Source organism: Streptomyces sp. NPDC006207 (genome assembly GCF_040613835.1).
Lineage (GTDB): Bacteria > Actinomycetota > Actinomycetes > Streptomycetales > Streptomycetaceae > Actinacidiphila.
On record NZ_JBEXSX010000017.1, the window covers coordinates 1 to 57,671 of the forward strand.

At 73.2% G+C, this 57,671-nt stretch carries 42 protein-coding genes and 1 pseudogene (1 of these 43 running past the window's edge); 23 read left to right on the forward strand and 20 right to left on the reverse strand.

The annotated features are described in order from the left end of the window. Positions 1–641: 641 nt before the first annotated feature. On the forward strand, positions 642–4,415 hold the full coding sequence (locus ABZ312_RS15940) for a S8 family peptidase (protein ID WP_500437886.1): 3,774 nt from the start codon (positions 642–644) through the stop codon (positions 4,413–4,415). 145 nt (positions 4,416–4,560) lie between these two features. Here ABZ312_RS15940 and ABZ312_RS15945 read toward each other — a convergent pair whose 3' ends face one another. Together ABZ312_RS15945 and ABZ312_RS15950 are read right to left on the reverse strand one after the other, a co-directional pair. After that, a complete protein-coding gene (locus tag ABZ312_RS15945) occupies positions 4,561–6,063 on the reverse strand; it encodes a peptidoglycan-binding protein (RefSeq protein ID WP_500437888.1) in 1,503 nt (500 codons plus the stop codon). Between the two features lie 976 nt (positions 6,064–7,039). Then, entirely contained in the window at positions 7,040–7,834 is a 795-nt protein-coding gene (locus tag ABZ312_RS15950) for an SGNH/GDSL hydrolase family protein (RefSeq protein ID WP_499516136.1), read from the reverse strand. Between the two features lie 219 nt (positions 7,835–8,053). Here ABZ312_RS15950 and ABZ312_RS15955 point away from each other — a divergent pair, with 219 nt between their 5' ends. Both ABZ312_RS15955 and gap read left to right on the forward strand, forming a co-directional pair. Continuing rightward, on the forward strand, positions 8,054–9,004 hold the full coding sequence (locus ABZ312_RS15955; protein ID WP_500437890.1) for a GlxA family transcriptional regulator: 951 nt from the start codon (positions 8,054–8,056) through the stop codon (positions 9,002–9,004). A 146-nt stretch (positions 9,005–9,150) separates the two neighbouring features. Next, positions 9,151–10,149: a type I glyceraldehyde-3-phosphate dehydrogenase gene (gene gap / locus ABZ312_RS15960; protein ID WP_500323571.1), complete on the forward strand. Its 999-nt coding sequence runs from the start codon at positions 9,151–9,153 to the stop codon at positions 10,147–10,149. Positions 10,150–10,198: 49 nt separating this feature from the next. Here gap and ABZ312_RS15965 read toward each other — a convergent pair whose 3' ends face one another. After that, on the reverse strand, positions 10,199–10,687 hold the full coding sequence (locus ABZ312_RS15965; protein WP_500323570.1) for a YcxB family protein: 489 nt from the start codon (positions 10,685–10,687) through the stop codon (positions 10,199–10,201). 108 nt (positions 10,688–10,795) lie between these two features. On the opposite strand from ABZ312_RS15965, the gene ABZ312_RS15970 reads away from it, so the two are divergent. Then, positions 10,796–11,134, forward strand: coding sequence for a hypothetical protein (locus ABZ312_RS15970; RefSeq protein WP_500323568.1), 339 nt, complete (start codon positions 10,796–10,798; stop codon positions 11,132–11,134). A 13-nt stretch (positions 11,135–11,147) separates the two neighbouring features. Here ABZ312_RS15970 and ABZ312_RS15975 read toward each other — a convergent pair whose 3' ends face one another. Continuing rightward, entirely contained in the window at positions 11,148–12,002 is an 855-nt protein-coding gene (locus ABZ312_RS15975; protein WP_500437892.1) for a GNAT family N-acetyltransferase, read from the reverse strand. 78 nt (positions 12,003–12,080) lie between these two features. Then, positions 12,081–13,451 carry an alpha/beta fold hydrolase gene (locus ABZ312_RS15980; RefSeq protein WP_500437894.1) on the reverse strand — a complete coding sequence of 457 codons (1,371 nt, stop codon included), beginning with the start codon at positions 13,449–13,451 and terminating at the stop codon, positions 12,081–12,083. 211 nt (positions 13,452–13,662) lie between these two features. Here ABZ312_RS15980 and ABZ312_RS15985 point away from each other — a divergent pair, with 211 nt between their 5' ends. After that, entirely contained in the window at positions 13,663–14,649 is a 987-nt protein-coding gene (locus ABZ312_RS15985) for an ArsR/SmtB family transcription factor (protein WP_500323564.1), read from the forward strand. Between the two features lie 32 nt (positions 14,650–14,681). Here the strand turns inward: ABZ312_RS15985 and ABZ312_RS15990 are convergent, their stop codons facing one another. Further along, a complete protein-coding gene (locus ABZ312_RS15990) occupies positions 14,682–16,535 on the reverse strand; it encodes an MFS transporter (protein WP_500437896.1) in 1,854 nt (617 codons plus the stop codon). Positions 16,536–16,715: 180 nt separating this feature from the next. Here ABZ312_RS15990 and ABZ312_RS15995 point away from each other — a divergent pair, with 180 nt between their 5' ends. Next, entirely contained in the window at positions 16,716–18,371 is a 1,656-nt protein-coding gene (locus ABZ312_RS15995; RefSeq protein ID WP_500323562.1) for a hypothetical protein, read from the forward strand. Positions 18,372–18,458: 87 nt separating this feature from the next. Here the strand turns inward: ABZ312_RS15995 and ABZ312_RS16000 are convergent, their stop codons facing one another. Both ABZ312_RS16000 and ABZ312_RS16005 read right to left on the reverse strand, forming a co-directional pair. Beyond that, positions 18,459–19,310 (reverse strand): hypothetical protein, encoded by an 852-nt coding sequence (locus tag ABZ312_RS16000; RefSeq protein ID WP_500323561.1) that lies wholly within the window; start codon positions 19,308–19,310, stop codon positions 18,459–18,461. 78 nt (positions 19,311–19,388) lie between these two features. Next, positions 19,389–19,766: a hypothetical protein gene (locus tag ABZ312_RS16005; RefSeq protein WP_500437898.1), complete on the reverse strand. Its 378-nt coding sequence runs from the start codon at positions 19,764–19,766 to the stop codon at positions 19,389–19,391. A 235-nt stretch (positions 19,767–20,001) separates the two neighbouring features. Here ABZ312_RS16005 and ABZ312_RS16010 point away from each other — a divergent pair, with 235 nt between their 5' ends. Next, entirely contained in the window at positions 20,002–20,304 is a 303-nt protein-coding gene (locus ABZ312_RS16010; RefSeq protein ID WP_500323559.1) for a putative quinol monooxygenase, read from the forward strand. A 189-nt stretch (positions 20,305–20,493) separates the two neighbouring features. Then, a complete protein-coding gene (locus ABZ312_RS16015; RefSeq protein ID WP_500323557.1) occupies positions 20,494–20,952 on the forward strand; it encodes a universal stress protein in 459 nt (152 codons plus the stop codon). Positions 20,953–21,158: 206 nt separating this feature from the next. Here ABZ312_RS16015 and ABZ312_RS16020 read toward each other — a convergent pair whose 3' ends face one another. Continuing rightward, entirely contained in the window at positions 21,159–22,757 is a 1,599-nt protein-coding gene (locus ABZ312_RS16020) for a phytoene desaturase family protein (RefSeq protein WP_500437900.1), read from the reverse strand. Positions 22,758–23,158: 401 nt separating this feature from the next. Between ABZ312_RS16020 and ABZ312_RS16025 the strand changes: the two are divergent. Beyond that, a pseudogene (locus ABZ312_RS16025) lies at positions 23,159–24,704 on the forward strand (serine/threonine-protein kinase). 24 nt (positions 24,705–24,728) lie between these two features. Here the strand turns inward: ABZ312_RS16025 and ABZ312_RS16030 are convergent. Beyond that, positions 24,729–24,941: a hypothetical protein gene (locus tag ABZ312_RS16030; protein ID WP_500323554.1), complete on the reverse strand. Its 213-nt coding sequence runs from the start codon at positions 24,939–24,941 to the stop codon at positions 24,729–24,731. A 312-nt stretch (positions 24,942–25,253) separates the two neighbouring features. Between ABZ312_RS16030 and ABZ312_RS16035 the strand changes: the two genes are divergently transcribed. Continuing rightward, on the forward strand, positions 25,254–26,162 hold the full coding sequence (locus ABZ312_RS16035) for an SGNH/GDSL hydrolase family protein (protein WP_500323553.1): 909 nt from the start codon (positions 25,254–25,256) through the stop codon (positions 26,160–26,162). 81 nt (positions 26,163–26,243) lie between these two features. On the opposite strand, the gene ABZ312_RS16040 is transcribed toward ABZ312_RS16035, so the two are convergent. Continuing rightward, positions 26,244–27,698 (reverse strand): dihydrolipoyl dehydrogenase family protein, encoded by a 1,455-nt coding sequence (locus ABZ312_RS16040; protein WP_500323711.1) that lies wholly within the window; start codon positions 27,696–27,698, stop codon positions 26,244–26,246. A 185-nt stretch (positions 27,699–27,883) separates the two neighbouring features. Here ABZ312_RS16040 and ABZ312_RS16045 point away from each other — a divergent pair, with 185 nt between their 5' ends. Beyond that, positions 27,884–29,077 (forward strand): RNA-guided endonuclease InsQ/TnpB family protein, encoded by a 1,194-nt coding sequence (locus ABZ312_RS16045; RefSeq protein WP_500437902.1) that lies wholly within the window; start codon positions 27,884–27,886, stop codon positions 29,075–29,077. 172 nt (positions 29,078–29,249) lie between these two features. Here ABZ312_RS16045 and ABZ312_RS16050 read toward each other — a convergent pair whose 3' ends face one another. Next, positions 29,250–29,693: a VOC family protein gene (locus ABZ312_RS16050; RefSeq protein WP_500323551.1), complete on the reverse strand. Its 444-nt coding sequence runs from the start codon at positions 29,691–29,693 to the stop codon at positions 29,250–29,252. Between the two features lie 205 nt (positions 29,694–29,898). On the opposite strand from ABZ312_RS16050, the gene ABZ312_RS16055 reads away from it, so the two are divergent. The 5 genes from ABZ312_RS16055 (at position 29,899) to ABZ312_RS16075 (ending at position 38,962) form a co-directional block, all read left to right on the forward strand. Next, a complete protein-coding gene (locus ABZ312_RS16055) occupies positions 29,899–31,428 on the forward strand; it encodes an MFS transporter (protein ID WP_500323550.1) in 1,530 nt (509 codons plus the stop codon). 40 nt (positions 31,429–31,468) lie between these two features. Beyond that, on the forward strand, positions 31,469–32,230 hold the full coding sequence (locus ABZ312_RS16060) for a GNAT family N-acetyltransferase (protein ID WP_500323710.1): 762 nt from the start codon (positions 31,469–31,471) through the stop codon (positions 32,228–32,230). A gap of 163 nt (positions 32,231–32,393) precedes the next feature. Next, a complete protein-coding gene (locus ABZ312_RS16065) occupies positions 32,394–35,861 on the forward strand; it encodes a phosphodiester glycosidase family protein (RefSeq protein WP_500437904.1) in 3,468 nt (1,155 codons plus the stop codon). Between the two features lie 169 nt (positions 35,862–36,030). Then, entirely contained in the window at positions 36,031–38,331 is a 2,301-nt protein-coding gene (locus ABZ312_RS16070; protein WP_500437905.1) for a SpoIIE family protein phosphatase, read from the forward strand. A gap of 325 nt (positions 38,332–38,656) precedes the next feature. Beyond that, entirely contained in the window at positions 38,657–38,962 is a 306-nt protein-coding gene (locus ABZ312_RS16075; protein ID WP_500323547.1) for a hypothetical protein, read from the forward strand. A 128-nt stretch (positions 38,963–39,090) separates the two neighbouring features. Here the strand turns inward: ABZ312_RS16075 and wrbA are convergent, their stop codons facing one another. Continuing rightward, positions 39,091–39,702, reverse strand: a complete 612-nt coding sequence (wrbA, locus tag ABZ312_RS16080) for an NADPH-dependent FMN reductase family protein (protein WP_499516111.1) — start codon at positions 39,700–39,702, stop codon at positions 39,091–39,093. A gap of 148 nt (positions 39,703–39,850) precedes the next feature. Next, on the reverse strand, positions 39,851–40,684 hold the full coding sequence (locus tag ABZ312_RS16085; protein WP_500323546.1) for a LysR family transcriptional regulator: 834 nt from the start codon (positions 40,682–40,684) through the stop codon (positions 39,851–39,853). A 144-nt stretch (positions 40,685–40,828) separates the two neighbouring features. Between ABZ312_RS16085 and ABZ312_RS16090 the strand changes: the two genes are divergently transcribed. The 5 genes from ABZ312_RS16090 to ABZ312_RS16110 all read left to right on the forward strand — a co-directional run bounded on the left by ABZ312_RS16090 (position 40,829) and on the right by ABZ312_RS16110 (position 48,495). Further along, a complete protein-coding gene (locus tag ABZ312_RS16090) occupies positions 40,829–41,338 on the forward strand; it encodes a nuclear transport factor 2 family protein (RefSeq protein ID WP_500437907.1) in 510 nt (169 codons plus the stop codon). Further along, a complete protein-coding gene (locus ABZ312_RS16095; RefSeq protein WP_500437909.1) occupies positions 41,338–42,261 on the forward strand; it encodes an NADP-dependent oxidoreductase in 924 nt (307 codons plus the stop codon). Before ABZ312_RS16090 ends, ABZ312_RS16095 begins: the two co-directional genes overlap by 1 nt. A gap of 75 nt (positions 42,262–42,336) precedes the next feature. Beyond that, positions 42,337–43,347: a LuxR family transcriptional regulator gene (locus ABZ312_RS16100; RefSeq protein WP_500437911.1), complete on the forward strand. Its 1,011-nt coding sequence runs from the start codon at positions 42,337–42,339 to the stop codon at positions 43,345–43,347. A 150-nt stretch (positions 43,348–43,497) separates the two neighbouring features. Then, positions 43,498–48,042 (forward strand): S8 family serine peptidase, encoded by a 4,545-nt coding sequence (locus ABZ312_RS16105; RefSeq protein ID WP_500437913.1) that lies wholly within the window; start codon positions 43,498–43,500, stop codon positions 48,040–48,042. A gap of 183 nt (positions 48,043–48,225) precedes the next feature. Then, positions 48,226–48,495 (forward strand): hypothetical protein, encoded by a 270-nt coding sequence (locus tag ABZ312_RS16110; RefSeq protein ID WP_500437915.1) that lies wholly within the window; start codon positions 48,226–48,228, stop codon positions 48,493–48,495. A 99-nt stretch (positions 48,496–48,594) separates the two neighbouring features. Here ABZ312_RS16110 and ABZ312_RS16115 read toward each other — a convergent pair whose 3' ends face one another. From ABZ312_RS16115 to ABZ312_RS16140, 6 genes are all read right to left on the reverse strand, one after another. After that, positions 48,595–49,617, reverse strand: coding sequence for a cytochrome d ubiquinol oxidase subunit II (locus tag ABZ312_RS16115; protein WP_500323538.1), 1,023 nt, complete (start codon positions 49,615–49,617; stop codon positions 48,595–48,597). Continuing rightward, positions 49,617–51,047: a cytochrome ubiquinol oxidase subunit I gene (locus tag ABZ312_RS16120; RefSeq protein WP_500323536.1), complete on the reverse strand. Its 1,431-nt coding sequence runs from the start codon at positions 51,045–51,047 to the stop codon at positions 49,617–49,619. The genes ABZ312_RS16115 and ABZ312_RS16120 overlap by 1 nt, the downstream gene beginning before the upstream one ends. A 206-nt stretch (positions 51,048–51,253) precedes the next feature. Continuing rightward, positions 51,254–52,282 carry a LacI family DNA-binding transcriptional regulator gene (locus ABZ312_RS16125; protein WP_500323534.1) on the reverse strand — a complete coding sequence of 343 codons (1,029 nt, stop codon included), beginning with the start codon at positions 52,280–52,282 and terminating at the stop codon, positions 51,254–51,256. A 50-nt stretch (positions 52,283–52,332) separates the two neighbouring features. Then, positions 52,333–53,175, reverse strand: a complete 843-nt coding sequence (locus ABZ312_RS16130; protein WP_500323709.1) for an ATP-binding cassette domain-containing protein — start codon at positions 53,173–53,175, stop codon at positions 52,333–52,335. Positions 53,176–53,228: 53 nt separating this feature from the next. Then, positions 53,229–54,224: an ABC transporter permease gene (locus tag ABZ312_RS16135; protein WP_500323532.1), complete on the reverse strand. Its 996-nt coding sequence runs from the start codon at positions 54,222–54,224 to the stop codon at positions 53,229–53,231. 5 nt (positions 54,225–54,229) lie between these two features. After that, complete coding sequence (locus tag ABZ312_RS16140) at positions 54,230–55,231, reverse strand: sugar ABC transporter substrate-binding protein (protein ID WP_500323531.1); 1,002 nt, start codon at positions 55,229–55,231, stop codon at positions 54,230–54,232. Between the two features lie 260 nt (positions 55,232–55,491). Here ABZ312_RS16140 and ABZ312_RS16145 point away from each other — a divergent pair, with 260 nt between their 5' ends. Next, the gene (locus ABZ312_RS16145; RefSeq protein ID WP_500360532.1) at positions 55,492–56,505 is read left to right on the forward strand and encodes a carbohydrate kinase family protein; all 1,014 of its coding nucleotides are present in this window, start codon (positions 55,492–55,494) and stop codon (positions 56,503–56,505) included. Positions 56,506–56,634: 129 nt separating this feature from the next. Continuing rightward, positions 56,635–57,671: the beginning of a glycoside hydrolase family 32 protein gene (locus tag ABZ312_RS16150; protein ID WP_500323528.1), read on the forward strand. It continues 1,378 nt past the right edge of the window; 1,037 of the gene's 2,415 nt are visible here — the first part of the coding sequence; its start codon is at positions 56,635–56,637; the stop codon falls past the right edge of the window.

Sequence of the window (57,671 nt, forward strand, 5' to 3'; positions counted from 1 at the left end):
GGGCGGGGGGGGGGGGCGGGGCCCCCCGCCCCCCCCCCCCCCCGCCGTTCACCGCGGGCCGGCCGCCGGTCCCGGGCAGGGGCCACCGGCCCCGACGGCCGGGTCCACCGGCCGAAGGCCGAACTGGGTGACGCAGCTGCCGCTCTGGAGCCTCCCCTGAATTCACATCAGACATCGCACGTCTTTGCGCCATCCGGCACAACAATTGAGAATCCGGAATTACTCAACACATAGATCATCGCCTCCAGGTTTCGCGAGTGTTAAAACTGCCGTCACGGAGGAGTGATCGGTGGCGTCCACTTTGCCGCCCTTCCATCCGGGAGCGGCGGCGTCTCATGTGACCGTTCACCGGGGCGGAGTTCGCCACTCACCCTGCATGGCCTGTGCTCGGCGGGGACGCGCGAGGCTTCTTTGAATGCCGCCGAATCCGGACGGAAACCCCACGCCCGAGAACCCCGCGAATAGTGGCCGGCAGCGGACAGCCGCGCTGAACCTACCGCCAGTTGAGTGCGAATTCAAGCACTTTACATCCGCACTTCACTGATGATCAGATTCGGTCAATCAGTAACCCAGGAGGGCACGTGCGGTTTCCCATATCCCGAAGATCTGCGGTGTGGATCGCAGCGGTTGTTGTTGCCGGTGTGACGGTCGCTCCCGCGTCCGGCGCTGCGCCTTCGCAGCCCCTGCGTGGCGCTGCGGCCGCACCGGGCGGCGCGCAGCGCGTACCGGTCTCGGTCACGCTGATCACCGGTGACAAGGTGAAGGCGTTTCAGGAGCCCGGTGGGACGCTGTCCGTGGACGACGTCCGGCGCGCGTCGGGAACCAAGGGTTCGGTGCGTGTCGCCGTCGAGAACGGCGACACCTACGTGTATCCCGATGAGGCGATGCCCTACATCGCGACCGGCAGGCTCGACAAGCAACTCTTCAACATCACGCAGCTGGTAGCCCAGGGCTACGACGACGCCCACACCGTCGCGCTGCCCCTGATCATCACTCAGTCCAGCGGTGCGACCGCCCGCAAGGGCGGTGCCACCGAGGACGCACTGCCGTCCGGTACGGCTCTGCCAGGAGCGACGGCCACCCTGGGGCTTCCGTCCATCAACGGGGCAGCCGTCAAGGCCCAGCGGTCGAAGGCCGCCACCTTCTGGTCGGCGCTCACCGGCACCACCGGACAGGACGCCCCGCGGTCGGCGGCGCGGACCGCGGGGAGCCCGGACGATGCGGGCGCCCCCTCGTTCGCCGCCGATGTCGACAAGGTGTGGCTCGACGCCAAGGCGCAGGGGACCCTGGCGGAGACCACGGCGCAGATCGGGGCCCCCGAGGCGTGGAAGGCCGGTGGCACGGGCGCGGGCGTCCGGGTCGCCGTACTGGACTCAGGGGTGGACTTCACCCATCCCGACCTGGCCAATCGCATCGTGGCGTCCCGCAGCTTCGTCGAGGGCCAGGAGGTCGTCGACCGCAACGGCCATGGCACCCACACCGCCTCCACGGTCGGCGGGACCGGCGCCGCCTCCGGCGGGAAGGAGCGGGGAGTCGCCCCCGGCGCGGACCTGATCGTGGGCAAGGTCCTCGGGGACGACAACTCGGGTGCCAACTCGGGGATCATCGCCGGCATGGAATGGGCGGCGCGGACCGAGCACGCCAAGGTGATCAACATGAGCCTGGGCATGTCGACGTGGCACACCCAGGACGATCCCATGAGCCAGGCGGTCAACAAGCTGAGCGCCGAGACGGGCGCGCTGTTCGTCATCGCCGCCGGCAACGAGGGAACCAGCCCCTACAGCGTGAGCGCGCCGGGCACCGCTGACGCGGCGCTCACCGTCGGCGCGGTGGACTCCTCCGACGTCCTCTACTCGCGGTCCGGCGCCGGACCGCGGTTGGGGGACGACGGCCTCAAGCCCGACTTGACCGCGCCGGGTGTCGATGTGCTGGCGGCGAACTCGCAGCAGGTGCCGGGGGCGGAGGGCTACTACCGCACCGACAGCGGCACCTCCATGGCGGCGCCCCACGTCACCGGGGCGGCGGCCCTGCTGGCCCAGAAGCACCCGGTGTGGACGGGGCAGCAGATCAAGGACGCGCTGATGAGCACCAGCGCGCTGACCCCCGCCTACACCCCCTACCAGGCCGGCGCCGGCCGCCTGGACGTCGCGGCCGCCTACCTGCAGGACCAGGTCATCGCGACCGGGTCCGTGGACGCGGGACTCGTACGCTGGACCAAGGACCAGAAGCGGAATCCGGTCAAGCGGAAGATCACCTACACCAACACCACCGACAGCGCCGTCACGTTGCGGCTCACGGTGGACCGCGGCGACTCGCCCGCGGGGGCGTTCACCGTGGCCGCCGACCGTGTCACGGTTCCGGCGCGCGGCACCTCGACGGTCGACGTCGTCGCGGACCCCAGGGCGCTCGCGGCGGGCCGGTACGCCGCCCAGGTCACCGCACGCTTCGCGGCCGGTGCCGTGCACACGGCCATGGGGATGTCCGTCGAGTCCGAGAAGTACGACCTGACGGTCCGTCTGAAGGACCGGTCCGGGCAACCCGTCAGTGGCGAGGTCGAGATCACCGGTACCGACGGGACCACCTCCGTCATGTGGGTCCCGGACGGCAGGCTCACCAGCCGCTGGGCCCCCGGCTCCTACACCGTCGTCTCCACCCTCGACGTCGAAGGCCGAAACGGCCCGCACTCCCTCGGGTACGCCGTACTGACCGCGCCCGAGGTGGACCTCAGGTCCGACCGGGAAGTGGAACTGGACGCGTCGCGCATCCGCCCGGTCAAGGTGGACACGCCCGAGCCCACGACCGTCACCAACAGCAGGATCGACCTGTACCGCTCCTTCACCTCCAGCGAGCCCACGTACAAGGACACACAGGCCCTGCACGAGATCGTCATGACCTCGCCCGAGTACGACAGCCTGTGGGCGCTTCCGACCAAGGGCAAGGTGAAGAAGGGCAGTTTCGTCTTCACCACCCGGATCCGCGCCAAGCAGACCCCGCTGAAGATCACCTACGGCGGGCGCAGCCTCGACGAGACCCTGCTGGTGCAGCCCGGTTCCGCACCGTTCCAGGACGGCACCTCGCACGTCGAGGCCGTCTTCGCAGGCACCGGCAGGCCCGCCGACTACGTCGGGCTGTCCGCCCGCGGCAAGGCCGTGGTCGTCCGCGCCGACGCATGGGTGGCCCCGGCGGACCAGGCGGCGGCCGCACGTGCCGCGGGCGCGGCGATGCTCCTGGTGGTCAACGGCATCGACGGCCGCCTGACCGACTGGTACGGGGACCCGGACGGCTACACGACCGGGCCCATCCCGGTCGCCTCTCTCACCGTCGACGAGGGCGCCGACCTGATCAAGGAGATCACGTCCCCGGGGAGGACCAAGCTGGCGGTCGAGGCCCATCCCTCGCCGCGGTACCTGTACGACCTGGCCGACTACCACCACGGCGGCGTGCCCGACGACCCCTCCGCGTCGACGGACCCCGGCAGCCTCGCCCGCGTCGACAACGTCTTCGCCACGCCCGCCGGCAAGCAGATCAAGGAGAGCCGGGAGGACAGCCCGCCGTACGAGCAGTACCCCGCCGGCCATCCCTACAGCTTCGGGCCGCGCAACCCGACATTTCCGAGGGAGCCGGTCGCACCGGGTCCCCGAACCGACTGGGTGTCCGCCGGCGACGGCGTGAAGTGGCAGCAGTACGCCGGCGTCGCCGACGGCCTCACAAGCTTCACCGACGTCGTCGGCTACCGTCCGCGCAGCGTGCAGAGCCAAAACTGGTTCGGCCCCCTCATCCGGCCGCGCATGCTCAGCTTCGAGGTCCCGCAGCGATTCGGCGACGTCATGACGGGCATCATCACGGGCTTCGGTGACGGAGGAGCCGCCCACAGCGGCAGCACCGGCCTGATGTCCCGGGACTTCGCCCTCTACCAGGGGGACAAGAAGGTGTACCAGAGCGGGCCGTACGCCGACTTCGTCGCGGTCGACCTGGCCCCGCAGACGCTCCCCTACCGGCTCGTGGTCGACACGCAGGGGAACACCGACGTCACCCCGTACTCCTCCACCACGCACACCGAATGGCGGTTCCAGTCCGGAACCGCCGACGCTCAGGTCATCCCGCTGGTCCAGCTCGACTACGGAACGGAGCTGGACCGCGCCGGGCAGGCGAAGCGTACGTCGGCCTTCTCCGTCACTCCCGTCGTCCTCGGCAGTGACGCGGCCAAGGACGCGGTCTCCTCGGTCAAGCTCGAGGTGTCCTACGACGACGGGGCCTCCTGGCAGCCGCAGGACCTGAAGGCGAGCAAGGACACCTGGCAGGCGCAGCTCCACGCGCCGGCCCGGGCGGGTTACGTGTCCATCCGCGTCACCGCCAAGCAGCACAACGGCGGCGGCATCACCCAGACCGTCACCCGGGCCTTCGGCCTGAAGTAGCCCACGCGATGCGCCGGTGCCCGCACCCCGTGAGGGTGCGGGCACCGGCCCGGGCCGCGGTGCTCGCCGGCGGTCCGGGCACCAACCCGCGCACGACGCCGGCGTGGGACGGGGCGGCACCTGCTGTGGTGCCGCCCTCGTCGGGTCAGGGGGCCAGTAGGTTCAGCCAGGCCCCGGTCCGGACGGTGCCGTCCGCGGGCAGGCCGCGGGAGGACTGGAAGGACCGCACCGCGGTGTCCGTCGCCGGGCCGAAGGCTCCGTCGACGGACAGTCCCGCACCGCGGGTGTTCAGCAGGTACTGCACGGCGGAGACAGCGGGTCCGGTGTCGCCCTGCTTGAGCGTCGCGACGACGAGCGGCTGCCAGGTCGCGGGGCCGACGACGCCGTTCGAGGGCAGACCGCGCGAGGTCTGGAAGGAACGGACACCGGCGGCGGTCGTGATGCCGAAGACGCCGTCCACGGCGAGCCCCACCCCGCGGGCGTTCAGCAGGTACTGCAGGGCCCTGACCCGGGTGCCGCTCTGGCCCTGCTGCAGCAGGGGCCAGTCGGGCGCGGGCGTGCCGGCGCCGGTGGGCAGCGCGAAGGGCAGCGGGAGCAGCAGCTGGGTGTTGCGGGCCGTCGGTGCGCCGCGCCGCAGGTCGATGCCGCGGGCGACGGACTGGATGTCGTTGGCGGCCAGTTCGCGCGCCAGCGAGGCGAGCGCGGCGGGGGTGCCGGTGTCCCCGCCGTACGACAGCGGGGCGTCCGCGTCGACCATGGTGGTGAAGATCGACAGGTGGCCGCCGCCCTCGGCGATCTCGACGATCCGGGACTGCACGGGCCAGTCGATGTGCGAGGCGGTGTTCACCTCCCAGAATCCGGCGCTGAGCGCGGAGGTCCAGGCGGGCTTGTGCGCGGTGATGTTGTTGGTGTGCGTGTGGCCGTCCACCATCAGGACGACGTTCGGGAAGCGCAGCAGCTTGTCGCGCAGGTCGGCGCCGCTGTAGGGCGCGTCGTCGTCCGTGTTGTCCATCGAGTCGAGCGTGTGGTGGCAGCAGACGACGATCAGCTTGTCCTTGACCCCGGGCTGGGTGACGACGGTGCCGGGACCCGTGCCGTTGGGCCGGTCCGTCTCGTAGCGGGAGCTGTTCGCCTTCAGCTGCGCGTCCAGCCACTCCCACTGCGCCTGGTCGAGGGCGCCGTCCGCGCCGCCGCCCGGGTTGGTGGTGTCGAGCACGAGGACCTGGACGAGGTCGGAGGGGCCGGAGGGTATGGCGTAGTACGCCCGGTCGCTGCCGGAGGTGAAGCCGTGTCCGGCGGGGGTGCCGGTGGTGCGGAAGTGCTCGGCGACGAACTCGCGCCGCTCCAGCAGGCGTCGTGCCGGGTCGGCGGTGACCTTCTCGGTGTCGAGGGTGAAGTCGCCGGTGATGATGTCCGTCAGCAGCTCGATGTAGTAGGCGGGCCCGTTGTCGAAGACGTCGGGGACGCCCTCGATCTGGGTGATCTTCGTCGAGCCGGTGGCGATGCTCTTGAGCGGGTCGAACGGCAGGACGTCCGGCGCCACGTTGCCCTGCACGAGGCCGTCGTGGTTGCCGTAGGCGGCGTACCAGGGCATGCGCAGGCCGCCCGCGGTGAAGGGCCTGCGGGCGGCGGCGAGCAGACCGGTCACCAGGGGGAAGCCGGCCAGCTCGTTGTTGTCGGGGGGGCTCTGCCGGGCCTGCGGGTGCCAGTAGTGGACGGGTGCCGAACCGCCCGCTGCTCACGCTCTCGTCGAGGGCGAGGTTGCCGGAGTCGGGGGTGACGGTGTTGCCGTCCAGCAGGTCGATGTACCAACGGGTCTCGTTGTACTGGCAGTTGTCGACCGCGTCGCCGGTGACGACGGTGAAGGCCAGCGGTGCGCCGGTCCGCGGTCCGCGTCCGACCTGCCGGACGGCTCGGCACATCGCGTCGGTCGTCTGGGTCGACAGGAACTCGTGCGCGCGGTACGCGGACTCGGTGGGATACGAGTTGTAGTGCGGCGGGCCGTAGTCGGCGAGCCGGTCGAGGCACTCGACGCGCAGCGGTGACTGGTCGTCGACGATGTGCAGGTCGGACATCTGGGCGAAGGCGATCAGCGACCGGGTCACCGTGGGTGCGGTGACGTTGGCCAGGTCCTTGCGGACGAGGTGGGGTTCGCCGGGCCCCGCGACGATCCCGCGGTAGCCGGACCCGAGGTCCGGGCCGCGCAGCAGCGTACGGTCCAGGGTCGACAGGCCCGGTACGGAACCGTCGTCGGCGGTGGTCCGGGGGGCGGCGGCCGCGAGGCCGGCGAGGCCGCCTTGGGTGACGGTGGCGGTCACCACGCTCACGGCGGTCGCCATCAGCATTCTTCGGCGCGTCAGAGACATTCCGCATCCTGTTCGGTCGTCAGCCGCCGTACGCGGGCAGCACGGCATGGCGATGGGGGGACGAGGGAGGCGCGCGGACCACCCGGTCGTGGAGCGGAGGACCGGGCCCGCCAAGAGTGGCAAAGGGAGGGCCCGACCGCAAGGAGTGGTACAGCCACTCATCCACTTTCTGACCGACTCACTTGTCGGTGACGGCATGACGCGACCCCGCACGGACCTTCGGGCGCGGCCGTACGGGGTCTGCGGGGGGGTGGGTGGTCAGCTGTTGGCGTTCAGCACGGGGTAGTAGCCGCTCGAGTGGCCCTTGGCGGTCGGGTGGTAGGACTCCCAGCTCGGCGAGACCACCAGGGAGTGCAACCAGTCGTCGCCGGAGCACAGTTCATGGCCGTTGAAGGTCCCCCGGACGTCGCCGAAGACGAAGCCGTGGGCGGCGGCCCTGGCGGCGATGACGCCGTCGAGGACGTCCGCGGCCTCGTCGATCTTGCGGTGCTTGGTGTCGGACAGGCCGACGCACAGCACGTTCAGGGTGTACACGCGGGGATAGCCGAGGACGACGACCTTGGCGTTGGGGGCCTTGGCGCGGATCGCGTTGTAGGTGGCGTCCAGGCGGGCGGGCAGGGTGTTGCGGGCGTAGTTCTCCGCCTGGGTGACCCGGTTGACGCAGTCGGTGTCGGAGCCGATCACACAGGTCGTCATGACGTCCGAGAAGCCCGCGTCGTTGCCGCCGATGGTGAGGGAGACCAGACCGGTGGAGGCGTTCAGCGGGCCGAGCTGGTTGTTGGTCACGTCCGTGGTCACCGCACCCGAGCAGGAGGTGTCGGCGAAGGAGGAGGGGGCGTGGGCGTTCTTCCAGAGGTACGGGTACGCGCTGAAACTCCGGTGGCAACTGCCGCTGGCGCTGTCGTAGTTACCTGCTCCGTTGCCGGCGGAGTACGAGTCCCCCAGCGCGACGTAGGCGGGCCCGGCGGCGTGTGCCGGGGTGGACCACAGCAGGCCGAAGGCCAGGGTGACGATCAGGGTGGTCAGGGCCGACAACGACGTGGTGCGTCTCACGGAACCTCCCTGGGCGGAGAGTTGACTACCACTTGGTAGCCCCGGACCCGGCCCGTTGGGAAGTGTCCATGACAATGGAATGTTAAAATTTCTTCGCGCGTAGATCCCGCGTTCGGCTCATCGCCGTCTCCGGGCCGGGGACGCGCCGGGCGACCGATGGCAGGATGCTTGCGGTGGTGGTCGGCCACGCCACCGGGCGGGAGAGCCGGAGGAGGCCCCTTGAGCGGCAGGAAGAACCATCACGTCGTCGTGCTCGTGCTGGAGGGTGCCAAGCCGCTGGACGTCGGGATCCCGGCGCAGGTGTTCTCCAACCGGCCGAGCATGCCCTACGACGTACGGGTGTGCGGCGCGGCGCCCGGGCTGGTGACCGGCGGCGACGGGCTCTCGTACCACGTGGCGGAGGGTCTGGAGGCGTTCGAGGACGCCGACACCGTCTTCATCCCCGGTTACCGGGAGCCGGCCGGCGCCGAACCGCCCGCGGCGGTCGTCGGCGCGCTGACGGCGGCCCACGAGCGCGGGACCCGGCTCGCGGCCATCTCGACCGGGGCGTTCGCGCTGGCGGCGACGGGCCTGCTGGACGGCAAGCGGGCCACGACCCACTGGCACTACACCAAGGCCCTCGCCGAGCGGCACCCCCTGGTGCGGGTGGACGCGAACGTGCTGTTCGTGGACGAGGGCGACGTGCTCACCTCGGCCGGAGCGGCGTCCGGCATCGACCTGTGCCTGCACCTGGTGCGGCGGGACCACGGCGTCGCCCTCTCCAACCACGTGGCGCGGCGGCTGGTGGCGGCGCCGTACCGCAGCGGAGGCCAGGCCCAGTACGTCCCCCGGAGCGTGCCCGAGCCGCTCGGCGACCTCTTCGCCGGCACCCGCGAGTGGGCCCTGGCGCACCTGGCCGAACCGCTGACGCTGGAGACGCTCGCCCGCAACGCGCGGGTCTCGGCGCGCACCTTCTCACGGCGGTTCGTGGAGGACACCGGCTACACGCCGATGCAGTGGGTGCTGCGGGCCCGGGTCGACCTGGCCCGCGAACTGCTGGAACGCACCGACCTGGGCGTGGAGCAGATCGCCGACCGCGTCGGCCTCGGCACCGGCGCGAACCTGCGCCTGCACTTCCACCGCATCCTCGGGACCTCCCCCACGGAGTACCGGAACACCTTCTCGGCCTGACCGGGAGGAAGTGGCGAGGGAGTGGCGGGATCCTTGCGATCGATGGCGAAATGTATGGCGGGATACTTGCGCATGCTGTCGTTCAGGCCACTGCCGCAAGGGCCCGCGCATGCGGAGCATGGAGGCGGCAACGAAAGGAACCCGCCATGACCCGCATCGCCGTCAACGGATTCGGCCGCATCGGACGCAACACCCTCCGCGCCCTCGTCGAGCGCGGCAGCGACCTCGAGGTGGTCGCCGTCAACGACCTCACGGCACCCGAGTCCCTCGCGCACCTGCTCAAGTTCGACAGCGCGCTCGGGCGGCTCGGGCGCACCGTCGAGGTGGACGGCTCCGAGCTGGTGGTCGACGGCCGCCGGATCAAGGTGCTCGCCGAGCGCGAACCGGCCAAGCTGCCGTGGGCCGAGCTGGGCGTCGACGTCGTGCTGGAGTCCACCGGCCGCTTCACCTCGGCGGAGGCCGCCCGCGCGCACCTGGCCGCCGGTGCCAAGCGGGTCCTGGTCAGCGCCCCCTCCGACGGCGCCGACGTCACCCTCGCGTACGGCGTCAACACCGAGGAGTACGACCCGGCCCGGCACACCATCGTGTCGAACGCCTCGTGCACCACGAACGCCCTGGCCCCGCTCGCGTCCGTGCTGGACGACCTGGCCGGCATCGAGCACGGCTTCATGACCACGGTGCACGCCTACACCCAGGAGCAGAACCTCCAGGACGGCCCGCACCGCGACATGCGGCGCGCCCGCGCCGCCGGCGTGAACATCGTGCCCACCACCACCGGGGCCGCCAAGGCCATCGGCAAGGTGCTGCCGAAGCTCGACGGCAAGCTCTCGGGCGACTCCATCCGCGTGCCCGTACCGGTGGGCTCGATCGTGGAGCTCAACACCACGGTCTCCCGCGAGGTCACCCGCGAGCAGGTGCTGGACGCCTACCGGGCCGCCGCCGACGGCAAGCTGAAGGGCATCCTCGACTACGCCACCGAGCCGCTGGTCTCCAGCGACATCACCGGCCACCCGGCCTCGTCCATCTTCGACGCCGCCCTCACCCGCGTCGACGGCCGCCACATCAAGGTGGTGGCCTGGTACGACAACGAGTGGGGCTTCTCCAACCGGGTCGTCGACACCCTCGAACTCCTCGCCCGCGCCTGACCGCCGGTGGGGGGCCGGCAGCACACGCCGGCCCCCCGACCGCGCCCCGTCAGGAGAACGGCCGGTACCAGGGCCGCTTCACCGGGGGCAGCCGCCGGGCGAAGAAGGCGGCGACGACGGCCTGCTGGGTCTCGTCGAAGGCCCGCTTGGGGAAGAACCCGTAGGCTCCGCTGACCTGGCGCAGGTACCAGAACCCCGCACGCTCCCGCGCCTCGCGGTAGGCGTCCCAGCCGACCTCCGCCTGCGAGACGGTCGTGCGCAGCGTGTAGGCCTGCTCCGTCAGCCGGACGGTCCACGGTTCGGCGAACTGGCGCGCGATCCTGCGGACGGCGAGACGGACCGCGACGACCTCGAGGAAGAACGGCATGCCGATCCCGTAGAAGAGCAGCCACTTCTTCGGCTCGTCCGAGAACAGGGACAGCGCGCCCAGCAGGGCCAGGAGAAGGCCGAGGACGGTGACCCCACGGATGGCGGGCGAACTGCGGATCGCTCTGCGGTACTCCTGTCCCGTCATCTGGAACGTCGCGGTGAGGTCCACGGCCGGGTACCGCCTTCGTCGAGGGTGACGGGCTTCACGTGCCCGGACGCCGAGAGGGTACCGGGCGCCCCGAACGCGCCCGTCCTCGGGGGGATAGGATCGCGCGCCGTGGCGAACCCGAGCTTCATCGACTGCTGCGCCGGGCCCGAACTCGCCTGGGTGCGGACGCTGTACGAGTCCCACCACGACCAGGAGTCCCTGCTGTGCTGCGCGGCCTGCCGGACCTACTGGTTCCACCGCTTCCACGAGTACCCCGGCTGGTCCGGCGGCGGCGACGACCTGACGACCTGGTACACCCGCCTCACCCCCGCGGAGGGCGAACGCCTCCGGGACACGGCCGACCCGTCCGCCGAGGACCTCTCCTTCCTCCGGACGCGCCCGGGATGGATGGACGACGCCCGCGGCTCCCGCCGGGTCGACGGCGCGCCGGACCACCCGCACGGCTGACCGGCCTCGCCGGCTACTGCCCGCGGGCCGGCTGACCGGAGATGAGCAGGGTGGTACCGGCCGGGCGGAAGCCCAGGCGGGCGTAGATGCGGGCGACGGTCCGGTGCGCGTAGGCCAGGAAGACGGTGCGCACGCCGTGGTCGCGGGCGTGGGCGGCGAGGGCGGCCGTCACGGCGGCGCCGAGGCCCTGGCGGCGGGCGGTGGGTAGGGTACCGACGCCGCCGATCTCCGTGGTGCCGTCGGCAGGATGGTGGTGGCCCGCGGCGAGCGGGGTACCGTCGGGGGCGAAGGCGGCGAAGAGCGTCTTGTGGCCGGTGCGGAGCGAGGGGGCGGTCGTCGCCACGGTGGCGTCCGCCCGCAGCGCCTCGGCGGCCGCCGCCAGTTCGGCGCGGCCCGCCGTCCCGGTCGCGGTGCCCTCGTCGGCGAACGCCAGCCCGGGGAGGGCAAGTACGGCGGGGAGCGCGGGATCGTCGGCGTGCACCTCCCGGATCGTGACCCCGTCGGGGAGGGGCTGCCGCAGCAGCGGACGGCGGGGGTCGAGGACCATCAAGGGGCGTTCCGCCACCGGGAGACCGGCTGCCTCGATGCTCCCGCGCAGTGACGGCGTGACCTCCGCGAGCCATTCGAAGGCCTGCGGCACGCCGAGTTCGCGCTGCCGGGCGCGGACCCGGGCGATGTCGTCCGCGGAGGGCGCCCCGCGGCCGCCCACCGCATCGGGGCGGGCGTGGCCCGGCCCGCCGTAATAGGGGGTGCCGGGCTCCTTGCGGACGAACAGGCACAGGGAGCCGAACCTCTCGGCTTCGGCGAACAGCAGCGGCACCGTGGCGTAGTAGCGCTCGATGCGGTCACGCGGGGACGGCTCGGTCATGGGGTGCAGGAGACCACGGGCCGCAGGGGCGCCGCATCCGGATTGACGGATGCGGCGCCCCTGCGGCCCGCGCGGCCGTCAGCGCCCGAGCAGGAAGTCGTGGACCGCCTGGCGGCCCTCGTCGCTCGCCGCCCGGCTCTGCACGGAGTGGGCGGCGCCGTGGACCACCACGACCTGGGCCCGCGGGGTCAGCTTCTTCTGGTCGTACAGCCATTCCAGAGGCGTCGACAGGTCCCGGTCGCCGCCGAGGAGCAGCACCGGGACGCCGGGGAGGCGCCGGTGCGCGGCAGGTAGCGGCGGGGCCGGGGTGCGGGGCCAGTCGAGGCAGCTGAGCATGGAGCCGAGGCCCATCGCCGTGACGGCGTCGAAGGGGCCGTGGTCGGCCGGGGTCAGTTCGGCACCCGCCTTCTCCAGCGCGTCCCGCCGGCCGGCGACCGGGGCGTCCGACCTGCCCCAGGGGTAGCGTCCGTCGAGGCACAACGTCGAGGCGTGGAGCCCCTGGCTGAGTTCCTCCGCGGTCGCCGCGCTGCCCTGCCGTACGCCCTGGATGAGGCCGTTGAGCAGTCCCGGGTCGCCCTCGGCGGCCTGGTGGAGGGCGTCGATCATGTCCGCGTAGTCGGGGTCGACGAACTCCCAGGTGGTGAGCGCGTCCAGCACGTCGACGCCGTTGCCGTAGGTGTCCACGACCTCGGCCAGGTCAGCCGCCGGGTCCGTGGCGCAGCCGATGCTCGCGCACGCCGCCGTCAGCACGCGCGGCGCGGCCCGCATCGCGGCCAGGTCCATCGGGTCGTAACCGGTCTGGGGCACCACCGAGTCCAGCACCATCCGGGCCACGTGCCCGGGGTGGGCGAGGGCGTACCGCTCGGCGGTGTACGTGCCGTAGGAGACACCGTCGAGGGTCATCTTCCGCACGCCCAGCGCGCGGCGGAGCAGTTCGAGGTCGGCGACCGTGTCGCCGGTGCCGTAGAAGCGGCGGTCGGGACCGATGGCCGCGGCGCAGTCCCGCACCGCGCGTGCGGTGGGCGGCGTCAGGTCCGACGATCCCATCTGCTCCTGCAGCGCGGGGCATTGCAGCGCGTCGCCGCCGGTGCCGCGCTGGTCGATCACGACGAGGCGGTAGTCCTTGAGCACCGGCTCCAGTACCTTGCGCATCCGTTCCACGAAGGGGACGCCCGGCTGTCCGGGGCCACCCGTCAGGAACAGCAGGACGCCCTTGGGGGCGTCCGCGTTGTCGCCCATGGCGACCTTCAGGCCCAGCCGGCCCCGTACCGCGCCGCTGTGGTCGAGCGGAACCGTCAGCGTGGCACAGCTGAAGCCGACCAGGCCGGGGCAGGCCGCGGTGCCGGAGAGCCCCCCGCTCCCCCCGGCCGGCCCCGCGGCCCCCCGGTCCTGTGCCGACGACGTGCAGGTGCCCGCCACCATCAGCAGGCCGGCGGCGGCCAGCGCCACCGCCGCCCGTGCTCCGGGCCTCCGCGTCCCCCGTGCCTTTCCGGCCCCGCGCATCACCCGCATCGCACGCACCCCCGCCCTCCGGCGTTCTCTGTGCCCCTGCCGTCCGTCGGCCATCAGACTGCGCCAAGGGGGCTCGCCACGGCGAGACTCCGTGCCACGATTCGAGCACGTTCGAAGGAACCCGGGATGCGGGGCGGCAGGGAGAAGGATGATCGAACTCACCGTGGACGCCGCCGGGTTGGCCCGGTCCCACTTCGCTGTCTCGCCGCTGCACGAGGTCGCGGCGACGCTGCTGCCGTGGGGCCTGCGCCCGGACCCGGAGGCCGATCCGTGGGTGACGCGGGCCCGTCGGGTGCTGCGCCGCGCACGGCTGCCGTTGCTGTCGGAGCTGGCGCTCGACGGGGGCGGCTACCTACCGGACTTCCTCAGCCCGCATCCGTCCGGTCCCTCGCCCACCGTCGAGGAGGAGCTGGAGCGGGTGCGTGCCACGCCGCCCGGGCGCGTGCTGGGCGAGTTGGCGGCGTTGCGGGACGGCCGCCCCTGCAACGGGCTGGCCGGATCGGAGCTGCCGCCCGGGGTGCGGCGCGCGATGGCGCGGGGCGGCGGACACGTCGCCCGGCAGGTCGCGGAGGAACTGCGGCGCTACTGGGAGCTCGCCTTCGCCCCGCACTGGCCCGGTGCGAGGGCCGCGCTCGACGCGGAGGTCGACCGGTGCGCGGGGGTACTGGCCCGGCAGGGCGCCGCGGGGCTGTTCAACTCGCTGCACCCCGCGATCCGGTGGACCGGCGGCACGCTGCGCGTCGAGAGCCGCTTCTCGGTGGGGATCGCCGCTCCCCTGGTGATCGTGGTGCCGTCGCTGGTGGCGGCGGGGCCGAGCGTGGTCGTCGACCCGGTGCGCGGCGGGCGGCGGCCGCCGATGGTGGCCTATCCCGTACGGGACAGGCCGGCCGCGCCGGCGGCCCCTTCCGCCGAGCTGGCCAGGCTGCTCGGGCCCACCCGCGCGGGGCTGCTCGGGGCGCTGGCGCGGCCGGCGTCCACCACGCAGCTCGCGGCGCGTCACTTCCTGAGCGCCGCCACGGTCTCCTACCACCTGGGGGTGCTGCACCAGGCCGGTCTCGTGACCCGTTCCCGGTCGGGGCGGACGGTGCTGTACCGGCGTACGCCCGCCGGGTCGCGGCTGACGGGGCGGGGCTGACCCCCTGAGGCCCGCCCCACCCAGGCCACCGGTCAGGCCGTGACGGTCTCGCCGGGCAGCGCCAGGTCGAGGTCGACCAGGCGCTCGTCTCCCGCGTGCGTGGCCGCCGAGGTGAGGGGGCCGTGCCCCGCCGCGCGCGCGGCGAGCACGTACGGGCCACCGGCCGGGACCGCGAGCGCGTAGCTGCCGTCCTCCGCGGAGAGCGTCGCCCCGGCCTGCCGCCCGCGACGGTCGATCAGGGTGACCTTGGCACGGGCGACCGGAGCGCCCCCAGCACCCACGACCCGGCCACGGAAGCCACGCAGGACCTCCTCCGCACGCGCCAGGCCGGCCTCCTCCTCGCTGCCGGCGCGCAGCTGCAGGCCGGTCCGCCGTCCGGGCAGGCCGAGGGCGAGCAGCAGGCCGAGGAGGACGGCGCCCGTGGCGATGAGGAACGAGACGCGGAAGCCGTGCATGGTCGGGATGGCGACGCCGTTGACGTGCTGGGCGGTGTTGGCCAGCACCATGCCGATCACGGCGCTGGACACCGAGGTGCCGACGGACCGCATCAGGGTGTTCAGGCCGTTGGCCGCGCCGGTCTCGGAGGCCGGCACCGCGCCGACGATGAGGGCGGGCAGCGAGGAGTAGGCCAGGCCGATGCCCGCGCCCAGGATCACCGAGGTGAGGACGGTCTGCCAGACGGCGTCCATCAGGCCGAGGCCGCCGCCGTAGCCGGCGCCGATCACCAGCAGGCCCATGATCAGCGTGGTCTTCGGGCCGAAGCGGGCGGACAGGCGGGCGTAGACGGGGGCGGTGAACATCATCGTCAGGCCGAGCGGGGCCACGGCCAGACCCGCGACGACCATGGACTGGCCCAGGCCGTAACCGGTGGCTGCGGGGAGCTGGAGGAGCTGGGGCAGGACGAGCGAGACGACGTAGAAGCTGACCCCGACCATGATCGAGGCGAGGTTGGTGAGCAGCACCTCGCGGCGGGCGGTGGTGCGCAGGTCGACCAGCGGGGCCTTCACCCGCAGTTCCATCACGCCCCACAGCAGCAGGACGACGGCTGCGGCGGCGAACAGCCCGAGGGTGGTGCCGGACGACCAGCCCCAGTCGCTGCCCTTGGTGATCGGCAGCAGGAACAGGACCAGGCCGGTGGACAGGCCGAGCGCGCCGGGCAGGTCGAACGTGCCCTTCGCGCGCGTCGGGGACTCCGGCACGACGGCCAGGGCGAGGACGATGGCGAGGACGCCGAGACCGGCCGCGGCGTAGAAGAGCGCGTGCCAGTTCGTGTGCTGGGCGATCAGCGCCGCGCCGGGCAGCGCCAGGCCGCCGCCGACGCCGATGGAGGAGCTCATGAGGGCCATCGCCGAGCCGAGCCGCTCCCGGGGGAGCATGTCGCGCATGAGCCCGATGCCGAGCGGGATGGCGCCCATGGCGAAGCCCTGGAGCGTACGGCCCACGATCATGGTGAGCAGCTGGCTGGTGACGGCGCTGATCACCGCGCCGACCACCATGACCGCGAGGCTGGTGATCAGCATGCGGCGCTTGCCGTAGAGGTCACCGAGGCGGCCCATGATCGGGGTGGCCACCGCGCCGGAGAGCAGGGTGGAGGTCAGCACCCAGGTCGCGTTGCTCGGCGCCGTGTGCAGCAGCTGCGGCAGGTCCTTGATGACCGGCACGAGCAGGGTCTGCATGACTGCGACAACGATGCCCGCGAAGGCGAGTACCGGGACGACCGCCCCGCTGGCTCTCCGGGCGGGCAGGTCGGTCGTCGTGAGCGTCATGGGGTGAGGCCTCCGGGCAGAGGTAGGACCGTGGTGGTGGTCATGCGTGTCGTGTACGTGAGCTGCAACCCCGTATGCCGAGGCAACTATTCCGTCACCCGGAAACCGTAAAACACGCATTTGCCCGGCTTATTTGGCTTTGGTGCCGACACACACGGATCCCTTTCGGCACGACGGCCCCATCTGTGACCACTCTGTGATCTTCCCGTGCACAACGGTGCGGATGCCCGGGAGGTCTGAAGGGCGTGCGCCCGGAGCGGCGCACCGCTTCAGACCCCGACATCCGACAAGGAAACGTTGATGAGACGTCCCGTCCGCAGATCCGTCTCCCGGGCAGCGATCGGTCTCGTGGCGGCCGCCGCTCTGGCCGCCGGGTTCGGCTCAGCCGCACCCGCGCTCGCCGACGACGGCGCCCCACTGCCGGTCGCGATCACCGGCGCGAGCCACGTGGATCTGTCGCTCCAGGGCGACGACGACGACCCGAGCCAGCCCCAGGTCTCGCTGCGGCTCGCCGCGCCCGGCAGCGACGAGCCGGACGACGACGGGGTGGTCCCCGTCGTCCACCAGGGCCCGTACACGATCAAGATCGACGCCAGCGGCCTCGAGGGCGTCGCCGCCGTGAAGCTGCCCTGCGACGCGACCGGCCTGACCGCCGTCTGCGAGCGCGACGACATCAACGCCGGGGAGGCGTACAACCGCATCGGCGGCATCCGCCTCGACATCGACGCCGACAGCGCGGCCGGGGACTTCGGCACCATCAAGGTGACCGGCGAGGGCGAGGGCGTCGAGTTCACGCCGCTCACCATCGACGTGCTGGTCGGCGGTCCGGAACTGCTGGGCCGCAAGCTCGCCGAGCCGAAGGGCCTCGCCGCCGGCGACACCTACGAGGCGCCGGTCGGGTTCCGCAACGTCGGCGGCATGGCGGCCGACGGCGCCGTGCTCCACTTCCACGGCTCGCGCGGGCTGAGCTTCCCCGACAGCTACGGCAACTGCGCCTACAAGCAGACCACCGAGGGGTCGCTGCTCTACCAGGGCACCGACGCGATCTGCACCTTCGCCGGCACCTACAAGACGGGCACGGCCTACACCCTGTCCGGACCGCTGAAGGTCAAGACGGCCGCGTTCGCCCTCAGGGACGGCTTCAGCTACGGGTTCTCCGCGGTCGGCGCGAAGAAGGCCGAGGCGCTGCTGGAGAACGACGGCTACACGCCGGGTACCGGCGCGCCGCTGACCCTCGAGGAAGTCCCCGGCGCCCCCGCGGGTGACTACACGCGCTACACCGATCTCGACCTGCCCAGCCACAACACCTACGACCTGGTGCTCACCGGTGCCTCCGCCCGGGGCGACGCCGGCGACACGGTGAAGGCGGAGATCGGCTTCCGCAACGACGGTCCGGCCTGGATCAGCGCTCTGCGCAGCGGCGGGGAGCCGATCATCTTCTCCGTCGCCGTGCCCGAGGGCGCGAAGGTGACCAAGAGCCCCAAGGGCTGCAGCTTCACCACCATCGACGAGGGCGTCAAGGGCTACCTGTGCTGGGTCGACACCCCGCTGCTGGAGGACGCGAAGCTGAGCTTCCCGTTCGAGCTGCGCATCGACAAGGTCGTGAAGAACGCCAAGGGCAAGGTCGCCCTGCCGGCGTGGAACAACCCGGTCGAGCCCGAGCAGTCCAACAACACCGCCTGGATCGTCCTGAACGCCACCGGCGACGGCGACGGCTCGCAGGGCTCCTCCGGTGGCCCGTCGGCCACCCCGGAGCCCACCGCCTCCGGCGACGACGAGTCGGGCTCCGCCGGCACGTCCGGCAACGGCGGCTCCTCGTCCTCCGGCGGCGACTCCGGCGGCGGCCTCGCCTTCACCGGCGCCGGCGGCGCGCTGCTCCTCGGCGGCTCCGCGATCCTGGCCCTCGGGCTGGGCGCCGTGATCATCGTCGTCGTACGGCGCAGGAGCGCCGCCTGACGCCGCACCGCCACCACGCGACGGCCGCCACGCCCCTCGGGGCGCGGCGGCCGTCGTCGTACCGGGTGACGGGGGCCAGGCGGAGGTCTACCGCCCGCCGAGCTCCACGGGCCCGCCGGTGAAGGCGTCGAGCAGGATCCGCCCACCGAGCGGCCGGTCAAGGCGGACCGTCACCGGGTCGACGAGCAGTTGCGCGGTGCACGGGCCGTCGTCCGCGCCGCGGACCGTGCCGCGGAGCACCACGCTGTCGCGGGTCTCCAGCACGTCGACGGCCGGACCGTCGTCACAGGCGCCGTGCTCCGCCTGGACGGTGACGCTCCGGCCGTCCTCGGCGACCTTCCGCAGCCCGTGCAGCGGCATCCCGGGATCGGTGGCCTGGGAGAGGGCGGCGATCGGGGCGCCCGGCAGCCGCGCGGGGCTGATCGCGGCACGCACCAGCGGGGTGTCGTAGCCGTCGAGCGTGAAGTGCCAGGCGGGGACGCGGGCCTCGCCGCGGCTGGTGAGCAGGGTCATCTCGCCGAAGGTGGCCTTGGTGACGGTCAGCGGGTCCGCGCGGCCCTCCGGCCCCTCGTCCAGCCCGTCGTAGGCCTCCCGTGCCGTCATCGGCGTGACGGGCGTCGACGTCCCGTCCGCCCAGCGGATGCGGCCCTCGTGCTCGGTGCGGGGCAGCGCCCCGCGGTGCTCGAAGTTCCGCGTCAGGTAGGCCTGCTTGTCGGCGTCCGTACGGAAGGCGTTGTCCGGGAGCCGGACCACGTCCTCCAGCGGGTAGAAGCCCTCCCGCCACGATCGTGCGGACTCCGAGCCCTCCCAGGCCTCGGCGACCTCCCGCATGCGCGCGGTGGCCGCACCGTCGTCGTCCGCCGCGGACACCGTCCGCGCTCCGCATCCGGCGGATCCCACGAGCAGACAGACGGCACCCACCAGCACGAGCGGTCTCATGACGCCTCCCCAAGGCAGTGGGCCCCCCTCGGAGCCTGCCGATGTGACGTGCCGCCCCGGCAGCGGGTTCCGCCCGCGTCACCCGCCGGGCGGCGCGGACGGCGCGGACGGGTTCCTCCGGTTGCCCACCCGGGTGAACAGCCCCGCGCCCGGGGGCAGTCCCAGGAGGATGCCGGCCTGAAGGTCGAGGTCGGCGGCGGGCGGGGACACCAGGAGGTCGACGGCGAAGCCGAGCACTCCCGTCGCCGCCACGACCAGGGCACGGACCGCGGCGGCCACGCCCCGGCGGCGAGGACGCTCCCGCGCGGCGTCGGCGACGGCACCACGACTGATCAGGGCGGTCACGACCGGCGCCGTGCTCGCATCGGGCAGCAGGCCGAACGGCCGGAGCAGCAGGGCGATGTCGCCGCGAGGCACCAGCGCCATCACCATCAGCCACGCGGTGGGTGCGGCCACAGCACGGGGCCGGGGCCGGCCGGGGCCGGCCCCGTCGGGCCGGACGCGTCGGGCCGCTCGGTCGCCCGGGCCGCGAGCCTATCCGGGCTCCCGGCCCGTGGGGCAGGCCCGAGACACACGGAACGACGCCGCGAAATGCCGGGCCGGCTTCGCGGGGGGCGCCGGGCCGGCCGGGTAGCGTCGCCCTCACCAGCGGCCCCGAGGGGCCGTCCCTCCTGCGACCTGGAGCACCGGTATGCCCGCGTACGGATTCTTCGTGGAGTTCGAGGCCCGGCCGGGCCGGGAGGACGAGGTCGTCCGTTTCCTCGTCGACGCCAAGGCGCTGGTCGACGCCGAGCCGGGCACGTTGGCGTGGTTCGCCTTCCGCCCGGCGCCGTCCTCGTTCCGCATCTTCGACGCCTTCGAGACCGAGGAGGACCGCGAGACGCACCTGCGGGGCAAGGTGCGGCAGCGCATCGAGGCGCTCGGTGACGAACTGTTCGCGGTGCCGCCCGTCATCACCCCGGTCGACGTCCTCGCGGCGAAGCTGCCCGGCTGACGGGGCGCAGGGTACGGCAGCCACCGGGCTCAGGGGGCACCCCCCCCCGCCGCGGACGGCCCCCGCAGGTCGGCGCAGACTGTGAACGGAATGTTCACGCCGTACGACACCGCTGGTCAGGGGAACTCCACCACCGCAGGCCTCTACTGAGTCCGCGAACCCCTGCTCAGCCCTGGAAGAAGAGAAAAGATGTCCATGTACCAGCGCATCATGGTTGCCGTCGACTCCAGCCCCTCCCGCCAGTCCGCCCTGCGCACGGCCGGAGACATGGCCCGGCTGAGCGGCGCCGCGGTGCACGTCGTGCACGTGCTCGCCTCGACGGTCGCGTTCGACACCGTCATGACCCTGGAAGGGGACTCCGACGCCGGCGCCGTCGTCGACGAGGCCGTCGCCACGCTCCACGACATGGGTGTGGCGGAGGCCGACGGTGAGCTCGTCCGCGACGTGACCACGCAGGAGATCGCCGGCGCGATCTCCGCCGCGGCGGAGCAGTTCAAGGCTGACCTCCTGGTCGTCAGCCCCCACCACCGCGGCTCGGTCGCGGCGTTCTTCAACCCCCGTGTCAGCGACGCCATCGCCCACACCAGCCGCATCGCGGTGCTGCTCGTCCCCGAGGAGCGGGCCGAGGGCGACGACTCCGCCGCCTGACCGCGCCCGTACGACCCCTCACGGCGTGGGCACGTGCTCCGGGAGCATCCCCGGCGTGTTTGACGGCGTGCCAGAACTCCTCCGGCACCGGATGGTCGAAGAACGCCACGCTCGCGACCGCCGGGTGCCCCAGCGGGAAGCGCACGGCAGCCAGGGGACCACGCGCCCGTCCGGCGCACCATGCCCGCTGCGGCGCGGGCCAGGGGTCAGCGGCGCCCGGGTCGTCGTGCGCCGCGGATGAGCTGCTGCGCGGCGAGGTGGCCCGAGCCCCCGCCGAGGCCGGGGCCGGGGTGGGTGGAGGCGCCGATCTGCCACAGCCCGGGGACGGGTGTGGCGTGCCGGGGCGCGCCGGGCAGCGGTCGCCACAGCAGGCTCTGGTCGAGTTCGGCCGAGCCCCCGTACGGGTCGCCGGCCACCGCGTTGGGGTTGTGCCCGGACAGGTCGGCCGGGGTGACGGCGTCCCAGGCGAGCACCTTGCCGGGCAGGTCGGGGGCGTGGCGGGCCACCCGGGCCAGGACCCGGCCGACGTAGCCCTCGGTCAGTGCCTCCGTCCAGCCGCCGCCGACGTCGAGTTCGCCGGCCGCGTCGCCGACGGGCGCGAAGGGCAGTTCCTGCAGCTGGATCCACAGGGACGCGGCACCTTCCGGCACGCGGGACGGGTCGAGGACGTACTGCTGGCCGACGACCACCGTGGGCCGGCGCGGCAGCAGGCCCGCCTCGGCCTCCGCGCAGGCGATCCCGGTGCTCGCCGATCCGTCGCTCAGGTGGAACAGCGGGATGCCGGCCAGCCGGTCGTCGTTCCAGCCGGGCGGGGCGGAGAGGGCGACGTGGAGCTGCATCGCGGCGCGGCCGTAGCGGTAGTGCCGGGCCTGGTCGCGGACCGCGGCGGGGACCGGGGCGTCCTGCGGCAGCAGTTCCCCGTACAGCGCGGTCGGGGTCACCGAGGCGAGGACGGCACGGCGGGCGTGGATGTGCTCACCGCCGCCGGCCACTCCGGTGACCCTGCCGTCGGTGAGGAGCAGCCGCTCCACCGGGTACCCGGTGCGGACGTCCACGTGGAGTTCCCCGAGGAGCGTCTCGAAGGCCCGGACGAAGTTGCCGGCGCCGCCCGCCACGACGGGCACCCCGTAGCCGTGGAGCGAGGCCGCGAGCACGGGCAGCAGCAGGCCGCCCCCGGCGTGGTCCGGGGACAGCCCCGCGTGCAGCAGCCAGGGCACCCACAGCAGGTCCGCCTCGTCGCCCCGGAACGCGCCGCGGCAGTAGGAGCGTCCGCTGGTGACGGCCGACCGGAGCCAGGCCTCGGTGCCGGTGAACCGTTCGCGGCGCACCAGCCTCGCGATGTGCCGCAGCGTCCGTGGGGAGCGGGGCTCGCCGCTCAGGATGCCGCCGATGGCGTCGGCGTTGTCGAGGAAGCGCCCCAGCATCGCCAGGTAGGCAGCCCTGTCCTCGGCCCGGCCGAACGCCTCCGCCGTGGTGGCCGCGTCGCGGTGCACGAGGAGCACACGGCCGTCGTCGGTGACGGTGCCGGTGACGAAGCCGTCGCCGTTGCGGTACTCCAGGCCGTGGCGGTGCAGGTCCTCGCCGAGGACGGCGTAGGCCCCTCCGGACACGAACAGCGGGTGCCAGGAGGAGTAGGTGTCGTGCAGGTATCCGGGCAGGGTGCGTTCCTCGGTGGCGATGAAGCCGCCCAGCCGGTCGCCCTGTTCCAGCAGGACCACCGACCAGCCGTCCTTGGCCAGTTCGGTGGCGGCGACCAGGCCGTTCACACCGGAACCGACGACGACGACGTCGACCGTGCGTGCCATCACTGCTCCTCGGGCGCGTCACTCCGGGAGGCCGCTCCACGGGAACCGGCCGGGGCGACGTCCCCGTGCGTCCACGGTCCAGCGTGCGCGCGGGGCGGGGCCCCCGCACGTCGGGCGGGCCACGCCCGGCCGCCACCGGTCCGGTCCCGACGCGGGTGGCGGCCCGGGGGCGCCGCTTCGTGGGGCGCGACCACGTGCTTCGGTCGGCGTGTCGCACCGACGCACCCAGGCCGTCCACGCCCTTGCTGTCGACGGCCGGCGTGCCCGATGCTCATATCCCCAGAGCCACATCGGTCGCCCCCCGTCAGCCGTGGCCCGGTCCCGCGAACCGCCCCTCCGGTGCGGGCATCGGCGCGACCCCCCATCGCGTGCGGGGCTGGCCGGTCATCAAGGGGGGTTCGATGCGGACTGAGCGGGTGATCCCGGTGTTCCAGCCGTTGGCACCCGGCGATCCGGCCACCGTCGCGGGGTACCGGATCGCCGCCCGCCTCGGTGAGGGGGGCATGGGGACGGTGTACCTGTCGTACACACCCGGCGGGCGCCCGGTCGCCATCAAGGTGATCCGGCCGGACCTGGCCGGGGACCACGAGTTCCGCCGCAGGTTCCGACTGGAGGTTCACGCCGCCCAGCAGGTGCAGGGCCTCTACACCGCCCCGGTCATCGACAGCGACACCGATGGGGACCGCCCCTGGCTCGCCACGGCGTACGTGGCCGGGCCCTCCCTGCAGGCGGCCGTCGGCCGGCACGGGCCGTTCCCGGTGCCTGCCGTGGCGCTGACCGTCGCCGGGATCGCCGAGGCCCTGCAGGCCATCCACAGCGTCGGCATCGTGCACCGCGACCTCAAACCGTCCAACGTGCTGCTGGCCGCCGACGGACCGCGGGTCATCGACTTCGGGATCGCCCGGGCCGCCGACGCGACCTCGCTCACCGCAGCGGCGTCATCGTCGGCACCCCCCCTTCATGACCCCCGAGCAGGCCTCCCGCGCCCCCTGTCTGCCCCCCACCGACGTCTTCGCCCTCGGCCAGGTCGCCGTCTACGCCGCCACCGGCCGGCCCGCCTTCGGCGAGGGCACCCCGCACGCCGCGCTCTACCGCATCGTCCACGCGGAGCCCGAGCTGTCCGGCGTACCCGATGAGCTCGCAGAACTGGCCCGGCTGTGCCTGAAGAAGGATCCGGCCGCCCACCCCACCCCCGCCGAGGTCATCGACATCTGCCGTCGGATCTCACCGCGGACGGAATTGCGCCGCCCCGAGGGCTGGCTCCCGCCGGCCGTCGCCGCCGACATCGGCCGCCACACCACCATGCCCGCCCCGCCCGCCCCACCGCGCTCCCCCGGCTCGGCCCGGCGCCGCGGACCGGGCTTCGTCGTGGCCGTCATCGCCGGTCTGGCGGCGGCGTGCGTCGGCGCGCTCCTTCTGTACGGCAGAACCGTGGACGGGGCGGGCGAACCGGGCGGGGCCGGAGCGCCGGACCGCGACTCCGCGTCGCGGACCGCTCCGGGCGGCGGCGGCGAAAGCGCCGCACTGGACGCGGACCCGCCGTCCACGTCGTACAAGGGCATCGACGTGCCCTACCAGTACACCATCTCCCTCTCCGAGCTGCCGCCCAAGCCGTACCACCCCAGGGTCGGCCCGTACTACGAAGGGGACTTCGGGTACGCCTGGGGCGCGCGCGGCTGGGGCTTCGCCACCCCCGAAGGCAACACCTTGGTGCTGCTCACCAGCCGTCAGACCGGGTCGCTGGCCACGTGCCGCTCCGTGACCCGGTACTCCCAGGAGATCTCACGGAAGAACGCGGTCAGGGGCAGCCGGATCTGCGTGGTCACCGCCGCCGGTCACATCGCGCTCGTCACGGTACGGGGCTACTCCCCTGAGGATGCGGACAACGACTACGCCACGGTCGACCTGACGGTCTGGCGGAACGCGCAGACACCCGCCGAGGATTGACCCGACGCACGCGGCCGCCGGTTCTCAGGCCGGCGCGGGCAGCGGTCCCCCGGCACGGCGCCTGCGGGCCCGGCCGGGGACCGTCCACTCGTACACCGGCCCCACGACCAGCCAGGCGACCGTCCAGGGCGCGCGCACGCAGGCCAGCAGCCCGCGCCGCCATGGGGGCCGGGGAGGGTGGGCGCTCCGGTCCTTGCGGTGCGCACCGTGGAGCCGTGCCGGATCGTCCGTGCTCATGGGGATCACCTCGTCGTGGCGGGGCCGTCGACCTGTCTGCTCTCTCGCCACCAGCAGACAGGTGACGGAAGGCGCTGTCATGCCCCGAGATCGCGTGGCTTGAACGGCCGCCGGGGATGTGCAGGGCGCCGGCCCGGCAGGTGGCACGCCGGGCACCGGCGTTTGCGTCTCCCGAAGGCACGATGATCTACTTGCTTGGCGCAGCAAGTATTTTGCGGGCGCGGCGTGATGCCGCCGCAGGAACCGCTGCGAAGCCGGGGGCCGCCTCGTCCGGCGGCCCGGACGGCCAGGAACCACGACGAACGGACACAGATGAAGAGAACACTGACCCGGCCCGGCACCCGTCGCGGGGTCGCACTCGGTGCTGCCGCCCTGACGGGCATGGTGACGCTGCTGGGCTTCGGAGCAGGGACCGCCGGCGCGTCACCGGCCGGCCACGGGGGTGGTGGACGGGACTACGTCGCGCTCGGCGACTCCTACGCGTCCGGCCCGCTCATCCCCGACCAGGTGGACCCGACGTGCCTGCGGTCGAGCAGCAACTACCCCTCGCTCGTCGCGGCGCGCGAGAACGCCCGTCTCACCGACGTCAGCTGCTCGGGGGCGACCACCGCGGAGATGATCGCGCCCCAGGGCGCCGCACCGGCGCAGCTCGCCGCCCTCAAGCGCGGCACGGACCTGGTCACGCTCAGCATCGGCGGCAACGACATCGGCTTCAGCAGCGTCATCGCCACCTGCGCCGGCCTGACGTCCGCCGACCCCACCGGAGCCCCCTGCCGGGCCCACTTCACCGCGGGCGGCCACGACCAGCTCGCGGAGCGCGTCGCGCAGACCGCACCCAAGGTCGCCACCGTCATCCGCGACATCCACCGGCGCGCACCGCACGCCCGCGTCGTGGTGGCCGGGTATCCGGACCTGTTCCCTGACGACGGATCGGCCTGCACCAGCGCCACGGTGCCCTTCGCGGCCGGTGACTTCTCCTACCTGCGCGACACGGAGAAGGCGCTCAACGCCATGCTGGCCACCCAGGCCCGCAAGGCGGGCGCGCGCTACGCCGACACCTACACCCCGACCATCGGGCACGACATGTGCGCGCCGGCGGGCACGCGCTGGATCGAGTCCCTCGCCCCCGCGACCCCGGCGGCACCGGCGCACCCCAACGCCCAGGGCGAGGCGGCCATGGCCGGCGCCGTGCACCGGGTCGTCACCCGTCATCACCGCTGACCCCGGTCGGCACCGAACCCGTACGGTGACCGAGGACCCGCCTCCCCTCGGGAAGGCGGGTCCTCGCCGTATGACGCGCCGTCAGGCCGCTCGCATGTCCCGGTAGGTCTCCAGGACGCGCAGCCAGACCTCGCTGATCGTCGGGAAGGCGGGGACGGCGTGCCACAGCCGGTCCACCGGGATCTCACCGGCGACGGCGACGGTCGCCGAGTAGAGCAACTCCTGCACTCCCGGGCCGACGAAGGTGACGCCGACGACCGTGCCGCGGTCCGGGTCGATCAGGACGCGGGCCTTGCCCCGGTAGTCCTCGGCGTACTGCACGGCCCCGGCGAGACGCCCGATGTCGTAGTCCACGACGTCCACCCGGCGACCCGCGGCCTCCGCCTCCCGGGTCGTCAGGCCGACGGAGGCGACCTCCGGGTCGGTGAACACAACTTGCGGCACGGCGTCGTTGTCGGCGGTCGCGACGTGCGCGCCCCACCTGCGGTCGTCCACGGGCTCGCCCTTGGCCCGTGCTCCGATCACCGCTCCCGCGATGCGCGCCTGGTACTTCCCCTGGTGCGTCATCAGGGCGCGGTGGTTGACGTCGCCCGCCGCGTACAGCCAGCCGTCGGCGACGGCCGTCACCCGGAACGTGTCGTCCACGGCCAGCCAGTCGCCGGGGGCCAGGCCGACCGTCTCCAGGCCGATGTCCGCGGTGCGGGGGGCGCGTCCGGTCGCGAAGAGGATCTCGTCGGCCACCAGCGTCCCGCCGTCCGCCAGCGTGACGCGTACGGGACCGTCCGGGCCGACCTCACGCGCCACGGCGGTCACGGAGGCGCCGAACCGTACGTCCACACCGGCGTCGCGCAGGGCGTCGGCGACCATCTCCCCGGCGAACGGCTCCATGCGGGCGAGCAGTCCGCCGCTCCCCCGGACCAGCACGGTCACCTCGGAACCGAGCGCCCGCCACGCGGTGGCCATCTCGACGGCGACGACGCCGCCCCCGACCACCACCAGACGGCCCGGTACCTCGTGGGCGCTCGTCGCCTCGCGGTTGGTCCACGGACGCACCTCGGCAAGCCCCGGCAGATCCGGGAGCAGCGTCGTGGTCCCGGTGGCGACGACGACGGCGTGCCGCGCGGTCAGGCGGACCGTCCCGCCGTCCGGCGTGTCCACCACGACCTGCCGCGGCCCGTCCAGGCGGCCGTGGCCGCGCACCAGGTCGACGGAGACGGAGTCCAGCCACTCGACCTGGCCGTCGTCCTTCCAGTGGGCGGAGAGCCGGTCGCGGTGGGCGAGGACCGCGGCCACGTCCAGCGGCCCCTCGACCGCGCCCCTCAGGCCGGGTATGCGGCGGGCGTCGGCCCGTGCCACCACGGGCCGCAGCAGCGCCTTGCTCGGTTCGCACGCCCAGTACGAGCACTCGCCGCCGAGCAGTTCGGCCTCCACCAGCACCGTGGCCAGTCCGGCGGCGCTCGTCCGGTCGGCGACGTTCTCGCCGACCGGTCCGCCGCCGATGACGACGACGTCGTACTCCCGGGAGGAACCGCTCATCACTTGATCCGTCGTTTCGTCGGTCTTCATCGCATCTCCCTCGAGGAAACCCCGCCCTTCAAGGCGGGGAAGAATCGCACCGCTGCGGAACAGGGCAACGAAAGCCGTTTCGCCGCCACGGCGGAGCGGCCCCTTCTCCCAGCTCCGCCAAAGAATCCGCAAACTGACGCGGTAACATGTGAGTCGTGGCCACCCTCGTGAAGCGGGCGTTCAAGTACCGCTTCTATCCGACCGATGCGCAGGCGGCCGAGCTGTCGCGCACGTTCGGTTGCGTGCGGAAGGTCTACAACCTCGCCCTTGCGGCACGTACCGAGGCGTGGACGCGCCAGGTGCGGGTGAACTACAACCAGACGTCGGCGATGCTGACGGCCTGGAAGAAGACCGATGAGTTGGCGTACCTCAACGACGTCTCCTCCGTACCGCTCCAGCAGGCCCTGCGCCACCTTCAGATGGCGTTCACGAACTTCTTCGCCAAGCGAGCCAAGTACCCGCGCTTGAAGTCGCGGAAAAAGTCGAGGAAGTCGGCGGAATACACCACCAGCGCGTTCCGCTTCCGGGGCGGCCGGTTGACCCTGGCGAAAATGGCGCAGCCGCTCGACATCGTGTGGTCCCGGCCGCTGCCCGAAGGCGCGTCTCCGTCCACCGTGACCGTGTCCCAGGATGCGGCCGACCGCTGGTACGTGTCCCTGCTGTGCGAGGACCCATCCGTTGCGCCGCTGCCCGCGGGCGGCAACGCCGTGGGCGTCGATGTCGGCCTGGACCACCTGCTGACCCTGTCCACAGGAGAGAAGGTCACCAACCCGCGACACGAACGCCGCGACCGCGCCCGGCTCGCCCTGGCGCAGCGGCGTCTGGCGAAGAAGGCCAAGGGCGACGGGGCCAACCGTCGCAAGGCCCGGCTGACGGTCGCCAAGATCCACGCCCGCATCGCCGACCGGCGCCGTGACGGGCTGCACAAGCTGACCACCCGACTCGTTCGTGAAAACCAAACGATCGTGATCGAGGACCTGGCCGTGCGCAACATGGCCAAGAACCGGAGCCTGGCCCGCCCCATCAGCGATGCGTCGTGGGCCGAGTTCCGGAGCATGCTGGAGTACAAGGCCACCTGGTACGGGCGGGAAGTGATCGCGGTCGACCGCTTCTTCCCCTCGTCCAGGCTGTGCTCCGCCTGCGGCACCTTGCAGGACAAGATGCCGCTGCACGTCCGCACCTGGACCTGCGACTGCGGCACGACCCACGACCGGGACGTGAACGCCGCGAAGAACCTGCTGGCCGTCGGACTGACGGTGTCGGCCTGTGGAGCCGGTGTAAGACCTCAACGGAGAACTCCGGGCGAGCAGTCGGCGATGAAGCAGGAACCCCTACAGCGCGAGCCGTAGGAACCCCCTCCTTTCAAGGAGGGGGGAAGTCAAAACCTGCTTCCAAAGGGGGCCGGAGGGGACCCGGTCACGGGCCCGCGGTGCCGCGGAGGGGGGATCCGCGGCACCGCGGGAGTCCGGGGGTCGGGTGGTCGGGGAAGGTCGGGAGGTCGTCGAGTGGGGTGGTCGGGGGTCAGCGCCCCGGCAGACGGTCCGTGACCTCCTGGAGCGCCCAGCCGTTGCCGTCCGGGTCCGCGAAGGTCGCGAAGGAGCCGTAGCTGGCGCGCGCCGGGTGCGGGCCCGCGACCCGGGCGGTCTCGCCGGCGTGGTGGAAGACGCCGCCCGCGTCGTGGAACACCTCGCTGATGTCGACGCCACGTGCCGCCAGTTCGGCGCGGGCCGCCACGATGTCCTCGACGATCAGGTGGAGGCCCTGCACGGAGCCCGGGGCGGCCGTGGTGACGCCGTCACCGAAGAGGATCGAGGCCCCGGATCCCTCCGGGGTGAAGTGGACGACGCGGAAGCCGTCGTCGCCGACGTAATCGACGTCCAGCCGGAAGCCCAGCGCCGCGTAGAAGTCCTTGGCCCGGTCCACATCGGACACGGGCAGCACCACAACCTCGAGCTTCAGGTCCATCGGGTTCTCCCAGTTCTCTAATCGTCACCGCTTTGACTGGTGACGAGCATGGCCCAGCACTTCGTAACCTGTCAAGGCGGTGACGGATGCACGTCCGCCGCGGACGCCGGCCCGACACCTTCAGGATATACTTGACCCGTCAAGCACTTGGCAGCCTGCCCGTGGCGCGTCCGCGCCCTCGTCGACATCCGTGAGGAAGACCGAGATGACCACACCGGCTGTGACAACCCCGCGGCAGGAACCCCCGGCGGAACGCGACGCCCGGCGGTGGTGGGCCCTGGGCGTGATCGCGCTGGCGCAGCTCATGGTGGTCCTCGACGCCACGATCGTGAGCATCGCCCTGCCGTCGGCCCAGCGCGACCTCGGGCTCACCGACGGCAGCCGGCAGTGGGTCGTGACCGCCTACACGCTCGCCTTCGGCGGACTGCTGCTCCTCGGCGGACGCATCGCGGACCTCGTGGGCCGCAAGCACGCCTTCACCTCCGGCCTCGTCGGCTTCGCCACCGCCTCCGCGCTCGGCGGCGCCGCCACGGGCCCCGCCATGCTGTTCGCGGCCCGCGCCCTGCAGGGGTGCTTCGCCGCGCTGCTCGCCCCCTCGGCGCTGTCCCTGCTGGCCACGACCTTCACCGACGGCAGGGAACGCGCCAAGGCGTTCGGCATCTTCGGCGCCCTCGCCGGCGCCGGGGGCGGGATGGGCCTGCTCCTGGGCGGCGTCCTGACCCAGTACCTGGACTGGCGCTGGTGCCTGTACGTCAACGTGGCGATCGGCGCCGTCGCCGCGGCCGGCGCGGTCGCCTTCCTCAAGGACCGCGCCGGGCACCGCGCGGTGCGGCTCGACGTCCCCGGGGCCGTCCTCGGCTGCGGCGGTCTGGTCACCGTGGTGTACGCGCTCAGCAGGGCCGAGTCCGACGGCTGGGGGTCGGGCACGGTGGCCGGCCTGCTCGTCGCGGGCACGGCGCTCCTCGCCGGGTTCACCTGGTGGCAGTCCCGCGCCGCTCATCCCCTGCTGCCGCTGCGCATCATCGCGACGCGGGCCCACGGCGGTCCGGTCCTGACCCTGGGACTGGCGATGACGGGCCTGTTCGCGGTGTTCCTCCTGCTCACGTACTACCTGCAGGACATCCTCGGCTACTCGGCCCTCAAGAGCGGTTTCGCCTTCCTGCCGATGTCCGCCGCGATAGTCCTCACCTCCACCCAGGTCTCCGCCCGTCTACTGCCCCGCGTGGCGCCGCGGACGATGATCGTGCCGGGACTGGCCGTCGCCGCGGCCGGCATGTTCACCTTCACCACCCTCGGTACGCACTCGGCCTACGCCACCCACGTCCTGCCGGGCGCCGTGCTGCTCGGGTCCGGCATGGGCCTGGTCTTCATGCCCGTCATGGCCACGGCGACCGCCGGGGTCGCCCCGGGCGACGCGGGCACGGCCTCCGCGGCGGTGAACACCGCGCAGCAGGTGGGCGGTTCCCTGGGCACCGCCCTGCTCAACACCGTCGCCACCACCTCGACGGGCCACTACGTCGCGGCGCGCCTCGCCGCGCACGGCGGGGACCGGGTGACCGCCGCACAGCGGCACGCCATCACCGACGCCGGCGTCGTCCACGGCTTCACCACCGCCTTCGGGTGGGCCGGCGGCCTCACGCTCGCCGGCGCCCTCGTCGCCGCCCTGCTCGTGAACGTCCCCTCGCCGCGCCGCCGCGGGGGCGTCCTCGCGTCCAAGGCCCGGGCGGCGGCGTAGCCGTACGGGCGGGCCGGGTATCCTCCGCGGCGTGACCGAGATGATCAGCCATGCCGCGGTGGACGCCCTGCACGGGGCCATGGAGCGGCTGACGGACCTCCTGCCCGGCGCCTTCACGCGGCGCGGCCCGAAGGGCGGGCGGCTGGTGTGCACCGGCCTGCCGGTCGCCCTCCTGAACACGGTGTCCGCGGGTCACGAACGGGACCTGCGGGAGACAGAGGCCCTCGCCGAGGAGCTGTCGGCGGCGGGTCTGCCCTGGAGCATCCAGGTCCGCGGCGAGGCCGGCCCGGAACTGACCGCGCTGGCGGCCCGGTTCGGCCGTACGGCCGGCCCCACGCTCCCCCTGCTGGCGTGGGACGCCGCGTCGCTCGCCGATCTGCCCGCCGTACCGCCCGGGGGCGGCACGGTGCACAAGCTCACCGGTGCCGAGGCCGGGCGGTACTCCGCCGCGCTCGCGGCGGGGTTCGGCATGCCCGGAGAGGTCGCGGACGCCTTCGCCCGCCCGGCGCTGCTCGACGCCCCCGACATGACCGCGTTCACCCTCGACGTGGACGGCGAGGCCGTCGCGACCGGGTTCAACATCCTGGCCGGCGACCACGTGGGGCTGTTCAACGGTTCGGTGCCGCCGCGGCACCGGGGCAACGGCCACTACCGCGCACTGGTGACGGCCCGGCTCCACGACGCCGTCGCGTCGGGGGCGCGCCACGCGTTCACGCAGAACTCCCCCATGTCCCGCCCCCTGTACGAATCCCTGGGCTTCCGGCTCGTGGAGACCTGGACGTACCTCACCCCCGCGGGCTGATCCCTCGGCCGGCACCCAAGGGCGTCGCAGCAGCTCACAGGGCCGGCGGTGACGGATGTTCACCTTGCACATCCCGGATGACCACCCGTTTATCGGCACTGCGACACCGACGGCACATCAACTGAACGGCGACCACCGCCCCAACAGGGAAAGAAGTCAGCAAGTGCCGTTCCCCCTCCAGCCCGCCGTCCCGAGCCCGCGTTCCGCGGCACGACGCGGTGCCGCCGTGCTCGCCCTGGCCACCGCGCTCAGCATCGGCGCCGGGATGATGACGACCGCCCAGGCGTTCGCGCCCGAACAGCTCGTGTCGGCGCCCGCGGGCGCGACGGAGCCGGGCAGCTCCGGCCACGGACTCATCCCGAGCACCCCCGGCGAGTCGATCGTCACCCGTGAGACCCGCACGCCGATCGCGCCCGGGCTGAACCTGACCCGCTTCGACCGTTTCGAGACCGACGGCTGGGTCCGGGGGCAGGTGCTCGTCGCGGACCTCGCCGAGGACCGGCTCAGCGTGGACCACATATCCTCCGGCACGGTCACCGGGAAGTCCCGGGTGACCGAGCAGGCCCGGCGCACCGGCGCCGTCGCCGCCGTCAACGGCGACTACTTCGACATGAACGACACCGAGGCCCCGGTCGGCGCGGCGGTGTCGCGCAAGGACGGCCTGGTCAACTCGCCCACCGAGGGCCGCAACCAGACCGTCGCCATCGGCGCGGACGGTCTCGGCCGGCTCGCCCAGGTGTTCCTGGAGGGCGACGTCACGGTCGGCGGGACGGAGCACCTGAAGCTGTCCGGGGTCAACTCCCCCGTCCTGGCGGCCGGCGGGATCGGGCTCTTCACCGACCAGTGGGGGGTCTCCCCGCGCACCAAGCCGGTCAGCGGTGCGGACCGGGTCACCGAGGTCCGGCTGCGCGACGGCAAGGTCACCGAGGTGCGCGCCTCCGTCGGCAGCGGCCCGATCCCCGCGGGCACCAGCGTGCTGCTCGGCCGGGAGGCGGGCGCCGACGCGCTCGCCGGGCTCGCGCCGGGCGACGCCGTCACCGTCGCCTACAAGCCGCGCGCCGACTTCGGCGACGTCGCGGTCGCGGTGGGCGGCGGCCAGGTCCTCGTCGCGGACGGCACGGTCAAGCACCACACGGACGGCGACACCGTCACCGCCACCTCCCGCACCAGCGTCGGTTTCTCCGCCGACGGGCGCACCATGTACCTGGTCGCCATCGACGGCAAGCAGACCGACAGCCGCGGCATGGACCTCAACGAGCTCGGCGCCTTCATGAAGGCCCTCGGCGCCCGGAACGCCCTGAACATGGACGGCGGCGGTTCCACCACCATGGCCGCCCGGCTGCCGGGCGAGAGCACGACGGGCCTGGTCAACAGCCCGTCGGACGGTTCGGAGCGGCAGGTCGCCAACGGCCTGGGCCTGTTCGCCGCGCCCGGCTCGGGCGCGGTCCGCGGCTTCCGCGTGCGGCCCGCGCTCACCGCGGACGGTTCGGAGAAGGTCTTCCCCGGGCTGCACCGCACCGTGCGGGCGCTCGCCCACGACGAGACGTACGCGCCGGTGCCGGCCGGACGGGTGCGGTGGCAGGGCGACGGCAGGGTGACCGTCCGCTCCGGGCACGACGGATCCGCCGTCGTCACCGGCAGGCGCTCGGGCACCGCCCGGGTGACGGCATCCTCCGGTCACCGCGCCACGGGTTCGGCGGAGCTGACCGTGCTCGCCCCCGCGGTGCGGATCGCGCCGGGCAGCAGCCTGGTGGCCCTCGACGGCCTGGACGACACCGCCCGGCTGACCGTCACCGGTTACGACGCGCTCGGCGACTCCGCCCCGATCGACGCGTCCGACGTCAAGGTCACCGGCGGCGACGGGGTCGTCTCGGTGCTGCCCGCGGACGACGCGACCTTCACCGTGCGCGGCCTGACCGACGGCGCGTCCACCACCTTGCACCTGACGGTCGGGAAGCTGACCACCGACGTCGCCGTCACCGTGGGCCTCGCCGAGAAGTCGTTCGCGGACCTGTCGGACGCGGCCTCCTGGACCTCCGCGAACGACCGGGCTCCCGGCGGCTCCGTCACCCCGGCCGAGGGCCACGACGGCACCCCCGGCCTGAAGCTGACGTACGACTTCACCCGGTCGACGGCCACCCGCGGCCAGTACGCCGTGCCGCCGCAGCAGATCCAGCTGCCCGGCCAGCCGCAGGCCGTCACCATGTGGATCAACGGCGACGGCAACGGCGAGTGGCCGCGCCTGCAGTACCGCACGGCCGCCGGTGTGACCGCCAACCTGGACGGCCCCACCATCACCTGGACCGGCTGGCGCAAGGTCGAGTTCCCTGTGCCCGTGGGCACCCCCTACCCGCTGACGTTCCAGCGGGTGCGGCTGCTGGAGACCAGCGCCGCCCGCTCCTACACCGGGGCCGTCACCGTCAGCGACCTGCGGGTCAAGGTGGCCCCCGACGTGGAGCTGCCCGTGCAGCCCCGGGTCGAGGACCCGGTGGTCGTCACCAACGGCACCGTCGACGGCCGTCCGCTGCGCGTGGCCGTGATGTCCGACGCCCAGTTCGTCGCCCGTGACCCGGGCAGCCCGCTGGTCGCCGCGGCCCGCCGGACCCTGGAGGAGATCGCCGCGGCCAAGCCCGATCTGCTGGTCATCAACGGCGACCTCGTCGACGAGGGCTCCCCGGCCGACTTCGCACTCGCCCGCACGCTGCTCGACGAGTTCGACGCCCGCACCAAGGGCACCGTCCCGTGGCACTACGTGCCGGGCAACCACGAGGTGATGGGCCCCGGGAACACCTCCAACTTCAAGGCCGCCTTCGGTGACACCACGTCGGTCTTCGACGTCGAGGGCACCCGCTTCATCACCCTGGACTCCTCCAGCGGCACCCTGCGCGGCGGCGGCTTCGCCCAGCTCCAGACGCTGCACGACCAGCTCCGCGACGCGGCCGCCGACCGTTCCGTCAGCGGTGTCGTGGTGTTCGAGCACCACCCGGCCGAGGACCCGCTGCCGGACAAGGCCAGCCAGCTCGGTGACCGCAAGGAGGCCGCCCTGGTCGAGCAGTGGCTCGCCGACTTCCGGGCCGAGGGCCACAAGTCCGCCGCGTTCGTCGCCGGCCACGTCGGCGCCTTCTCCGCGACGCGGATCGACGGCGTCCCGTACCTGGTGAACGGCAACTCCGGCAAGAATCCGGCGAGCACGCCCGACAACGGCGGCTTCACCGGCTGGACGATGCTGGGCATCGACCCGCGCCACGGCCGGGTCACCGACCCCTTCGACGTCCCCTCCGGTGACTCCGGGACCTGGCTGCGCGCCGAGGTGCACGCCCGCACCGACGCGGTGGACATGGTCGCCCCGGCCACGCTCACCGTCGGCGGCGTGGGTCACGCCTCGGCGAACCTCACCCAGGACGGGACCCGTACCGTCCCGGTGGCCTGGCCGGTCGGCGCCGCATGGTCCGGCAGCCGCGTCGACGTGGCCGGCGCCGACGACGGGCACGGGCACCACGACGGGGCGCCCGTCATCGCCTACGACCCGGCCACCTCGACGGTCAAGGGGCTGCGCACCGGCACCGCGGTGCTCCGCGTGACCGTCAACGGCGTGACCACCGAGAGGACGATCACGGTACGCCGCGGCTGAGCGCCGGCACCCGGCCCTTCCGGGCGCGTCCCGTACCGGGGAGCGCCGCCCGGAAGGGCCGTGCCATGTCCGGCGGCGGTACGGGCTGAGCCGATCGGCGGAGCTGTCGCGCGGACGGGCCTGCCGCCGGGACGGGACGGGCAGGCATGGAGCCGGAGGTGCGTGGTCCATGCCCAGCGGTGACGTGCTGCTCCTCGTCGACGAGGACGGCCGGGTGGTCGAGTGGGGACGTCCGGCCGAGGAGCTGTTCGGGTGCGCCGCCGAGGAGGCCGTCGGCCGGTCCCTGGGCGCGCTCCTGCGCGGGATCGCCGCGGACGCCGGACGTCCGCGCGCCGGGTTCCCCGGCGGCGTCGCGGTACGGGTCGAGCCGGTGCTGCGCGGCACCTCGGTGCTGTGGCGCGTGCGCGCCGCGGTGGACACGGCCCTGTCGGAACAGGACGTGGCGATCCTGAAGGCCGTCTTCACCGACTCCCCCATGGAACTGCTCGTCCTCGACCGGCGGTTGCGCGTGATCCGGATGAGCGCCGGCGTCACCGCGGCGGGTGGCGCGCGGGCGGGGAACCCGCTGGGCCGGCACTTCACCGAGGTGTACGACCTCGCCGGCCCCGAGGTGGAGGCGGATGTGGCGCGGCAGGTCCTGGAGAGCGGGGAACCGGTCCTGAACCGGCTCGCCTACGGCCCCGGGTCACCGGACCGGCGCAGGTGCCGCATGCGCTCCGTCTGCTACTTCCGCCTGGAGGACTCCCGGGGCGACGTGCTCGGGCTGGTGGCGTCCGCGGTCGACGTCACCGACCGGGAGAAGGCACGGGGCCGCCTGGACCTTCTGGAACAGGTGCGCGCACAGGTGGGGCACGTGCCCAACGTGGGCCTCGTCTCGCGGGAACTGGTGGACGCGGTCGTGCCCGTCTTCGCCGACACGGCCGTCGTCGAGATGGTCGACGAGGTCGTCCGCGGGGAGGAACCGCCCAAGGTGCCGGTGCACCAGGACGTTCCCCTGCGTCGGGCCGCGTTCCGGGGCCGCCTGTCGGCGTACCCGGTCGGAGAGGTGCGTCCCCTCCCGCCCGGCACCCCGTTCACGGACGCCCTGTCCGACGCCAGGGCCCGCTTGGTGCCGATCGACGATCACACCCCGTGGCTGGCCACCGACCCGGCCCGGACGGACGCCATTCTGGGAGCCGGCGCCCACTCCCTGATCGTGGCCCCGCTGACGCTGCGCGACCAGGCCCTGGGCGTGGTCAGCTTCTACCGCGAACAGGACCGGGAGCCCTTCGACGAGGACGACCTGGCAGTGGCCTCCGCCGTGTGCGCGCACGCCGCCCTCTCCATCGAGAACGCCCGGCAGTACATGCGCGAGTGGATCATCGCCTCGACCCTTCAGCGCCGGTTGCTCCCCGGACAGCCCGCGGGACGGCCCACCGTGGAGGTCGCCCGGCTGCACCAGCCCGGTGTGGAGGGCGGCGGCGCGTGGTCCGACGCGATCCCGCTGCCCGGCGCACGGACCGCGCTGGTCGTCGGGGACGTGGCCGGGCGGGGGATCGTCGCGGCCATCACGATGGGGCTGGTCCGGACGGCCCTCCACACCCTCGCCGCCCTGGACCTGCCCCCGGACGAGCTGCTGGCCCGGCTGAGCGAGACCGCCTCCCGCCTCGCCGCGGCGTCCGCCGCACTGCCGCAACTGGACTTCGAGCCGATCGACATCGGCTGCGCCATCGCGGTGTACGACCCGGTGGAACTCACCTGCACCGTCGCCCGGGCAGGCCTGCCGGAGCCGGTCGTCGTCCTCCCCGACGGCACCTCGGCCACCCTGGCCGTCCCCGCGGGTCCCCTGCTCAGCGGACAGGACAACGCCCCTTTCCCCGCGACCACCGTCGGCCTCCCTCCGGGAAGCACCCTGGCCATGGCGACGACCTCGTTCGCGGAGCGGGTCCTGGCGCCGTCCGCGCCGCTGCGGCCGCTGCTGGACGGCGCGGGCGCCCGGCCCCTGCCGGAGGTGCGCGACGCCATCGGGTCGGCGTCCACCGGCACGGACGCGGGCGAAGAATCGGTGCTGCTGCTCGCCCGTACGCGGGCGCTGCCCGCGGACCGGGTGCTGACCTGCGCGCTGCCGCCCGGCGCCGAGGCGGCACCGATCGCCCGCGCGGCGGCTCGCCGGCAGCTGGCGGCCTGGGGCGTGGCGGAGGAGACGGCGTTCACCACCGAGCTGATCGTCAGCGAGTTCGTCGGCAACGCGGTGCGGTACGGCACTCCACCCCTGCGCCTGCGCCTGGTCCTCGAGCAGATGCTGACCTGCGAGGTCAGCGACACCGGCCCCGGCGCCCCGCACGTGAAGCACGCGCGCACCGTCGACGAGAACGGCCGGGGGCTGTTCATCATCGCGGGCCTCGCCGACCAGTGGGGCGTCCGCTACCGGGCCCAGGGCAAGACGGTGTGGGCCCAGCAGCCGGTCGGACCACCCACGGACGGCCGCTGAGTCCGGCGGACGCCCGTCACCCCTGCCCGGGCCGCGGCTCGTGGTGGTCGAGGGCGGTAGCCACATGGACTTCTACGACGTACCGAAGTACGTCGACCGCGCGGTCTCCGAGGCCGTTCCCTTCTTCCGGGAGCACCTGTCCGGCCCCGGAAGGGGGCGGGACTGAGGCCCCTCCGGACGGTGGCGGGGAATGTTCCCCGGATGGGGGGAGGACTTTGTCCCCTTTTCGCCGAGCTCCCGCCGTGTCACCGTGAAGTCTCGTCGCCCACCGGCGACGCGACGCATGCCGATGGACCTCAGCAGCCGAGGAGCAGGGAAACCCGCCATGTCCAGCACCGGAGACCGTCACGGGGGGACCGCCGACGTCCGCGGGGACGGCGGCTGCGCGGACCAGGACCGGTGGTTCGTGGGCTTCCGCTTCCGCACGCCCCAGGGCTCCGTCGGCCGGCAGTTCTTCGTCGTCGGCGAGGCGGACGACGCCGAGGACGCGGTGGCGATCGCGCTGGCGCGGGCCTCGCTCCCCCGGTCCCGCGCCGCACGTGAGGACGACGCCGAGATCGACGGTGTCGAGGTGCGCCGCCTGCGGTGGGATCCGCTGGGGTGGGTGTACCTCAGCAATCCCTGCGCCTGACGCGGCGCGGGTACGGGGTACGGGTACGGGTCGGCGGCGCCTCCGGCACGACAGGAGGAGGCGCCGCCGAGTGGATGGACGGCGCACCCGTGAACGTCCGTCTCAGCGGGTGCGCCGTCGGCTCGGGGTCAGCCCGCGAGGCCGCGGTTCAGCGCGGCGGTGAGCTTGATGACGCGCTCGGTCTGGATGCGGGCGGCGGTGCGGGTGGTGTCGTTGACGGGGTTGTTGCCCTGGGCGTCCACGTGGGAGGTGCCGTAGGGGTTGCCGTCGACGAACTTGGCGGGGTCGGTGTAACCGGGGGTCACGACGATGCCGCCGAAGTGGTGGATGGAGTTGTACAGGGCGAGGAGGGTCGACTCCTGGCCGCCGTGCGAGGTGGCGGTGGAGACGAAGCCGCTGTAGACCTTGTCGGCCAGCTTGCCCTGCGCCCACAGGCCACCGAGGGTGTCGATGAACTGCTTGAGCTGCGAGGACATGTTGCCGAAGCGGGTGGGGGTGCCGAAGATCACGGCGTCGGCCCACTCGACGTCAGCGGGGGTGGCCACGGGGACGTCGGCGGTGGCGGCGTGGTTGGCGGCCCAGGCGGGGTTGGAGTCGATCGCCGCCTGCGGGGCGAGCTCCGCTGCCTTGAGCAGGCGGACCTCGGCGCCGGCCTTCTCCGCGGTCTCGGCCATCTCCTTCGCGATCTCGGTGATGGTGCCGGTGGAGGAGTAGTAGACGATCGCGAGCTTGATCGACAAGGTGGTTCCTTTCAGGGAGGACCTTCCCCGCGATTCGGGGTTGCGTGGTCCAGGGACACCGCGGCCCGTGAGGGCGGGCCGCGCTTCACTGGTTGAAGAATAAACAACATTGGGGCACCCCTGTCCACCGGCCACCGTGCGACGAATGTCACGCCGGCCGGTCCCCCAGTCCGCGAACGCCCGCCCCGCGAACGCCCGCCATGCTCCGCGCGGTACGGGCGAAGGCGGCGACCTCCGGGCGCCCGGCCTGCCGGGGCCAGGCCAGCGCCAGCGTCGTCGCGGGCAGGTCCACGACCGCGACCGCGACCACGTCCCGGGTCAGACGGTCCGCGGCGGCCGAGCCGACGACGGTGACCAGCCGGCCCAGCGCCACCCGGTCGACGATCTCGTCGAGACCCACCGGCGGGCACTCCTCCCGGAAGGCGGGATCCTCGCGCAGCTCGGCGGTGGTCACCTCACCGCGGGCGGCGAGCCGGTGCCCGCGCGGCAGCAGCACGACGGGCAGTTCCTCCGCCACGTCGGCCGTCCCGAGGCCGGTCAGGTCGTCGCTGCCGACGCACAGCAGCGCGACGTCGGCCGTGCCGTCGCGCAGGGCGCCGACCCGGTCGTAGGTGAAGACGAGCTCCGGGGCGGCGCCCTTGTACGACCTGACCAGCTCCGCCAGCAGGCCCGAACCCGTACCGGGCCGTACCGCCAGGGTGAGCCGGGCCGGTGCGGCCGCCCTCCGGGCGCGCTCCACGGCCCCGTCCAGCTCCCGCAGCAGCCGCCGGCACTCGTCCAGGAGGACCTCGCCCGCGGGGGTCAGCGCGACGCGGCGGCTGGTCCGCTCCAGCAGCCGGACCCCCATGCGGCGCTCCAGGCGTGCGATCGCCCGCGACAGTGGCGGCTGCGCGATGCCAAGACGCTCCGCCGCGCGGCTGAAGTGCAGCTCCTCGGCCACGGCCACGAAGTACTCCAGCTCACGAGTCTCCAGGCGATCCATACCTCCAGAGTATCGCCGCATGTCAGAAGCGTCATGGCTCCCCCGCGCGGCCCCTGGTCCACTGGGACGGAACGCACGCCCGACGGCTCGGGGGGCCGCTCCGGTGCCCGAGTCGCGGGAAGAGAAGAAAGGGAGCCATCACACATGAGCAGCGAGGAGCGCACGGAGCGCGATGTCCGGGAGGTCCGGGAGGTCCTGGCCCGCTACGTCCGCGCCACGGACCGACGGGACGGCAAGGGCCAGGGAGCCCTGTTCACCGACGACGCCGTCGTGCAGATCTACGCCAGGACCGGTACCGCCGGCCACGAACCCGTCGGCGAGCCCCTCATCGGCGGGGCGGCCGTGGCCTACGCGGTCGAGCACTACATGGCGCCGCACCCGGAGGGTGGTGCCGGCCACCACGTGACCGCCGACCACCTCGTCGAGGTCGACGGCGACCGCGCCCACATGAACGCCCAGTTCGTCGTCTTCCGGACGCGCGCAGCCGCGCCACCCGCCGGCGGGTGGCCCGCGGGCGCCTTCGGCGCACAGGGCACGGTGGAACCGGTCGAGTCCGGCTACTACGACACCGCCCTGCACCGGGTGGACGGCGTGTGGAAGATCGTCCACCACCGCGTCCTGATGGACATGCCGATCGCCCTCCCGGGGGCGTGATGCGGGCCGTGGTCTACCGCCGCTACGGCGGCCCCGAGGTGCTGGAGCTCACCGAACTCCCCACGCCCAGGGCCCATGTCGACTCGGTGCTGGTCCGGGTGCGCGCGGCGGCGCTCAACCCCGCCGACCTGGCACTCCAGGCGGGAGCGCTCGACTCCGCCGTCGACACGTACTTCCCCGTCGTCCCGGGCTGGGACATCGCGGGCGTGGTGGAGCACGCCGGGCCCGCCGCCCCGGAGTTCGCCCCGGGCGACGAGGTCATCGGGTACATCCGCGGCGACGTGCAGCGCGCGCACGGCGGACTGGCCGAGCTGGTCGCCGCCGACGTGCGCACCCTGGTGCACAAGCCCGAAGGGATGGGCTTCGCCGAGGCCGCCGGACTGCCGCTCGCGGGGCTCACCGCCCATCAGGCGGTGGTGCGCGCGCTGGACGTCCGGCCGGGCGAGACCCTGCTCGTGCACGGCGCGGGCGGCGGCGTCGGCTCCCTCGCGGTCCAGATCGCGCTGGCCCGGGGCGCCCGGGTCATCGGCACCGCCTCCCCCGCCGACCAGGGTCACCTGCGCTCACTCGGGGCGGAACCCGTCGCCTACGGACAGGGGGCCGCCGCACGGGTACGGGAACTGGCACCGCGCGGAGCCGACGCGGTGCTCGACACCGCCGGTGGCGGCACCCTCGCCGCGACGGCGGACGCCGCCCGTACGGGGGCCCGGGTGGCCTCCGTCGCGGAGACCGGGCTGCCGGGGGTCGTACCGGTCTTCTGCCGCCTCGACCGGGCGGACCTCGCCGCGCTGGTGGTGCTCGCCGAGGCCGGGAGGCTGTCCGTGCGGGTCGCCGCCTCCTACCCGCTGGAACGCGCGGCCGACGCCCAGCGCCTGCTGGCCGCGGGCGGCTCCCGGGGCAAGGTGGTCGTCGACGTCACCTGACCCACGGCTTTGAAGTTGCCGCCTGTTCTTGGTTCGATCTCGTCGGCGACGTGGACGGCAGGAATGGATGCTCTCGTGGAGAATGACGCACCGCTCGCGTGGGTCGGGGTGGACACGGTGGCGGAGCGGGCCTACCGCCTCCTGCTGTCCCGCGACAGCACGACCGTCGACGACGTGGTCGCCGCCGTCGGCGTCACGCCGGACGAGGGGCTGGCGGTCCTCGAGCAGCTCCACCACGCGGGGCTGATGAGCCGCCGCTCCTCGGGCGAGTTCTTCACGGTGGACCCCCGGCACGCGCTGCGCGCGCTCGTCGAGTCGCGCGAGCGCCAGCTGGCCGCGGTGCGCGAGGCGGCCGGCCCGCTCGGGGTGCTCTTCGACGCGGCCAGGAGGGCCAGGGACGGCGGTCCCGGCACCGCCGTGATCAGCGGCCTGGAGGCCGTCGGGGACCGCTACTACCGGCTCAAGCAGACCGCGCGGACCGAGCTGTGCGCCCTGGACCGCCCGCCGTTCCTGCTCGCCCCGAACGAGCCGCTCGACGAGGCGGCGGTACGGCGGGGCGTGCGGGTGCGGGCGGTCTACGCCGCCGCCAGCTTCGAGGCCGACGGCGGGTGGCAGGAGCTGGGCAGCCTCGTGTCGCGCGGGGAGGAGGCCAGGGTCGTGCCGGCGCTGCCGATCAAGCTGGCGATGGCCGACCGGTCGGCAGCGATGGTGTCGCTGAGCCTGTCGGTCGGGAGCGCCGAGTACCTGTACACCGAATCGCCGCCCTTGCTGGAGGCCTTGGGTGAATTCTTCGAGAAGTACTGGGCCGCCGCCTCCCCGTTGACCGGTGAGCCGGGATCCGGCACCCTGCCGACGGCGGGCCCGGGGGATCCGGCGGACGCAGCGGACGGGTCCCGCACGCCGACCGACGAGGAACGGAACCTGCTCGCGCTCTTCGCGGCCGGCGTCAAGGACGAGGCGATCGCCCGCCAGCTGGGCATGTCGCCCCGGACGCTGCGCCGCAGGATCCAGGACCTGTTCACCGAACTCGGCGCCACCAACCGGTTCGGCGCGGGCGTCGCCGCGGCCCGCCGCAACTGGATCTGACCGGAAGGCGGTGGCCCCTTCTGGCCACTGGCCGGTTTCGGCAGCGCAGGACGTTGGTCACCAAAGGATCACCCGGCTAGAACTTGTGTGCGCCCGAACGGCGTTCCATCCGGCCGGGCTGTCCGGCCACCCCCTGATGAAGGAGCTTTGGTGGCACCACCTGCCCATCCGCCTGCGCGCCGGTCGGCGATACCGCGGTCACTCGCGGCCCTCGTCGCCGGCGTCAGCCTGACGGTCCTCACCGCGGCCGCCCCGGCACCGGCCGTCGCGGCCCCGGTCCCCACGCCACCCGCCGGCCCGGCGCCGTTCGCCGCGCACGACCCGGGAAACGGCGAACCGCCGTCCGCCGGGCGGTACATCGTCACCCTGCGCGAGCCGGCCGCGGCGACGTACACCGGCGGCGTGGCCGGCAAAGCCCGCACGGCCCCCCGCGAGGGCGAAGGCCTGAAGGCCGGCTCCGCCCCCGTCCGCGCCTACCGCACCTACCTGCGCGAGCGTCAGGACGACGCGGCCAAGACGGTCGGCGCCCGCGTGATCTCCTCGTACTCCGCCGCGCTCAACGGCTTCACGGCCGAGCTCCAGCCGCGGCAGGTCGAGGCGTTGCGCGCCGACCCCACGGTGGTGTCGGTCGTCAAGGACGACCTGCGCAAGCCGCTGGCCGCCGTCAACTCGACGGACTACCTGGGCCTCAGCGGGAAGAGCGGGGTGTGGGCCGCCAACGGCGGCGTCGCAGGTGCCGGCAAGGGCGTGGTCGTCGGTGTCGTCGACACCGGCATCGCCCCGGAGAACCCCTCGTTCGCCGGTGCGCCGCTCGGTACGGCGCCCGGTCAGGAGCCGTACCTGGACGGCTCCGTGGTCACCTTCCGCAAGGCGGACGGCGGGACCTTCACCGGCACCTGCACCGCGGGCGTCCAGTTCACCGCCGCGGACTGCTCCACCAAGCTGGTGTCCGCGCGCTACTTCGTCGACAACTTCGGCGCCACCCACATCGGCGGCCCCTCGGTCGGCGAGTACCTGTCGCCGCGGGACGGCGAGGCGCACGGTTCGCACACCGCCAGCACGGCGGCGGGTGCCAACGGCGTCGCCGCCGACCTCGGCGGCGTGCCGATGGGCCCGGTCTCCGGTGTCGCGCCGGCCGCCAAGGTGGCGGCGTACAAGGCCTGCTGGAGCGGCCCCGACGCGAAGGACACCACGGACGACGGCTGCGCCACCGGTGACCTGCTGGCCGCGATCGACGCGGCCGTCGCCGACAACGTCGACGTGATCAACTACTCCATCGGCTCGGCCGGCGGCGCCCTCACCACCGACTCGGTCGTGGACGAGGCGTTCCGCAACGCCGCTGCGAGCGGCATCTTCGTCGCCACCGCCGGCGGCAACTCCGGCCCCGGCGACAGCACCGTCGACAACGCCTCGCCGTGGATCACCACCGCGGCGGCGAGCACCATGCCGACCCGCGAGGCCACGGTGGAGCTCGGCGACGGCCAGAACGTGCTCGGCGCGTCCGTCTCGCTCCCGGCGGACGGCCGCAAGGTGACTGGCCCGCTGGTCGCCGCCTCGGGCGCCGGGACCGCGATCTCCGTCCGGCCGCAGCTGTGCGGTCCCGACAGCCTGGACGGCGCCAAGGTCAAGGGCGCGATCGTGCTGTGCGAGCGCGGCACGTACGACCGGGCGGCCAAGTCGGCCGAGGTGAAGCGTGCGGGCGGCATCGGGATGGTCCTGGTGAACCCCTCGCCGGACTCGACGGACCTCGACACCCACGCCGTCCCGACGATCGCCGTCGACGCGGACGGCTACGACGCGCTGGTCTCGTACGCCGCCACCGACGCGCCCACGGCGACCCTGGTGGACGGCAACCCGCACCGGCTGGCGTCGGCGGCGGTCCCGCAGATCGCCGGGTTCTCCTCGCGCGGCCCGGTCCAGGCCGACGGCGGCGACCTGATCAAGCCCGACCTGGCGGCACCGGGTGTGGCCGTCCTCGCCGACGGCGCCAACGCCGCCGGTGGGCGGCCGAGCTTCACCTTCATGTCGGGCACCTCGATGGCGTCCCCGCACGTGGCCGGTCTCGGCGCGCTCTACCTCGGCCTGCACCCGCAGGCGACCCCGGCCGAGATCAAGTCCGCGCTGATGACCACCACCCGGCCCACCGTGACGGGCGCGGGGGATGCGTCGGAGGACGTCTTCGCCCAGGGCAACGGCCAGGTGGACGCGACCCGTTACCTGCACCCCGGGCTGCTGTACCTGAACGGTCCCGACGACTGGGCGCGGTACGTCGCCGCCGTCAAGGGCGACCGCACGGCGCCCGCCCCGTCCGACCTCAACCTGGCGTCGATCGGCGTCGGTTCGCTGGCGGGCCGGCAGACCGTGACCCGCACCGTGACGTCGACGGGGGCCGGCACCTTCACCGCCGACCCCGTGCGGATCCCGGGCGTGGACACCGTCGTCGAGCCACGGTCCCTGACCTTCACCGGGGCGGGGCAGTCCAGGACGTTCAAGGTGACGTTCACCCGGACCACCGCGCCGCTGGGCGAGTACGCCACGGGGTACCTCACCTGGCGCGCCGGTGAGCAGAGCGTGCGCAGCGCGCTCGCCGTACGACCGGTGACCCTGGTGGCGCCCACGGCGGTCGCCGCTTCGGGCGGCACCGGCCGGACCACCGTGACCCTCAAGGGCGGCGAGGACCGCGACGTGCCGCTGGACCTCACCGGGCTCTCCCGCGGCCTGCGGGTCCAGGACTCAGGAACGGTCGGCGGACCCGCGCGGACCCACGTCGTGGAGGTGCCGGCCGGGACGGAGCACGCCCGCTTCGCCCTCGACGCGGCCGACGACTCGGCCGACCTGGACCTGTCGGTGTACCGGCTCAACGAGTACGGCGACACGTCGCTGGTCGACCGGGCGGCCACCGAGTCCGCCGACGAACAGCTCGACCTGGAGGACCCCGAGCCCGGTCTGTACGAGGTCGAGGTGGACTTCTTCGCCGGGTCCGGACCGCTCGACTTCACGGTGACCAGCTTCGCCCTGGGCGACGAGGGCGCGGAGGGCTCGTTCACCGCGCAGCCCGCCACGGCGGCCCTGCACGCGGGCGGCACCACCCCGGTCACCCTGTCCTGGAAGGGCCTGCGGGCCGGAGCGGTGTACCTCGGCCGCGTCACGTACGGGGACACCGGACGGACCACGTACGTGACCGTCACCGGTGACCCGCGTACCGGCCCGCCCGGTGGTTCCCCCGGCGCCCGGCCCACGGTCGCCGTCAAGCCCGCCTACGCCGTGCCGGGCCAGTCCGCCGTCGTCGTGGCGAAGGACCTGACCCCGGCCGTCGACTTCCAGATCCGGGTGAAGGGCAGCGGCCGGGTCCTGGCGACCGGACGCACCACCGACGACGGCGGCGTGGGCCGTCTCGTCACCCTCCCGGCCGACATCGCCACCGGGAAGCAGACCCTGGAGGTCAGGTACGGCGGCCGGAGCGCGGGCGGCTCCTTCACCGTCGCCAAGCTGGTCCTGGGCGACGCCGAGCACTCCGACGCCCACGCCTTCGACGGCAACCCGCTGGCCGCGATGACCACGGCCGTCAAGGGCAAGGGCACGGTGCGCATCACCGTCCGCGGCGCCTCCGGCACCTACCTGGACCGGACGCTCGCCGTCGACGCGGGCGAACTGCCCTGGTACGCCTGGAAGTCCGACCCGGTCGAGACCAGGCCGGGGAAGCTCACCGCCACCCTCGCCGTGGTTGAAGGCCACGGCCGCACCGGGCAGACCAAGTCGGTGACCTGGACGCCCACCGCCGTCAAGGCGAGCACCGCGTCCATCACCGAGGACCGCGCCACGGCGCACACCGCGCAGGTGAGCTACACCAACAATTCGGAGGTGCCGGTCTTCCCGACGCTGCGCTACAAGCTGACCAACGGCGACCTGGTCCTCGCCACGCTGCAGACCGATCCCGAGGACACGTTCACCCGCTCCTACGACACGACCGGGGTGGACCGCCTCGACCTCGTGCTCGACGGGACGACCGTGGCCACGTACCGGAACAAGGACCGTGCCGGGCGCACCGGCCGGCCCGCGATGGTGGAGCCGTTCTACGCGACCTTCCGGCGCGGCACCCCGGCGAAGCACCACGGCGGCCCCGCGCCGCTGAGGATGACGGTGACCAACCGTCCCGCGGCGTACAGCGGGGGATTCGCCCTGACCGTCGGCGAGGGCCCGGAGATCTACGCGGGCAGCTCGCTCCTCCTCGACGAGCGCATCCCCACCACGCGCAGCCCGCAGGAGGGGGCGCCGATCTCCCGGACCGTCACGGTGCCCGCCGGGCGGCCGCTGTGGGCCACCGCGTACTACGAGATCCAGGGCCCGATCTTCCAGGCCCTGGCGGTGCGGCGGATCCTCGTGCCGCCGGTGGACGGGGACGACCTCGAACCGGTGCACGGCTCCGGGTCCCGGTCGCCGTTCGTGGTCGACACCATGCCCCGGGAGGCGGCCGCCGGTTCCACGGCGTCGGTCACCGCGGCCGGCCTGTCGTCGCGTGAACGGTTCACCGTGCGGCTCGACGGCCGGGTCGTCGGCTCCGGCCGCGCGACGGCCGCGGGCTTCGCCCACGCGTTCGTCACGGTCCCGCACGGTCACGGACGGACGCTGACGGTACGGGTGACCGGAACCGGTGCGGGCCGTTCGGGCGAGACCGTGCTCGGCGTCTCCGGCTGACCGGTGGGCCCGGCCGGCGTGCCCGCCCCAGGGGGTACGCCGGCCGGGCCGCGGTCATCACCGGATGCGTTCCCGCCGACCGGATCACCGGTACGGCCATGCCCGGGGACACCGGAACACGGGGCGCGCGGTCCCGGCGAGCGGGAGCCGGCACCCCGACAGCGCCGCACCGCCCAGGCGCGGGTGGGCGCCGTCCGGAACAAGGCCGACCACGTCATCATGTGGGCCGGCACGTCCGGTGCCGTCACCCTGCCCGCGCCCCTGGACGCCCGCTCCACCGCCACCCACGCGCCGCGCGTCGGCCTCGGCACCTTCCTCTCCGGCAGCGTGCTGGCGCCGATGGGGCGTTCGGCCCGGGACTCGCCCCTCGGCGACGGCATGACGGCCGGAACCCGCGCCACGGTGCCCGCGGCCTCGGTCCGCTCGTCGGGGTCACGGAAGTGCCCGGTGTGACCCCGGCGAGACACGATCTCCCCGTCCGCGCGCGCCCGGGCCCGCCGGTGACCCGGCGCGCGATCGCCTCCCGTTCACGAGCACCGGGAGGACGTGCCCTCAGGCCCGCGGCTCGGCCGGTTCCCCTTCCGGTGGTCGCAGAGCGCCCCGGTTGGCGAGCCGGAAGAGGAGCGCGATGGAGGGGAAGATGAGGAGTCCGGCCACGACGGCGACGCCGATCGTCACCGCCAGCGTGGCCTGCGGGGCCGCGGCCTCGCCGATCTCCAGATGGGTGCCGAGGAGGTACGGGTACTGGGCGACGCCCCACCCGAGCACGACCAGGGCGACCGCGGCCGCGGCGAGCCCGCGCAGGAACCTCGTCCGCTCACGCCACACCATGACCATGGTCGCAACCCCGCAGAGCGCCGCCAGCAGCACCAGCGGCAGGGCGCCGTGGCTGAGGCGGCGGAACAGGTGCGGCGAGTCCTGCCGCAGGACGAAGACGCCGGCGATGCTGACGGCCCCGGTCAGCACGGCGGCGCACAGGGCCCTGCTGCGGAAGTGCCGCTGCAGGGTGTGGTCACGCTGCTGACGGGCCGCCACGTACAGGTAGGCGGCGGCGAGGTAGGCGCAGACGAGGACGGCCAGCACGCCGCCGAGCACCGAGGTGGGGTTCAGCCAGCTCGTGACGGCGTTCCCGTTGCCCGCCGAGGGCACGCGCCCGGAGGCGATGCCCCCGGCGATCGACCCGAAGCAGTACGGGGTCAGGACGGACGACGCGGCGAAGGCGACCCCGTACACCCGCTGCTCGGGGGTGCGCAGTGAGGCCTTGCGGAAGGCGAAGCCGGCGCCGCGCAGCACGATGCCCAGGACGGCGATGCCCAGCGGGACGTAGAGGGTCGTGGTGATGGCGGTGAACGCGGCCGGGAACCCCGACCAGAGGAAGACCAGGCAGTAGACGAGCCAGGTGTGGTTGGCCTCCCACACCGGGCCGACGGAGGTGTCGATCAGGTGCCTGGGGCGCCGGCCCCGCTCGGCCCCGCCCGCCGTCAGGTCCCAGAAACCGGCGCCGAAGTCCGCGCCGCCGAAGAGGCAGTACGCGATGACGCCGAGGAAGAGGAAGGCCGCGACGGCTTCCGGCATCACTCCTCCGTCCCGGCTCGCGCGCCGACGGGTTCCGGACCGCTGCGCGGACCGTAGGGGACGTCCACGCTGTCGTCGTCCCCGGCCTGCCAGCGCCGTTTCATCGACAGCAGCACCGTCACCGCGCCGGCGCCCACGGCCGCGTAGATGACGACGACCGACCCGAAGAACGGCCACAGGTTGCCCTGGGTGGTCACCGCGTCGCGGGTGAGGAGGTGGCCGACGACGGTCCACGGCTGGCGGCCCAACTCCGTGACCATCCATCCGGTCTCCAGGCAGGCCACGGCGGCGAGCCCGCTGACCGCGCAGCAGCGCAGGAACCACCGCTGCCGTTCAAGGGAGCGCCGCCGCCACCACAGCCAGAGGAACCACACGACGAGGGCCAGCAGGGCGAAGGACAGCCCGACCATGACGTCGAAGGCGAGGTGGACGGTGCTGACGATCCGGTCCGAGGGGCGTACGTCCGCGGGGATCGCTTCGAGCCCCTTGATCTCGGTGGACGGGTGGAATCCGGCCAGCAGGGAGGCCATGTCCGGTACGGGGAGCCCGTACCGGACCTCGCCGTCGACCAGTACCCCGCCGAGCGTCTCCGGGACGTGCGTGCCGGTCCGCGGCAGCAGCTCGACCGCGGCGAACTTGGCGGGCTCGGCCTGGTACACGTACCGGGCGATGGTGTCGCCCACCACGACCTGCAGGGGCAGCGCGACGGCGGCGGTGACGAAGCCGATGAGGAACCCGGTGCGGTGGTAGCGGGACGTACGGCCCCGCAGCATGCCCACCGCGTAGACGCTCGCCACCGCGAAACCGGCGACGATGTACGCGGCGAGCAGCATGTGGAGGAACTCCCACCGGAACGCCCCATTGAAGAAGACCTCCGCCGGCCGGACGGCCACGGTCTTCCCGTCGCGCATCGTGAAGCCGCCGGGCTGGTTCATCCAGCTGTTGGCCGCGATGACGGCGGCCGCGCCCCCGATGCTGGAGAGCGCCACCGGTACGCCCGTCCAGAAGTGCGCCCACGGCGACAGCCGGTCCCAGCCGTAGATGTAGAGGGACACGAAGATCGCCTCGAGGAAGAAGAACAGCCCCTCGATGGCGAACGGGAACCCGAAGGCCGGGCCGTACCCGCGCATCAGGCCCGGCCAGAGGATGCCGAGCTCGAAGGAGAGGACGGTGCCCGTGATCGCCCCCACAGCGAAGAGCACCGCGGCCACCTTCGACCAGCGCCGCGCCAGCAGTATGGCGTCGGCGTCCCCGCGGCGCAGACCGCGGTGGTTCGCGATGAGCATCAGCGTGGTGAGGGCGACACCGAACGGCACCAGGATGATGTGGAAGCCCAGGGTGAAGGCCATCTGCTGACGGGCCGGCAGCAACTGCGCCGGATCACCCGCCGACCCGAGGCCCTGCGCCAGCTCCTGCCAGGCCCCCGTCATCGCCCGCACCGCCGGTCAGCAGGGGGCTTCCGGCCTGGGCCCCCCGTGCACGCCACCGCCATCACATCGACCACGACCCTTTCGTGACAGGACGCTCACCCTAGGTCACGACGATCGGTATGGGCGGGAATGCGCACTGCGGGCGGGGGCCGATGACCCATTCGGTGGGCGCGGTCCGGCCGGTCCCCCGGCGCGGCGCCCGGCGGTCAGCGGGTACGGGCGGGCGGGGGCAGCTCCCCCGAGCCACGGGGGACGAGCCGGGTCTCGACCAGGAGGGTACGGGCCCGGGTGCGGTCGCCGTCGAGGCGTTCGAGGGCGGTGGAGCCCGCCAACTCGCCCATGGTGACCGGATTCTGGGCCACGACGGTGAGGGCGGGTTCGAGGATGGCGGCCATGGGGACGTCGTCGAAGGCGACCACCGCGACGTCCTTGCGCCCGCCGCGGGAGAGCTCGGTCATGACCCCGATCGTCATGACGTTGTTGCCCGACAGCAGCGCGGTCGGCGGGTCGGGCAGGGCGAGCAGCCGGGCCGTCGCCTCGGCGGCGCCGGCCGGGTCGTGCGCGTCGGCGACGAGGGCACGGTCGTGGGGCAGCCCCGCCTCGGCGAGCGCGGCGCGGTAGCCGGCGAGCCGCTCGCGACGGGTGTACAGCCGGGCCGGGAGGTCGCCGATGAACCCGATCCTGCGGTGCCCGCCGGCGATCAGGTGGGCGACGCCCTCCTGCGTCCCGGCCCGGTTGGAGCTGACCACGGTGTCGGCGGTCAGGCCGTTGCCGGGCCGGTCGAGGAAGACCACCGGCAGCCCGGCGGCCCGGTGGGACTTGAGGTGGGCGTGGTCGGCGCCCACCGCGGGCGCGACCATGAGCACGCTGACCCGGCGGGCCAGGAAGGTGCCGATCAGCGCGTGCTCCCGCTCCGGGTCGTCGTCCGACGAGCCCATCAGCAGCGTCAGTCCGTGCCCGTGCACGGCATCCTCGATGCCGCCGGCGACGGCGCCGAAGAACGGGTTGCCCAGGTCCGGCACCACCAGGCCCACGGTGGTGTCGGGGCCGCCCACCCGCATGCTCCTGGCCATGAGGTTGGGCTGGAAGCCGAGCTTCGCCACGGCTTCCAGCACCCGCCTCCTGGTCTCCGCGGAGCTGGGACCGTCCTCGTTCAGCACCCGGGAGACCGTCTTGGCACTGACACCCACCTCGCGGGCCACGTCGGCGAGGGTCGGTCTGCGGGTCGCTGTCATGGACCACCTTTTCTCCGGATGTCGGCCCCGCGGATGCCGGGGTCCGTCGGTCAGCTCCCCCCGACCCCTGCGGCCGAGGCTGCGTCACTGTCCGCCACGACCGTACCGCCGTCCGGTCGCACGCCGAGCGCGCCGGTCATGATGGCCACCACCTCGGCCATCGAGTAGTCCGACGGCTTGATGACGGCCTCCCGCCTGCCCAGCCGGTGGACGTGGACGCGGTCGGCGATCTCGAAGACGTGGGGCATGTTGTGGCTGATGAGGATCACCGGGATGCCCTTGTCCCGTACCCGGCGGATGAGGTCGAGGACCTGTCCGGACTCCTTGACGCCGAGGGCGGCGGTCGGCTCGTCCATCACCACGACGCTGCGCGCCCAGGCGGCCGCGCGCGCCACGGCGACGGCTTGGCGCTGGCCGCCCGAGAGCGTCTCCACCGGCTGCGTGATCGAGCCGACGCCGACCTTGAGCGCGGCCATGTGGTCGGCGGCCTGACGGCGCATCGCCTTCTTGTCCAGCAGGCGGAGCACCGAGCCGAGCACGCCGGGGCGGCGGATCTCGCGGCCCAGGAACATGTTGGACGCGATGTCCATGGACGCCGCGACGGCGAGGTCCTGGTACACCGTCTCGATGCCGTGCGCCCGCGCGTCCTGCGGCCCGGCGAACCTGATGGGCCTGCCGTGCAGCCGGATCTCGCCGGCGTCCGGGACGAGCGCGCCGGTGAGCGCCTTGATCAGGCTGGTCTTGCCGGCGCCGTTGTCGCCGATGACGGCCAGCACCTCGCCGGGCATGAGGTCGAAGTCCGCGTGGTCGATGGCGGTGACGTGCCCGTAGCGCTTGACCAGCCCGCGCGCGCTGAGCACGGGTTCGGGCCCGGTGGCGGGCGCCGGGGCCATTGGTGCGGGGGACGCCGGGTCCTGGGGGGCCGGGTCCTGGGGGCCGGAGCCGGTCATCGGGTCCCCTTTCGCGAGAGCTGGTCGACGGTCACCGCGAGGATCACCAGCACGCCGGTGACCAGCGTCTGGTACACGGAGGAGACGCCCATCAGCTGCAGGCCGTTGCGGAAGACGCCGACGATGAGCACACCGACGAACGTGCCGAGGACGGTGCCGCGGCCGCCGAACAGGCTCGTGCCGCCGAGGACGACGGCGGTGATGCTGTCGAGGTTGTCGGTCTGCCCCGCCTGGGGGTCGCCGACCCCGGTCCGCGACACCAGCAGCAGGGCGGCGATGCCGTAGACCAGTCCGGCCACCGTGTAGACGCCGACGGTGAGCCGGGAGACCCGGATGCCGCTGAGCCGTGCGCTCTCCGCGCTGTTGCCGAGGGCGTAGACGTGGCGGCCCCAGGCGGTGCTGCTCAGCGCGTAGGCGAAGCCCAGGAAGAGGGCGATCGTGACCAGCGACCCGTAGGTGACGTCGGTCCTGCCGAGCGGGAAGGTGCGGCCCAGCGCGGTGAGCGGTTCCGGGAGGCCGGTGACGGTCTGTTCGTCGGAGTAGATGTGGGTGAGGGCGAAGGCGACGTTGAGCATGCCCAGGGTCACGATGAACGGGGGCAGCGGAACCGTCCGCACCAGCAGCCCGTTGACCAGCCCGAACGCTCCGCAGACCAGGATGCCGAGGGCGATGGCGAGCAGCGGCGGCAGCGGCCCCTGGACGGCGAGTTTGGCGATGAGGATGCCGCCGAAGGCCATGACCGCCCCGCACGACAGGTCGATGCCGGCGGTAAGGATGATCAGCGTCTGGCCGATGGCGAGCGTGCCGACCACCATGACCTGCTGGAGGATCAGCGAGAAGTTGCCGCCGGAGAGGAACTGGTCGGTGGCCAGGGAGAAGAACACCGAGGCGAGGACGAGGGCCGCGAACGGTCCCGCGGCGGGCGCCGTGAGGAACCGGCGCAGCGCGGCCGGTTCCCTGCCCACGGCGGGGAGCGAGGTGGATGCGGTCACCGGGCTCAGCCCCAGCAGTTCTGCAGGCCGAAGCCGGTGTCCTTGGACTCCGCGCCCGTCTGCGCCTTGTCGGTGATCAGGGTGACGCCGGTGTCGGTGTAGCCGCTGGTCTTCTTGCCGTCCTTGGCGAACGCCGCCACCGCCTTGACCCCGTCGGCGGCCATCTTCAGGGGGTACTGCTGGGAGGTCGCGGCGATCTTGCCGTCCTTGACCGCCTGCACGCCGGTGCAGCCGCCGTCGATGGCGACGATCGTGACGTCCTTCTCGCGGCCCTTGGCCTTGATGGCGGTGTACGCGCCGAGCGCCGCCGGCTCGTTGATCGCGTAGACCAGGTTGATGTCGGGTGCCTTCTGCAGGCAGGTCTCCATGGCGGTCTGGCCCTTGGCCTGGTCGCCGCCGGTGTCCTGGGAGCAGACGATCGACGGGTCGGAGGCACCGACCCCGAACCCCTTGATGAAGCCCTCGTGGCGCTGCACGCCGACCGACACGCCGGGGGCGAGGTCCAGCGTGGCGATCTTCGGCGTCTTGCCGGCCATCGCGGCCTTGGCGTACGCGCCGATCAGCTCGCCTGCCTTCACGTTGTCGGTGGCGAACAGCGCGTCGGCGGCGTCCTGCGGCTCCGGAGGGGTGTCCAGGGCGATGACGAGCACGCCCTTGGCACGCGCCTTCGCGATCGCGGGGACGATGGCCTTGGAGTCATTGGGGGTGATGAGCACGCCCTTGACGCCGGCGGCGACCATGTTCTCCAGCGCCGTGACCTGACTGGCGTTGTCGCCGTCGAACTTGCCCGCCGCGGTGGTCAGTTCGACGTTCTCGCTCTTGGCGGCCTGCTCTGCGCCCTGCTTCATCTTGACGAAGTAGGGATTGGTGTCGGTCTTGGTGATCAGGCCGACCTTCACCTTGCCCCCGGACGGGGAGCCGCCGCCGGAACCGGAACCGCACGCGGCCAGTGACAGGGCGAGGCCGGCGGCACCGATGACGAGGACCGGACGGGCTCTACGGGACATCTGCGACTCCTACGGGAAGCAGTGAGCGGGGAAAGCCGTATGGCGCTGCGTTCGGCGAAGGATCTCGCCAGGAGAATGCCAACGTTGACACATGTCATCGTTGACACCGCATGCGGAGGATGATGGACTCCCGCTCCGGCAACGTCAATGCCTTTGCCGAGGAAGCCCGTTGGCAGCACGTGGCGCCCGCCCCCGACACCCCGCCCGGGCCACCGCCGGGGCCGGCCCACGTCCCCGCTCCCACCTGGAGGAACCACCCCATGCAGCCGCGTCAGGTCACCGTGCTCGGAGAGTGCGTCGCCGATGTCTTCCCCGCACCCGGGCACGGGGCGGCCCCGTCCGGTGCGCACGGCCGCTCCCCGGACGGGTCGCATGAGCTGCGGCTGCGCGTCCTGCCGGGCGGCGGTCCGGCCAACACCGCCGTGGGCCTGGCCCGTCTCGGCACGCCGACCCGGCTGCTGGCACGGCTGTCCGGGGACGTCTTCGGCCGCCTGTTCCGCACCCATCTGCTGGCATCGGGTGTCGACCTGTCGGCGGCCGCGGACGCTCCCGAACCCAGCACGCTGGCGGTCGCCGACGTCGACGGCGACGGGCAGGCCGCGTACTCCTTCCACGCCGAGGGCACCGCGGACTGGCAGTGGACGCGCGAGGAGCTGAGCCGGGCCGCACTCGGCGATGCGGCCTGCGTCCACTCCGGTTCGCTCGCCCTGGTCAGACGACCGGGCGCCGTCCTCGTGGAGGAGGTGCTGGCCGGGGCACGGCAGCACGCGACGGTCAGCATCGACCCCAACGTCCGGCCCGCCCTGGTCGATCCGCGGGTCTACCGGGACCGGATCCGGACGTGGTGCGCGACGGCCGACATCCTCCGGCTGAGCGAGGACGACCTCGCCGTGCTGGCCCCGGGCACCACGCCGGAGGCGGCCTGTGACGACTTCCACGCGTCGGGGGCCCGCCTGGTCGTGGTCACCCTCGGGGCGCGGGGCGTCCTCGCCTCGCTCGACGGCCGGCGGGTCTCCGTGCCCGGTGTGCCGGCGCGGGTGGTCGACACCGTCGGTGCCGGGGACTCCTTCACGGCGGGGCTCCTCCACCACCTCGGCGGCCGCGGGCTGCTGGGTGGCCGGCTCGACCGGCTGCGGACCGACGACGTCGTGGCGGCCTGCGCGTACGGGACGCGCGTGGCCGCGCTGACCTGCGCCGTCGCCGGGCCGAACCCGCCGTGGGCCCACCAACTGGAGCCGGATGCTGCCGATCTGACAGGCCGTCCGACCTCATGAGGGGCCGCAGCCGATCCTGCACGGGGCGTTGACGGGCTCCCGGCAGGGGCCCATCATCGGTCATCGATCGGATGTCAGCGATGACATGTGTCAACGATGACATCACCGGCGTGCAGAGAGTGGGTTCACATGCGTCGAAGAGTCGGGGCGCTGCTCGTCGCCCTGATCGCGAGCCTGGCCGCGTTGCTGCCCGGCACCCCCGCGGTCGCCGGGACCGTGGGGGAATACCCGGAGTTCCCGTATCCGGCGACCACCTACAGCGAGCCGTTCCGCGGCCAGTTCCACTTCAGTTCGCAGTCGGGCTGGATGAACGACCCCAACGGCCTGGTGTACGCCAACGGGCTCTACCACTTCTTCTACCAGCACAATCCGCACGGCCTGGCCTGGGACACCATGCACTGGGGCCACGCCACCAGCCCGGATCTGGTGCACTGGACCCAGAAGCCGATCGCGCTCGAACCCGGCGTCCACCCCGGCACGCTCTTCTCGGGCGGCGGCGTCGTGGACAAGGACAACACCTCGGGGCTGAAGACGGGCTCCCTCGACCCGATCGTGGTGTTCTCCAACACCGACGGCGTGAGCGTCTTCTACAGCAACGACGACGGCCGGACCTTCCAGGCCTACGACAAGGGCCGCAAGCAGATCGAGATCCCCGCCGAGAGCCGTGACCCCAAGGTCTTCTGGGACGCGGCACGCCACCGCTGGGCCATGGTCGTCTGGTCCAACGAGGGCGGCAACGGTGTGTCCGTCTACACCTCCCCGAACCTCCTCGACTGGACCTTCGCCAGCCGCTTCAAGGCACCGTGGCTCTTCGAGTGCCCCGACATGTACCCCCTGGCCCTGGACGGCAAGGCCGGGCAACAGCGGTGGGTCCTGACCTCCGCGTCCGGTCAGTACGTCGTCGGCTCCTTCGACGGCACGACCTTCCGCACCGACTGGACCGGCCCGCAGCAGATGGACCTGGGCACCACCTTCGCCGGGGGCACCTTCTACGCCGCCCAGACGTTCACCAACACGCCCGACGGCCGCACCGTGCAGATGGCCTGGCAGGGCGGCAACCGCGGCAGCACCTGGACGGGCAACTCGACCTTCCCCGCCTCCCTCGGCCTGGTCAGCACCCCCGACGGACCGCGGATCACCCGGACACCGGTCGCCGAGCTGGCCTC

Coding starts and splice junctions, on each gene's coding strand:
- gap (WP_500323571.1), top strand. CDS start 9,151: ATGACCCGCATCGCCGTCAACGGATTCGGCCGCATCGGACGCAACACC.
- ABZ312_RS15975 (WP_500437892.1), bottom strand. CDS start 12,002: ATGACCGAGCCGTCCCCGCGTGACCGCATCGAGCGCTACTACGCCACG.
- ABZ312_RS15985 (WP_500323564.1), top strand. CDS start 13,663: ATGATCGAACTCACCGTGGACGCCGCCGGGTTGGCCCGGTCCCACTTC.
- ABZ312_RS15990 (WP_500437896.1), bottom strand. CDS start 16,535: ATGCGTGTTTTACGGTTTCCGGGTGACGGAATAGTTGCCTCGGCATAC.
- ABZ312_RS15995 (WP_500323562.1), top strand. CDS start 16,716: ATGAGACGTCCCGTCCGCAGATCCGTCTCCCGGGCAGCGATCGGTCTC.
- ABZ312_RS16000 (WP_500323561.1), bottom strand. CDS start 19,310: ATGAGACCGCTCGTGCTGGTGGGTGCCGTCTGTCTGCTCGTGGGATCC.
- ABZ312_RS16010 (WP_500323559.1), top strand. CDS start 20,002: ATGCCCGCGTACGGATTCTTCGTGGAGTTCGAGGCCCGGCCGGGCCGG.
- ABZ312_RS16015 (WP_500323557.1), top strand. CDS start 20,494: ATGTCCATGTACCAGCGCATCATGGTTGCCGTCGACTCCAGCCCCTCC.
- ABZ312_RS16020 (WP_500437900.1), bottom strand. CDS start 22,757: ATGGCACGCACGGTCGACGTCGTCGTCGTCGGTTCCGGTGTGAACGGC.
- ABZ312_RS16030 (WP_500323554.1), bottom strand. CDS start 24,941: ATGAGCACGGACGATCCGGCACGGCTCCACGGTGCGCACCGCAAGGAC.
- ABZ312_RS16035 (WP_500323553.1), top strand. CDS start 25,254: ATGAAGAGAACACTGACCCGGCCCGGCACCCGTCGCGGGGTCGCACTC.
- ABZ312_RS16040 (WP_500323711.1), bottom strand. CDS start 27,698: ATGAGCGGTTCCTCCCGGGAGTACGACGTCGTCGTCATCGGCGGCGGA.
- ABZ312_RS16050 (WP_500323551.1), bottom strand. CDS start 29,693: ATGGACCTGAAGCTCGAGGTTGTGGTGCTGCCCGTGTCCGATGTGGAC.
- ABZ312_RS16055 (WP_500323550.1), top strand. CDS start 29,899: ATGACCACACCGGCTGTGACAACCCCGCGGCAGGAACCCCCGGCGGAA.
- ABZ312_RS16060 (WP_500323710.1), top strand. CDS start 31,469: ATGATCAGCCATGCCGCGGTGGACGCCCTGCACGGGGCCATGGAGCGG.
- ABZ312_RS16070 (WP_500437905.1), top strand. CDS start 36,031: ATGCCCAGCGGTGACGTGCTGCTCCTCGTCGACGAGGACGGCCGGGTG.
- ABZ312_RS16075 (WP_500323547.1), top strand. CDS start 38,657: ATGTCCAGCACCGGAGACCGTCACGGGGGGACCGCCGACGTCCGCGGG.
- ABZ312_RS16085 (WP_500323546.1), bottom strand. CDS start 40,684: ATGGATCGCCTGGAGACTCGTGAGCTGGAGTACTTCGTGGCCGTGGCC.
- ABZ312_RS16090 (WP_500437907.1), top strand. CDS start 40,829: ATGAGCAGCGAGGAGCGCACGGAGCGCGATGTCCGGGAGGTCCGGGAG.
- ABZ312_RS16095 (WP_500437909.1), top strand. CDS start 41,338: ATGCGGGCCGTGGTCTACCGCCGCTACGGCGGCCCCGAGGTGCTGGAG.
- ABZ312_RS16115 (WP_500323538.1), bottom strand. CDS start 49,617: ATGCCGGAAGCCGTCGCGGCCTTCCTCTTCCTCGGCGTCATCGCGTAC.
- ABZ312_RS16120 (WP_500323536.1), bottom strand. CDS start 51,047: ATGACGGGGGCCTGGCAGGAGCTGGCGCAGGGCCTCGGGTCGGCGGGT.
- ABZ312_RS16125 (WP_500323534.1), bottom strand. CDS start 52,282: ATGACAGCGACCCGCAGACCGACCCTCGCCGACGTGGCCCGCGAGGTG.
- ABZ312_RS16130 (WP_500323709.1), bottom strand. CDS start 53,175: ATGGCCCCGGCGCCCGCCACCGGGCCCGAACCCGTGCTCAGCGCGCGC.
- ABZ312_RS16140 (WP_500323531.1), bottom strand. CDS start 55,231: ATGTCCCGTAGAGCCCGTCCGGTCCTCGTCATCGGTGCCGCCGGCCTC.
- ABZ312_RS16145 (WP_500360532.1), top strand. CDS start 55,492: ATGCAGCCGCGTCAGGTCACCGTGCTCGGAGAGTGCGTCGCCGATGTC.